We start from the raw sequence: 57,671 nt of genomic DNA on the forward strand, positions 1-57,671 counted from the left end.
TGGGGGGTGCGGCCGGCCGAGCGTTCCGGGGCCGCGCCCAGGAGCACCGCGTATCCGCCCAGCCTGCGCGCCAGTTGGCGCAGCACGCAAGCCACCGGGTCGGAACGTGCGGCCGCGGCGGCGAGGGCCTGCTGGGCCTCGGCGACCCGGCGCAGCTCGGCATGGCGGGCCTGCGCCATCAGCTGCCAGACCGCCCGCGCGACCGTGGTGAACGGGGTCTTGGGGGCGACTTCGAGCAGCGGAAGCCCGTAGCGGTCACAGGCCTCGATCAGCGGCTGCGGCACCCGGTCGTGCACCGGCGCGACCCCGAACCCGAGCGCCGCCCCGCCGGCCTGCACGATACGGGCGGCGTACGTGTCGTAGTGCGCCGCGTCGGAAGGGTCGGGGCAGTGCACGCCCGCGGACAGGAGCAGCTCGCCGCCGAGGAGATACGGATAGGGGTCGGCCATCTCGCTGGTGTGCACCCAGTGGACGGCGGTCTCGGCGTCGACCGGTCCGGCGACCTGGCGCAGGCCGAGGTCGGGGCGGGCGAGGAGGGCGCTGAGAGGGATGGGCGGAGTGGGTGGGGCGGTGGGGGGAGCTGTGGGTGCGGCGAGGTCCGGCACTGTGGACGATCCATCCATCAGGTGGCTTTCGGATGGATGAAACGTACACTTCACGGCCCTGTGCGGGCCACCTAGTGTCAACCCACGAACCTGCCCCCCAGGCGCTTGGAGGAGCCCACGCATGGCTGTCGATTACGCGGTGATCGTCGTCTATCTCGCCGGCATGCTCGCCATGGGCTGGTGGGGGATGCGCAGGGCCAAGTCGAAGAGCGAGTTCCTGGTCGCGGGACGCCGGCTCGGACCGTGGATGTACTCCGGCACCATGGCCGCGATCGTCCTCGGCGGCGCCTCGACGATCGGCGGTGTCGGGCTCGGCTACCAGTACGGACTCTCGGGCGCCTGGATGGTCTTCACCATCGGCCTCGGACTGCTCGCGCTCAGCGTCTTCTTCTCGGCGCGGATCGCGCGCCTGAAGGTCTACACCGTCTCCGAGATGCTCGATCTGCGGTACGGCGGCCGCGCCGGCATCATCTCGGGCCTGGTGATGTGGGCGTACACCTTGATGCTCGCGGTCACTTCCACGATCGCCTACGCCACGATCTTCGACGTCCTCTTCGACCTGAACCGCACGATGTCGATCATCCTCGGCGGCTCCATCGTCGTTGTGTACTCGACCCTCGGCGGCATGTGGTCGATCACGCTCACCGACATGGTGCAGTTCGTGGTCAAGACGATCGGTGTGCTGCTTCTGCTCCTGCCGATCGCCGTCGTGAAGGCGGGCGGCTTCGGCGAGATGAAGGACTCCCTGCCGACCTCGTACTTCGACCCGCTCGGCATCGGCGGCGAGACGATCTTCACGTACGTCCTGATCTATACGTTCGGCATGCTGATCGGGCAGGACATCTGGCAGCGCGTGTTCACCGCCCGCAGCGACACGACGGCCAAGTGGGGCGGGACCGTGGCCGGTACGTACTGCCTGGCGTACGCGGTGGCCGGGGCTTTGATCGGTACGGCGGCCAAGGTGCTCTTCCCGAAGCTGGGCTCGGCAGACGACGCCTTCGCGACGATCGTGAAGGAGGAACTCCCGGTCGGTGTGCGCGGATTGGTGCTCGCCGCAGCCCTGGCGGCCGTGATGTCCACCTCGTCCGGGGCGCTCATCGCGTCGGCGACCGTGGCGAACAACGACATCTGGTCGCGGATACGTGGCGTGGTCGGCGCTGAGCAGGGCGAGCGCGACGAGGTGCGGGGCAACCGGGTGTTCATCCTCATCATGGGCGTCGCCGTGATCGTGATCGCGATCCAGCTGGACAGCGTCCTGGAAGGCCTGACCGTCGCGTACGACCTGCTGGTCGGCGGGCTGCTCGTACCGATCCTCGGCGGCCTGCTGTGGAAGCGCGGCACGGTGCACGGGGCGCTGGCCGCGGTCGGTGTCGGCGGAGCGACCGTGATCTTCCTGATGTGGAAGTACGGGATCCTCGCGAACGAGCCGGTCTATTACGGGCTCCTCGCCTCCCTTGCCGCTTACGTCGTGGTCTCCCTGGCCACGCGGCCCACCGACGAGGCCGTGCTCGCGAACTGGCGGGAGCGGCTGGCGGGGCGGGGTGGGGACGAGGAGCCCGCTGAGCCTTTGGCGGCCAAGGCCTGACCGCCGTCGAGTGGCGGAGTTATCCACAGCCCGTCGGTTATCCACAGCCCGAAACCCGCGCGGGCGACCTGAGCGACACTTGATCCGGCGAGACCTGCACCACCCGCCTGATCCGCGAGACCCGTACCAGCCGCTTGATCCCGCAAGACCTGCACCACCCGCCTGATCCCGCAAGGCCCGTACCACCCGCCTGATCCCGCAAGACCCGTACCACCCGCCTGATCCCGCAAGACCCGTACCACCCGCACCACCTTGAAGGAGCTCGACGATGAGCAGCAGCGAGACCCCCGGCAGCCCGTCCGCCACCCCGCGCGGACCCGTGGATTCCTCCCGGATCCCGCGGTACGCGGGCCCGGCCACCTTCGCCCGGCTGCCCCGCCTCGACGAGGTCGGCACGACCGACGTCGCCGTCGTCGGCGTGCCCTTCGACAGCGGGGTCTCCTACCGCCCGGGCGCCCGCTTCGGCGGCAATGCCATCCGTGAGGCCTCGCGGCTGCTCCGCCCCTACAACCCGGCGCAGGACGCATCGCCGTTCGCGCTCGCGCAGGTCGCGGACGCGGGCGACATAGCGGCCAACCCGTTCAACATCAACGAGGCGGTGGAGACCGTCGAGGCCGCCGCCGACGAACTGCTCGGCACGGGCGCCCGGTTGATGACGCTCGGCGGCGACCACACCATCGCCCTGCCGCTGCTCCGTTCCGTCGCCAAGAAGCACGGGCCGGTCGCGCTGCTGCACTTCGACGCGCACCTGGACACCTGGGACACCTACTTCGGCGCGGAGTACACGCACGGCACCCCCTTCCGGCGCGCGGTCGAGGAGGGCATCCTCGACACCTCGGCGCTCAGCCACGTCGGCATCCGCGGCCCGCTGTACGGCAAGCAGGACCTGACCGACGACGAGAAGATGGGCTTCGGCATCGTCACCTCCGCGGACGTCTACCGGCGCGGCGCGGACGAGGTCGCGGACCAGTTGCGCCAGCGCATCGGCGACCGCCCGCTGTACATCTCGATCGACATCGACTGCCTCGACCCGGCGCACGCGCCCGGCACGGGCACGCCCGAGGCCGGCGGCATGACCTCGCGCGAGCTCCTGGAGATCCTGCGCGGCCTGTCCTCCTGCAACCTGGTCTCGGCGGACGTGGTCGAGGTGGCGCCCGCGTACGACCACGCCGAGATCACCGCGGTGGCCGCATCGCACACGGCGTACGAGCTGACGACGATCATGAGCCGTCAGATCGCCGAGGCGCGGGGCGCCGCGGAGGGTGCCCGGTGACCCACGACCACGACATCGAGCTGCGGCCGACGCCGGCCCAGACGGAGGCCGCGCTGAACCCGCCGGCCGGGCGCAATGGCGGCGACCTCGTCATCGAGACCCTGCAGGGTCTCGGCGCGACCACCGTGTTCGGGCTGCCCGGCCAGCACGCGCTCGGCATGTTCGACGCGCTGCGCCGCTCCGACCTGCGCTATGTGGGCCTGCGGGTGGAGAACAACGCGGGCTTCGCGGCCGACGCCTACGGCCGGGTCACGGGCGAGGCGGCACCGCTGCTGCTCTCCACCGGACCTGGCGCGCTGACCGCGCTCGCCGCGCTCCAGGAGGCGGCCGCCGCCTCCGCGCCCGTCCTCGCGATCTCCAGCCAGATCCCGACGGCGGGACTCGGCGGCGGGCGCCACGGCTATCTGCATGAACTGCGGGACCAGCAGGCCTCGTTCCGCGACATCGTGAAATCCGTGCACACCGTCCGTACGCAGTCGCAGATCCCCTCGGCGATCGCCGCGGCCTGGGAGTCGGCGCTCACCGCCCCGCACGGTCCGGTGTGGGTGGAGATCCCGCAGGACGTGCTGCTCGCCGAAACCGCGCTGCCGCAGGTCACTCCGGTCGACGCGTTCCCGCACGACCTGCTTCCCCGCCCCGAACTGACCGCGGTCGCGGCCGACTTGCTGGCGAACGCGGCGCGTCCCGCGATCATCGCGGGCGGCGGAGTGGTCCGCTCGGACGCCTCGGGCAAGCTGCGCGCGCTCGCCGAGCAGCTGAACGCCCCGGTGGTCACCACCTTCGGCGGCAAGGGCGCCTTCCCCTGGGAGCACCCCCTCTCCCTGCAGTCCTGGCTGGAGGACCGGCACACCACCGACTTCCTCGAGGACGCGGACGTCCTGCTCGTGGTCGGCTCGGGCCTGGGCGAACTCTCCTCGAACTACCACACGTTCAAGCCCCGCGGCCGGGTCATCCAGATCGAGGCGGACGCGGGCAAGCTGGAGTCGAACCTTCCGGCGCTCGGCATCCACGCGGACGCCCGTATCGCCCTGACCGCCCTGCTCGAAACCCTGGACGGTCCGCGCGAGGACGCCTCGGCGGCCTCGCGCGTAAGGGAGGTTCTCGACCGCGTACGGGAGCGGATCGACGCGCAGGATCTCGACGCGGAGCAGCAGCTGCTCGCCTCGGTCCGTGCGGCGCTCCCCGACGCATCGCCCAGCTTCTGGGACATGACGATCCTGTCGTACTGGGCGTGGTCGGCCTTCGACGCCCGTCGCCCCAACACGATGCACTCGGCCCAGGGTGCGGGCGGTCTGGGCTACGCCTATCCGGCGGCGCTCGGTGCGGCGGCGGCCGACCCGTCGAAGCCGGTGCTCGCGGTCTCCGGCGACGGCGGTGCGATGTACTCGCTCGCCGAGCTCGCGACGGCGAAGCAGTACGGCCTCCCCGTGACGTGGCTGATCGTCGACGACGGCGGTTACGGCATCCTGCGCGAGTACATGACGGACGCCTTCGGCGAGGCCACGGGCACGGAGTTGGCGAGGCCCGACTTCGTGGCCCTGGCGGAGTCGTTCGGGGTGCCGGCGGTCCGGACCTCGCCGGCTTCGCTGGAGGAGGACCTGGCCAAGTCCCTTGCGCAGCCCGGGCCTTCGGTCGTGGTGCTGCCGACGGTGGTCAGGCTGTTCGCGGCCACGCATCTGGGATGACGCGCGGGCCGAGGGCGTGAGGGTCCGAGGGACCCCGGCTCGCGCCGGGGCTCCCCGGGCCCGCCCCGTCAGCCGATGGAGCGGGCCATGCCGATGGAAGCGGGCGCGGTGTCGGTGAAGCCGAACTTCCGGTACAGGTGCTGGGCGTCCCCGTCGGTGATGAGGGAGACGTAGGCGGTGGCCGGGGCGCGGCGCTCGAGTTCGCCGACCAGGGCCTCCATGATGCGGCGGCCCAGGCCGCGTCCCTGATGCTCGGGCAGGACGCAGATGTCGACGATCTGGAAGTGGCAGCCACCGTCGCCGATGACCCGACCGGTGCCGATCGCGGCGCCCTCGTGCAGCACCGTCACCCCGTACCAGGTGTGCGCCAGACCGATCGCCGCGGCCTCGGCCGACTTGGCGCTGAGGCCGGCGGCGGTGCGCAGCCGACGGTAGTCGTCCACGGAAGGGGCGCCGGGGCGGAGCTCGTAGGTGCCGTCGTTCACGAGGTCCTCCCGTTGCTCTCTTCGGCCTGAGGTGCGGCTTCGGCCCGAGGCGTGGCTTTGGCCTGAGGCGTGGCTTTGGCCTGAGGTGCGGCTTCGGCGTGAGGTGCGGCTTCGGCCTGGGGCGTGGCCTCGGCCCGAGGCGCGGCTGGCGCCTGGGGTGCGGCTGCCGCCAGGACGATCCCGGTGATGAACTGCGGGGCCTGTTCCGGATCGAGGCGGCCGCCGTTCACATCGGCCGCAGCGCCCTTCAGTACGTGATGGAGCGCGTTGGACAGCCAGGCGGCCGGCAGATCGTCGCGGAAGACGCCCTGCTCCTGCCCGCGCTCGATGAGCGCGAGGACGCGTCGCTCCGGAACGGCGTGCAGATCGTGGATCCGCTGCGGCGAGAGCGTCGCCTGGGCCGCCTCGAGCACCCCGCTCGCCTGCGCGATCAGCATCCAGCTCGACTCGATCAGCCGGCGCAGTACCTCGCGCGGATCACCTTCGGCGGCTGTGTCGTCGAGACCGTCGAGCGTCCCCTGCCCCCGCTCGATCACCCGGGCCAGCGCGGCCTCGACGACCGCCTCCCGCGAGGAGAAGTGGCCGTACAGCGTGACCCGGCCCACCCCGGCGGCCTGGGCGATGTCGACCATGCTCGCGGCCGGCTTGCGGCCGAGACAGTCGATGGCGGCATCGACGATCTTGTCCGCGTTCTGCCGGGCGTCGGCTCTGCGGGTTCCCGCTGCTGCTGGGCGAACCATCCTCGAAGCTCCCCTTAACTCAAACACCAATGTTCGAGTTATAGTACAGTCGATAACTCGAACAGTCGTGTTTGACTTACCTGAAGGGGGCAGGTCATGAGCGAGCCGTTGTCATCCGCACAGCCCACCCGCACACCCGACCCACGCCGCTGGAAGATCCTCGGCCTGGTCGGCGTCGCGCAACTGATGCTGATCCTCGACGTCACCGTCGTCGCCATCGCCCTGCCGCACATCGGGGCGGACCTCGGCCTCAGCCGTGACGCGCTGACCTGGGTGGTGAGCGGCTACACCCTGGCGTTCGGCGGGCTGCTGCTGCTCGGCGGCCGGGCGGCGGACCTGTTCGGCGCCCGCCGGACGGTCCTGGCCGGACTCCTGCTGTTCGCCGGCGCATCCCTCCTGGCCGGCCTCGCCGCCAACGGCCCGATGCTGCTCGGCGGCCGCGTGGTGCAGGGTCTGGCCGCCGCAATCCTCTCGCCCGCGGCGCTGTCCCTTGTCGTCACGCTCTTCGACGGCGAGGAGCGCAACAAGGCCCTGGGCATCTGGTCCTCCCTCGGCGGCAGCGGCGCCGCCCTCGGCGTACTCCTCGGCGGTCTCCTGACCGCCGGGCCCGGCTGGCCGTGGGTGTTCTTCGTCAACGTCCCCGTGGGCGTGCTGCTGTTCTTCGCCCTGCGCGTCAACCTGCCGGCCGCACAAGCCGCACCGGACCGCGGCCGCCTCGACGTCCTGGGCGCGGCGCTGGTCACCGCCGCCACCGGCACCCTGACCTACGCCCTGGTCCGCGCCGGCGACAAGGGCTGGGCCACCGCAGCGACGGCGCTCCTCGTGCTCGCGGCCGCGGTCCTGTACGTGCTCTTCGTCGTACGCCAGCGCCGGGCGCGCACCCCGCTGATGGACGTCACTTTGCTGATACGCCGCCCGGTGGCGACCGGCACCGTCCTCATCCTGGTGGCCACCGCCTTGATGATCATGGTGTTCTTCCTCGGCACGTTCTCCCTGCAGGACCACCGCGGTCACGGAGCGCTGGCCACCGGACTGCTCTTCCTGCCGGTGGCGGCGGCCACGATGGTGGGCGCCACCCTCGCGGGCCGGGTGATCGGACGGACCGGTCCGAAGGCGCTCGGCGCGGGAGGCCTGCTGCTCGCGGCAGCGGGCATGACCGTCCCGGTCCTGTGGGAGCCGACCGCAGCCCTGGTCGTCGGCATCTCGGTGGCAGCAGCGGGCACGGGAGTGGTCTTCGTCGTCGCCTCCGCCACGGCCCTGGGACAGATCGCACCGCACGAGGCCGGTCTCGCCTCGGGGATCCTGAGCACCTTCCACGAGTTCGGCGCCTCGCTCGGCGCCGCGGTGGTCTCCAGCATGGCCGCGGTCAGCATCACTGGGACGGACAGCGAGGGGTTCGACCGCGGGTTCGTCGCGGGCGCCGTCGCCGCGGCCGCGGCGGCCCTGCTGACCCTGGTCCTGACACCACGTACACCGCGCGCGGCGTAAAGCACCCCGCACGGGCACACGGGCCCCAGGCCGGGATGAAATCCGCCCCGACCCGCGTTGATCCCTCCGGCAGCGGACAACAGCAGGAGGCTTTCAGTGGCGGCGGCACAGCAGGGGTGGGCCAGGAGGCTGACCGGGTACGCATGGCGCTACCCGAAGGACGTCATCCTGGCGCTGGGCTCCAGCCTCGGCGGCATGGCCGTCATGGCGGTCGTGCCGCTGATCACCAAGGTCGTCATCGACGACGTGATCGACACCCACGAGCGGTCGCTCGGGACCTGGACGGGTCTCCTGATAGCGGCCGCTCTGGTCGTCTACGTCATGACGTACATCCGCCGCTACTACGGCGGCCGCCTCGCCCTCGACGTCCAGCACGATCTGCGCACCGACATGTACGGAGCGATCACCCGGCTCGACGGCCGCCGCCAGGACGAGCTGTCCACCGGCCAGGTCGTCGGCCGCGCCACCAGCGACCTCCAGCTGATCCAGGGCCTGCTCTTCATGCTGCCGATGACCATCGGCAACATTTTGCTCTTCCTGATCTCCCTGGGGATCATGGCCTGGCTGTCGCTGCCCCTGACCCTCGTCGCGCTCGCCGTCGCCCCCGCCCTCTGGTTCATCGCCAAGCGCAGCAAGACCCGCCTGCACCCGGCAACCTGGTACGCCCAGGCCCAGGCCGCCGCCGTCGCGGGCGTCGTCGACGGCGCCGTCTCCGGCGTACGCGTGGTCAAGGGCTTCGGCCAGGAGGACCAGGAGACCGGCAAGCTCAGGGAGGTCGGCCGCCGCCTGTTCGCCGGCCGCCTGCGCACCATCAAGCTGAACGCCCGCTACACCCCGGCCCTCCAGTCCGTCCCCGCCCTCGGCCAGGTCGCCATGCTCGCGCTCGGCGGCTGGCTCGCGGTGCGCGGCGAGATCACGCTCGGCACCTTCGTCGCCTTCTCGACCTACCTCGCCCAGCTCGTCGGCCCCGTCCGCATGCTCGCCATGGTCCTCACCGTCGGCCAGCAGGCCCGTGCCGGCGTCGAGCGCGTGCTCGAACTGATCGACACCGAGCCCGTCATCGAGGACGGCACCAAGAAGCTCCCGGCCGACGCCCCGGCGACGGTCGAGTTCGACGACGTCTCCTTCGCGTACGACGACGGCCGCCCGGTCCTCAAGAACTTCTCGCTCACCATCGAGCCCGGCGAGACTGTCGCCGTCGTCGGCTCGTCCGGCAGCGGCAAGTCCACCGTCTCGCTCCTGCTGCCCCGCTACTACGACGTCTCGCACGGCGCCGTACTCGTCGGCGGCCATGACGTACGCGAGCTGACGCTCGAATCGCTCAGGGCCGCGATCGGCCTGGTCCCCGAGGACTCCTTCCTCTTCTCCGACACCGTCCGCGCCAACATCGCGTACGGAGCCCCGGACGCCACCCAGGAGCAGATCGAGGCGGCCGCGCGCGCCGCGCAGGCCGAGCGCTTCATCGACGAACTGCCCGAGGGCTACGACACCACGGTCGGCGAGCACGGCCTCACCCTCTCCGGCGGCCAGCGCCAGCGCCTCGCACTCGCCCGCGCGATCCTCACCGACCCGCGTCTGCTCGTCCTCGACGACGCCACCTCCGCCGTGGACGCCCGCGTCGAGCACGAGATCCACGAGGCCCTCAAGCAGGTCATGGCCGGGCGCACCACCCTGCTCATCGCCCACCGCCGCTCCACGCTCGGCCTCGCCGACCGCATCGCCGTACTCGACGAGGGCAGGCTCGCCGACATCGGCACCCACGAGGAGCTGGAAGAGCGCTCGGCCCTCTACCGCCGCCTGCTCACCGACCCGGACGAGCTGGGCGCCGTATCGCCGGGCCACCTGCTGCAGAAGACCGTCGCGCACGAGGACTGCTCCGTACGAGAAGAGCTGGACGCCGAGTTCGACGCCGAGCGCGGGATCACCCCGCAGCTGTGGGCCGGCGACCGCACCCCCAAGGACACCGCCCTCAGCGACACCCCCGCGACTCCCGAACTCCTCGCCCAGGTCGACGCCCTGCCCCCGGCCACCGACACCCCCGGCATCGACGAGGCCAACGCCGTAGCCCCCGAGAAGTCGTACGGGCTGCGCCGCCTCCTCAAGGGCTTCGGCAAACCGCTGCTCATCGCCCTCTCCCTCGTCGCGGTCGACGCGGGCATGGGCCTGCTGCTTCCCGTCCTCATCCGGCACGGCATCGACGAGGGCGTCAACCAGGCCGCGCTCGGCGCCGTCTGGACCGCCGCAGGACTCGCGCTGATCGCCGTCATCGTGCAGTGGGCCGCGCAGACCGGGGAGATCCGCAAGACGGGCCGGACCGGTGAACGGGTCCTGTACTCACTGCGGTTGAAGATCTTCGCCCAGCTCCAGCGCCTCGGGCTCGACTACTACGAGCGCGAGCTGACCGGCCGCATCATGACCCGGATGACCACGGACGTGGACGCCCTGTCCACGTTCCTGCAGACCGGACTCGTCACGGCCTTCGTCTCCGTCGTCACCTTCTTCGGCATCATGGTCGCGCTCCTGGTGATCGACCTCCAGCTCGCCCTGGTCGTCTTCGCGACCCTGCCGGTCCTGGTCGTCGGCACGTACTTCTTCCGCAAGTCCAGCGTGAAGGCGTACGAACTCGCCCGTGAACGCGTCTCCGTGGTCAACGCCGACCTCCAGGAGTCCGTCTCCGGTCTGCGGATCGTCCAGGCCTTCCGCCGCGAGCGCTCCGGTTCCGCACGGTTCGCCGAGCGCAGCGACAGCTACCGCCAGGCCCGTGTCAAGGGGCAGTGGCTGATCTCGGTCTACTTCCCGTTCGTCCAGTTCCTGTCCTCCGTGGCCGCCGCGGCCGTGCTGATCGTCGGCGCCCACCGGGTCGACGCCGGCACGCTCACCACCGGCGCCCTGGTCGCGTATCTGCTCTACATCGACCTGTTCTTCGCGCCCGTACAGCAGCTCTCGCAGGTCTTCGACGGCTACCAGCAGGCGACCGTCTCGCTCGGCCGGATCCAGGAGCTCCTCCAGGAGCCGACCTCCACCAAGGCCGCCGACGAACCGCGCGAGGTCCTCTCGCTGCGCGGCGAGATCGCCTTCGAGGGCGTCCAGTTCGCGTACGGGGACGGGGAGGACGCGCTCCACCAGGTCGACCTGACGATCCCCGCCGGGCAGACCGTGGCGTTCGTCGGCGAGACCGGCGCGGGCAAGTCCACGCTGGTCAAGCTGGTCGCCCGGTTCTACGACCCGACCGGCGGCCGGGTCACGGTCGACGGCAGCGATCTGCGCGACCTCGACCTCACCTCGTACCGGCACCGCCTCGGTGTCGTACCGCAGGAGGCCTATCTGTTCGCCGGGACCGTGCGCGACGCCATCGCCTACGGACGGCCCGACGCCACCGACGCCCAGGTCGAGGCGGCCGCCCGCGCGGTTGGCGCGCACGAGATGATCGCGACGCTGGAGGGCGGCTATCTGCACGAGGTCAGCGAACGCGGCCGCAACCTCTCCGCGGGCCAGCGCCAGCTGATCGCGCTCGCCCGGGCCGAACTGGTCGACCCGGACGTGCTGTTGCTCGACGAGGCCACCGCGGCCCTCGACCTCGCCACCGAGGCGCAGGTCAACCAGGCCGCGGACCGTCTCGGCGCCAGCCGTACGACGCTTGTGGTCGCGCACCGTCTGACCACCGCGGCCCGCGCGGACCGGGTGATCGTGATGGACCACGGCCGGGTCGCCGAGGACGGCACGCACGACGAACTGCTCGCGCTCGACGGCACGTACGCGCGGCTGTGGCGCACCTTCATCGGCGAGGCCGAGGCCGACGCCGATCCGGAAGCCGAGGCGGCGGTCAGTACTTCCCGCTGATGGTCAGTACTTCTCGCTGATGTCGGAGATCTTTCCGCTCGCCAGCTCGGTGGTCACCTTCAGATAGGTGTACGTACGGTCCTTGCCCTCGCCCCAGGTCAGCCGGACCGTCGACCAGGTGGTGCCCATTCCGCTGCCCTCGGGGGTCACCCGCCATGCGGTGGGGGAGTTCTGGGCGCGCAGCACCCCGTCCGCCTCATTGCGCCGCTCCCAGTCGGCGAGGCGCTTCTGGGCGGCGGGAGTGAGGTAGAAGGCGCGCAGAGCGGTGGCGGCCGCGTCGGAGCCCGGGTCGCTCGCCACGTCGACATACGCGGCGTAGAAGTGCGCGACGCGGGTGTACGGGGTCTCCGGATCGCCGCTCAACACCGGGGCGGGCGGCGGTTCCTGGGCCTTCGGGGCTTCGGCGGCCGGCTTGGGGGCGTCGCCGGCCGACTGCGGGGCTTCGGCCGCCGCCTTGGGGGCGGCTCCCGCCGGCGCGTAGTCCATCGCGGAGACCGAGGCCGGCACCGCGACGAGCCCGGCGAGCGTGAGGGCCACGATCAGGGCGCGGCCGGACCTGCCGGAAGAAGTACGTGGGGACGTACGGGACGAAGTACGTGCGGACGTACGGGACGAAGTACGTGCGGACGTACGGGATGAAGTACGCGTGTGGGTCATGGCTCTGCCTTTCGCGTCAGTCACAAGAGTGCCCCGAACACGTCAAAGTCCTCATCGAAGGAGACGCTTTCGGCCAGCCCCGGAACCACCCGGTGCCCCACCTGCGTCCGTACCTGCGTACGGTGCAGGGGTGGGAGGGATGCACGTGGCGGACGGGGCGATACGCAAGGCGCGCGCCGGACTCGTGCTGCTCGCCGTCGCCGTGCTGCTCACGCTGGTCGGCCCGTTCTCCGGCGACGCGCACGCCGCGACCCGCTGCGCGGGGCACAAGGTCGACACCCTGAGGTTCTCGACCGGATCCGTCCATGTCTTCCGCGACGGCGACTTCCTGTGCGCCATGACGTACGCCAAGCACCCCGGCACCCTCCGCACCATGAGCGTCAGCATCCAGGCGCGTGGCAGCCGGGCGGCGGCGAAGTCCGGCCGGTACAAGAAGTACGCCGGACCCGTACGCACCCACATCGGCACCCGCAAGGTCTGGATCAGGGGCTCGGTGGGCAGCGGCAAGTACAGCGACGGCTGGTTCAAGTACCCCCGCCGGTGAGCCCGGGTGATCGCCCCGCTTTCCGGCCGCGATCTCCGTAAACCACCACGATGAGCGGTGAACTCCCCCTGGTGCCCGGAAAGTTGCTGCACTAGGTTCCGGTGCTATCTGTGACCACAGGGGAGGGTACCTGCATGCGTAAGGCGCTCAGATGGCTGCTCACGCTCGTGGTGCTGATAGGCACCATGGCGGCGGGCACGGCCACGGCGACCGCTGCCGGCAAGCCGCAGACGACCGACATCCTGGACCGTCTGCTCGCGATCAAGGGCATGAGCCTGATCGAGGAGAAGCCCTACGCGGGCTACCGCTACTTCGTTCTCAACTACACCCAGCCCGTGGACCACCGCGACCCGTCCAAGGGCACCTTCAAGCAGCGGCTGACCCTGCTGCACAAGGACACCGCGCGTCCCACCGTCTTCCACACCTCCGGCTACGGGGTCTCCACCAACCCCGGCCGCAGCGAGCCCACGCGGATCATCGACGGCAACCAGGTCTCCATGGAGTACCGCTTCTTCACGCCGTCCCGTCCGCAGCCCGCCGACTGGACCAAGCTGGACATCTGGCAGGCGGCAAGCGACCAGCACCGCATCTTCCAGGCGCTCGACGGTCTCTACCCGGGGCGCTGGCTGTCGACCGGCGGGTCCAAGGGCGGTATGACCGCCACGTACTACGAACGCTTCTACCCCAAGGACATGGACGGTGTCGTCGCCTATGTGGCGCCCAACGACGTCGTCAACCACGAGGACTCCGCGTACGACCGCTTCCTGTCGAAGGTCGGCACCCAGGAGTGCCGCGACAAGCTGAACAACATCCAGCGCGAGGCGCTGATCCGGCGCGGTCCGCTGGAGGAGAAGTACGCCGCGTACGCGAAGGACAACGGCTACACCTTCAAGACCGTCGGCTCCCTCGACAAGGCCTACGAGGCCGTCGTCCTCGACTTCACCTGGGCGTTCTGGCAGTACAGCCTGCTCTCCGACTGCGCCTCGATTCCGGTCGCCAAGTCCGCGACCGACGAGGAGATCTGGAACACGGTCGACGCGATCTCCGGCTTCTCCTTCTACACCGACCAGGGGCTCGCGCCGTACACGCCGTACTACTACCAGGCGGGCACCGAGCTGGGCTCCCCGGACATCGAGCAGCCGCATCTCAACGGCCTTTCGCGGTACGGCTACCAGCCGCCGCGGAACTTCGTGCCGCGGGACATCGAGATGAAGTTCAAGCCGTGGGTCATGCGGGACGTGGACAGCTGGGTACGCAAGAACGCCACGCGCATGATGTACGTCTACGGCGAGAACGACCCGTGGGGAGCCGAGCGCTTCCGCCCGGGCAAGGGCACGCACGACAGCCATGTGTTCACCGCGCCGGGGGCCAACCACGGGGCGAACGTCGCGGCTCTGGACGCCGAGGACGAGGCGCTGGCCATCGCGCGGATCCTTGAGTGGGCCAATGTCGCGCCGGCTTCGGTGAAGGCCGATCCGGGCACGGCGAAGGCGCTCACCACGTACGACGCCCGCCTCGACGGGCAGGACGGACCGCGGACGCTGCGGCCGTGACACCACCATGTGCCGGGCCGGTGGGGCGCTTTGTGCGCCGCACCGGCCCGGCTCTGTGCCGGTCTCTCTCTGTGCAGGTCCCTCTCTTTGCCGGTCTCTCCGTGCCGTGCCGCTGCCTACGCCGGCACCGCGCACCCGACCGGCTTGCTCCCGCCCAACTGGACGTACAGCTCGGTGCTGTCCGGGCACTTGTCGCGGCCGCGGACCGCCGAACGCACCTTGAACTCCGGCTCGTTCTCGCCCGACCCGTCGCATGCCGTCTCGCGGACCTCGCCCTTGCCGGCCGTGTAGACGCAGTCGCCGACGATGGTGCGTGGGCCGCCGCCTCCGCCCGGGTCGCCCGGATGCGGTGACTCCAGATTGCGCATGCACGCATAGCCCTTGGGCACGGATCCGTCGCCGTCCTCGTCGTAGGTGGACGACTCGCTGATGTGCAGCACGAAGTCCGTGGGCCCCGGGCAGGCCGGGCCCTGAGACTGCTTGCCGTCATAGCGCGCGATCACTCTCGCCTGGGCCTTCTCGCTGGTGCACGGCACCTCGGCGGAGCCCTTGCCGCGCGAGGCGCACTCGTCGACACCGAGGAAGACCAGGCCGTAGCCGGACGGAGACTTGGATGCGGATGTGTCGTTCAGACTGCCGCTCGCGCCGGGCGACTTCTGGCACCCCACCAGAGCCAGCACCCCCATCAGTAACGGCGCACACATCACCCGCGCGAATCGTGCTCTGCGCATGTTGAACCCCCCGAGACGTCCTCTCAGCGTGCGGCCTCGGACGGGGCGCACGCCAGGTGTGCAGGGTGCTTTGCGTCAGTTGGGGGTGGCGCGCCGGGTGTGCGGCGTACGCCGGGTACGCCGCACACCCGGTGTCCGGCTAGTACGACAGTCCGTAACCGATCGGATACAGCGTGGTGGTCGGATCGTCGGCGCGCTGGACGGGCACGGGCAGCCGGCCCACCGGATCCGCCTTCCCCGCGATCACCCGGGCCGCGGCCCGCAGTTCGGTGTCGGTCCAGGAGTACGTGGCCAGTACGGCCTTCGGCTCGGGCAGCCGTGCGACGTCGTACGGACGGTTCACGGAGACAGTCACCACCGGGACGCCGGTCGCGGCGAGCCGGGTGACCAGGGTGCGCTGGGCGCTGGTCGCCGAGACGTTCGAGGTGAGCACGACGGCCACGTCCTTGCCCGCGACGGCCGCCACCGCCTCGTCGATCTTCGCGGCAGTGGGCGCGGTCCCGGTCGGCAGGGCGCTCGCCGTGAAGCCGAGCTCGGTGAGGGCCTTGGTGAACACGGTGGTCGGCGGCCCCGTCGTACCGGACGGTGAGGCCGGATCGACGCCCAGGACAAGGATGTCGGGCGTGCTGCTCTTGGACAGCGGCAGCAGCTTGCCGGTGTTGACGAGCAGCGTGGTGGTCTCGTCGGCGATCTGCTCGGCGGCGCGCAGATGCTCGGGGATGCCGACGGTACGGTCCACGTCGCGGGCCGTGGTGTACGGGTCGCGGAACAGTCCGAGCTTCGACTTGAGGCGCAGCACGCGCAGGATCGACTCGTCGAGCCGCTCCTCGGTCAGCTCCCCGCTGCGTACGGCATCGAGCACCGCGTTCCAGGCGACTTCGAGCGAAGGCGGGTTGAGCAGCTGGTCGACGCCGGCCTTGAGGGCGAGCACCGGGACGCGGTCGTCCCCGTACTTGGTGCGTACGCCCTCCATGCCGAGGGAGTCGGTGACCACCACGCCGTCGTAGCCGAGCTGTTCACGCAGGACGCCGGTCATGATCGGGCGGGAGAGGGTGGCGGGGTCCTCGGCGGGGTCGAGGGCGGGGACCACGATATGGGCGGTCATGATCGAGTCGATGCCGGCCCGTATCGCCGCCTTGAACGGGGGCAGATCGAGCCGCTCGAACTCCTCGCGGGTGTGGTGGATGTACGGCAGCGAGTAGTGGCTGTCGTCCTCGGTGTCGCCGTGTCCGGGGAAGTGCTTCGACGTGGCCGCGATGGCGGCGCTCTGATACCCGTCGACCTGTGCGGCCACCAGACGGGCGACCGCCTCGGGGTCGGCGCCGAAGGACCGTACGCCTATGACGATGTTGCCGGGGTTGACGTTGACGTCGGCGACCGGGGCGTAGTTCTGGCGGATGCCGAGCGCGGCGAGCTCGCGTCCTGCGATCCGGGCGGCGCGGCGGGCGTCGGAACGCGAACCGTTCGCGCCGAGCGCCATCGCGCCGGGCATCAGCGTGGCGGGCTTGCCCACGCGGCAGACGATGCCGTGCTCCTGGTCGGTGGAGATCAACAGGGGGACGCGGGAGGCCTGTTGGAGCGCCGCCTTCTGGATCCCGTTCGACAGGCCGGCTATCTGATGCGGCTCGCGGACGTTGTGCGCCCAGCCGAAGTAGATGATCCCGCCGACGTGGTACTTCGCTATCAGCTCGGCGGCGTCACGGACGCCGAGCTGCGCGAGGTTGAGGTCGATATCGGCCTGGGCGGGGTCGGTGGCGGTCTCTCCGTAGACCCGGGAGACGAAGACCTGGCCGACCTTCTCCTCCAGGGACATCCGGCTGATGATCCGGCGCAGTTCACGGTCCTTGCTGTGGGCTGGCTGAGCATGTGCGGGGATGGCGCCGAGTGCGGCTGCCGCTGCGGCGGTGGCCGTGGCGGTCAGCAGCGTGCGTCTGGAGGTGCGGAGCGGGCGTTGCTGCACGAGGCGCGGGCGTTGCTGCACGAGCACTCCCAACTGTCCGTGGGTCCACGGGGATCGGTTCCCCGGATCCCCTGGCATGTCCTGTGACATGTCCCTGGCTGAAGGAAACTTCCAGGGATCACGGATAGTCGGAAAATTTCTGCCGGTCAAGATGGTGGACCCCTCGGGCGGAACCCGTTGGGGCGCGGGTCCGTCCCATCCCCAGCTGCCGGAGAGTCACCGCGGTGCGCTGTCGGCCTCGCTGCTGGCTGCGAACGCTGACCACCCTCTCCAACGCACGCGGCCGGCAGCATGCCGTCACCGGCGCGCCCCCCTCCGTATGCGCCGGTGACGGCCCCTCTTCCTGGGCTCTCTCCTGGGGCTCTTCGCCGCTTTTCGCGGTCCTTTACGGGGAGTTGAGGCGGGCCCGCACAGGCCCTGGGGCCGGCCGTACCGGCGTCAGGCCGCGTCGTTGAGGAGCCGGCACAGGTGCTCGCGGCCCGCGGTGAGCAGGGTGGGCAGCTCCGCCGCCTGCGGATACCACCGCTTCTCGTACTCCCAGCACAGCCAGCCGTCCCACCCTCCGCGGCTGAGGACCTCCACGCACTCGGTGAGGGGCAGCACTCCCGCGCCGAGAGCGAGTGGAGTGGTGTCTTCGGCGGAGGCGATGTCCTTCACCTGGACGTAGCCGAGATACGGGGAGAGCGCGCCGAACGACGTACTGGGCTGCTCCCCGCCGAGCCAGGTGTGCATCACATCCCAGAGCGCACCCGCGTTGCGGTGCCCGACGGCGCCGAGCACCCGGCTCACCGCGGTGGCCTCGCGGTGCGAGTCATGGGTCTCCAGGAGGATGCGTACGCCGAGATCGGCGGCCGTCTCCGCGGCGGCGGCGAGCCGGCGCGCGGCGGTCGCGTCGGCCTCGTCGGCGCTCTGCTCCGTACCGCCGCCGGGGAAGACCCGGATGAACGGGGAGCCGAGGTCGCGGGCGAGTTCGAGCAGGGCACGGATCTCGGCGAGTACGGGGGTGTCGTCACCGGGCTCGGCCACGCGGGCGTAGCCGGCGAGCCCGAGGATCTCGATCCCGGCGTCCTTGAACTCGGCCACGACATCGGCCCGTTCGGTGATCCCGAGCCCGGTGTGCACGGGCTCCTCGGGGTGCACACGGAGCTCGATGCCCTGATAGCCGTGGGTGGCGGCCAGCCAGAGGGTGTCGTGGACCGGGAGGGCCGGTATGCCGAGGGTGGAGAAGGCGAACTTCATGGGGTGCTCCTAGTCTGGCTCGTCGGGCGACATTTCAGCCCCTGCGGCGATTGGGTAGATCTTTCAGCCCCGCCGGCGTTTGAGGCGATCCGAACGAAGTTCGGATGAAGGGGTCCGGGGCGAAGCCCCGGTTTCGGGAAGGGGCGGGGCGGGGGACAAGCCCGCCGCAGGCGCCCCTTCCCCCCCCCGCATCAACCTGGCGCCGCATGGAGCGACAACCTCCAGTCCTGCCCCACCAGATCACGCCCGAACGACCGGTGCGGCTTCTCGGCCGTGAGCACGAACCCGTGCCGCAGATAGATGCGCCGCGCCGCCTCCAGCACATCGTTGGTCCACAGCACCAGCTCCCGGTACCCCTGCTCCCGCGCGAAGCCGATCACCGCCGCGACCAGCCGGTCCCCGATCCCGTGCCCCCTTGCGTCGGGTTCAACCAGGAGCAACCGCAACCGCGCCGTACCGGGAGCGTCATCCCGTACGCACATCACCGAGCCGACCGGGATCCCGTCGAGCTCCGCGATCCACACCCGCTCCAGATGCGGATCGTGGTCCTCGGCGAAGTCGGCCACGATGCGCGCCACGAGCCCCTCGTAATCCGCGTTCCAGCCGTACTCGGCCGCGTACAGGGCCGCATTGCGCATCACCATCCAGCCGAGGTCGCCGGGACCGGGCTCGCGCAGCCGGACCTGGGCGGCCTTGGTGGGGCGGGCGTCGGACAGGACGGTCCGCACCGTGCGCATGGCCTCGGTCAGCCGTGGCCGTTCGGCAGCCGGCACCTTGCTGAGCAGCACGCCGACCGCCTCGCGCGACCGTTCCTCCTGCAGCTCCGACGCCTCCCGTCCCCGCGGCGTGAGCGTGATCCGCTGGCGGCGCGGATCGCGCGGCGAGGGCGCGCGCTCGACCAGGCCGTCCTTCTCGAACTTGGCGAGCAGCCGGCTCAAGTACCCCGCGTCGATCCCGAGTTCGGCCCGCAGATCCGCAGCTTCGGGCTCCTCGCGGTGGGCGAGCTCGTACAGGACGCGGGACTCGGTCAGCGTGTAGGGCAGATACAGATGGCGGCTGTAATCGAGCGCGCCGATCAGATTCGTATAGAAGCGGTTGAAAGCCCGGATCTCGTGGATGAACTGCTGGGGCATGGCGCACCTCGGTACGTCGAGGAATACCTTTGACTCAGTCAAAGGTAGCGCTCGGGTCGGGTGTGGGGAACCGGTGTGTCGGGTTGGGGCTTGGGCTGGGGCTCGGGCCTGGGGCTTGGGCTCGGGCAGGTGGTGCTTTCGGGATGCGGTGGGCGGTCCGGGGTGCGGTGGATGGTCCGCGGTGCGGTGGGCGGTCCACGGTGCGGTGGGCGGTCCGCGGTGCGGTGGATGGTCCGCGGTGCGGTGGCCGGTATGCAATCCGGTGGACAGCCGGTCGGTGCCGGGCGAACATCGCCGTGATGAACGACGAACCCCTCGCTGATCCCCGGCCCATCCGCTTCGTCGAGCTCGGCGCGAAGGCGCTGCGCGCGCTCGCCGAAGGCGACCTCGCCGGCGGCAGCGCCGAGGCCGGGGTCGCGCTCGACGCGCACTTCGTCGGGGACCGGGCCCGAGCGATCTTCCGATATCGCGCCGACCAGCTCGATACGGACCCGTCCGCCGCGCCCTGGACCGTGCGCGCGGTGGTGTCCGAGCCGGACGGGGCCGTGGTCGGCGACGCAGGGTTCCATGGACCGCCGGACGACTCCGGGATGGTCGAGGTCGGCTACACCGTCGTGCCTGAGCACCGCCGCCGGGGATATGCCCGCGCGACCCTGAGGGCGCTGCTGAGGCGGGCCGCCGCCGAACCCGCTGTCCGGACCGTACGGGCCAGAGTCAGGTCCGACAACGCGGCCTCCCTGGCCACCCTCACCGGCTTCGGCTTCACGCGGGTCGGTGAACAGGGCAGTGAGCGCGACGGGCTGGTGATCGTCTTCGAGGTCCCGGTGGGTGTGTTGCGTGCCGAGGGGTATGGGGCAACTTGCCCTTGATGTACCGGTACTTGCGCCGATGAGCTCTCCGGCGGGCCCGGGCGAAGGGCCCGCACTTCTGCGAGGCGCGGCGGTGTTCCTGTGCGGGGCGGCTGCGCTCCTGCGAACAGGCGAGGCGGCGCTCCTGTGAGGCGAGGCGGCTGTCCTCCTACGAGGAGGCGAGGCGGCGCTCCTGCGAGGCGCGGCCGCCGGGCGACCGACCCCTCCCTCCCTTCCCTCACTTCCGCGGCCGTGCCGTCGACCCCCGTACCATCAACTCGCCCGCGATCACGGACATCTTCCCCGGCGGCTCCGCCTCCCGGCCCATCGCGATACGGCCGGCCCGGGCCCCCGCCTCGTACAGCGGGAGCCGGACCGTGGTGAGCGCGGGGACGACGTCCACGCTGAACGGCAGATCGTCGAAGCCCGCCACCGAGACGTCCTCGGGGATGCGCAGCCCGGCCTCGCGCAGCGCGGCGCAGGCGCCGAGCGCGACGGTGTCGTTCGCGGCCACGATCGCGGTCAAGTCCGGGTCCTGGCGCAGGAGTTCGCGCGTGGCCTCGTAACCGGAGCGCCGGTCGTAGGGGCCGTGCACCGTCGCGCACTCGTCGACGCCCGCCTCCTTCATCGCGTCGCGGTGACCTTCGAGCCGGTGCCGCGTTGTGGTGCGCTCCTCGGGGCCCGCGATGTAGCCGATACGGCGATGGCCGAGGTCGAGCAGATGCTCGGTGAGCCGTCGGCCGCCGCCCCGGTTGTCGAAGGCGAGGGCGATCGCGCCGGTGTCCTCGACGGGCGGGCGGCCGCACAGCACGATCCGGGTGCCGGCCTCGCCGAGCCGGCGAAGCTTTCCGGCCATCGCCTCGGCGTGCTCGGGGTCCTCGACCGCGCCGCCCGTGATCACCACGGCGGCGGCGCGCTGGCGCTGGAGCAGCGTGAGGTACGTGAGCTCGCGCTCGGAGGAGCCGCCGGTATTGCAGACCACCGCGAGCCGCTCGCCGCCGGCCCGTCCGCCGGGTCCGCCGATCTCGGACTGCACGGCGCCGGCCATGATGCCGAAGAACGGGTCGGCGATGTCGTTCACCAGGATTCCGACGAGGTCGGAGGTGGCGGCGGCGAGGGCGCTCGCGGGTCCGTTGAGCACATAGTCCAGCTCGTCCACGGCGCGCAGGACACGCTCGCGGGTGGTCGCGGCGACCGGGTAATTCCCGTTCAGGACACGGGAAACGGTCGCGGGGGAGACCTGGGCGCGGGCCGCCACATCCGCCAAAGTCACGGTCATCTGGTCCTCCGGGGCACCGGGAGCTGGTGGTCGTTCGCCGCTCGGTAGCCGGCGGTCCGGGCGCGGTGATGGTCGACCCACCGCACCGTTGCACTAAGTGATACCGGCTGCACGCCCGCCATGGAGCCGCTTTCCGGCCACGAGATGACTACGACCTGGGTCTCCATGGTGGCAGAGGGGGTGGTGAGGGTGAGGGCCGCGGAGGGTATGTGGGTGCGGGTTGGTGGGGCGGCTGGGGGTGTGGGCGTGGGGTGGGTTGGCTGGGGGCGCGGGGTGTGAGGGCGGGGCTGCGGGGTGGGTCTGGGTGTGAGGTGGGTGGGCGGCGAGGTAGAGGGGACGGGCTGGACGGTAGGGCCGTTGGCTGTTGGGCTTGGGGCGGAGCCTGAGGGGCGAGCTGGGAGGCGGCGGGCGGACTGAGAGGCAGTGCCCAATGCAGGTGGGGAACGGCCTGGGTCGGAGAGCGACTGCGGGTGCGTCGCGGCTGGGGCGGCTTCTGTGAAGTCTTGGCTGAGGACGGTGGGTGGTTGCGGTGGCCCGGACGCGCCGCTGCCGTCTGCCCCGCCGTCGTGGCCGGCGTTCGCCCATTGCGGCCACAGACGCAATTACTTCAGGGATCGAGTGCTGGCCCGGAGTGGAGGGGCAGCGCAGCTCTTGCCGGGAGGTGGGCTGCTGCGGGTGCGTTGTGGCTGGGGGCGGCTTCCGTGAAGTCTCGACTGAGGACGGTTGGGTGGTTGCGGTGGCCCGGACGCGCCGCTGCCGTCTGCCTCGCCGTCGTGGTCGGCGTTCGCCCATTGCGGCCAGAGACTCAAAGACCCGCAGGTCGAGCCCCGACCCGACACAGCGCCGACCCTGGACCGGAAGTGGGCGGCTGCGGGTGCGTTGTGGCTGGGGCGGCTTCCGCGAAGTCTCGGCTGAGGGCGGTGGGTGGTGGCGGTGGCCCGGTTGCGCCGCTGCCGTCTGCCCCGCCGTCGTGGCCGGCGTTCGTCGCTTGCGGCCACAGAGCCAAAGACCCCGCAGATCGAGTGCCGGCCCGGAGTGGAGGGCAGCGCAGCTCTGGCCAGGAGGTGGGCTGCTGCGGGTGCGTTGTGGCTGGGGGGGGGCGGCTTCCGTGAGGTCTCGGCTGAGGACGGTGGGCGGTTGCGGTGGCCCGGATGCACCGCTGCCGCTTGCCCCACCGTCGTGGCCGGCGTTCGTCGCTTGCGGCCACAGACTCAATGACTTCAGGGATCGAGTGCCGGCCCGGAGTGGAGGGCAGCGCAACTCTGGTCGAGAGGTGGGCGACTGCGGGTGCGTTGTGGCTCGGGCGGACTCCGCGAAATCTCGGCTGAGGAATGTGCGGGATGTCGGAGGCGCGAGCTGAATGGAGGTGGAGGGGAGGGGCGAGGGAACGGGTGGCTGGAGGCGTGGGTGCCTGGAGTGGACCGGGGCGCGGGTGTGAGTGGGTCGGCTGCGGATGTCGGGCTGTGGTCCGACGGCTCGGCGTCGGCGTCGCGCGCCCAACGCTCCCGGGGACCGGGCTCGGGCATGACGGCCGGACTCGGCAGTCGGACGCCTGGACGCGAGCGAGTTGGGTTGGCCGCGTTCGGTGGCTGGGGGCTTGGGCGCGAGCGAGTTGACCAGCTTCACCGGCCGGGCGCTTGGACGGGAGGGTTTGGGCCGGGTTCGGTGGCTGGGCGCTTGGACGCGAGCGAGTTGACCGGCTTCGGCAACTGGGCGCCGGGCGCGGGCGAGTTGACCGGCTTCGCCCGCCGCGTGTGGGTCGGTCCGCAAGACCGGCGATCCGGGTGATCGGACTGGCTCGTGACGATAAGGCCCGGCAACTGACCGCAGCTGCCGACCCCGACGAACGGTTCGGGCCCCAACCCGACAGCCGGCGACCCAAACGACCGCCCCGCCCCCACCTACCCGCCCCGTCCGTACCCTGACCCGAACCCAACGGGGGACCTATTGTCCTGCCGCGCGCCCGATTTGCCCCCAAAGTCCAGGACAGTTGGTCCCCCTACCGAACAAGACCCGATCGCCGGCTTTGAGTCTCCGGCCGCAAGCGACGAACGCCGGCCACGACGGTGGGGCAGGCGGCAGCGGTGCGTCCGGGCCACCGCAACCACCCACTGTCCTCAGTCGAGGCTTCGCGGAGTCCGCCCGAGCAACGCACCCGCAGCAGCCCACCTCCTGGCCAGAGCTGCGCTGCCCTCCACTCCGGGCCGGCACTCGATCTGCGGGGTCTTTGACTCTGTGGCCGCAAGCGACGAACGCCGGCCACGACGGCGGAGCAGGCGGCAGCGGTGCATCTGGGCCACCGCAACCACCCACCGTCCTCAGCCGTGACTTCGCGGAAGCCGCCCCAGCTACAACGCACCCGCAGCCGCCCCAGCCGCGACGCACCCGCAGTCGCCCCCGACCCAAGCCCCCGTCTGCGATGGCCCTGCATCTCAGTTCGTCCGCCCCCGACTCGACCCCGGCCGAGTCGCCTTGGCAGCCAACCTCGCCCCGCTCGCTACCGGCGGCCGCCCCACCGTCCGACGGTCAACCCTCACCCCACCCGCTCCACTCCGCCCGCCCCGACCGTCACCTCACCCCACCCGCTCCACTCCGCCCGCCTAGACCGTCACCTCACCTCACCTCACCTCACCCCACCCGCTCCATTCCGCCCAGCCTGACCGTCGCCCCACCCACTCAGCCCTGACCGTCACCCCACACCATCCGCCCCATCCCACCGCGCCCCGACCGTCCCCCCACCCCCCTCCACCCCGACCGAATCGCAAACGAACGTCCAAGGCTGGACAGGGATTTCAGCCGCCCCCTTGTCCGGGCCTCATCCCGCAGGCTAACTTTCCCGCAGACGTAGATAGAAAGCGCTTGCTATCGAGGGTGGGGCAGGTGGCGGATGCCGCTTCATGTCCGGCTCGGGGCGGCGAGCGCAACGTACGGACCCATCAACCGACCCGGCGTCGAAGCCGACCGGCGCGCGCCTGCCAAACGGAGGGACATCAGTGACACGCAAAACGGTGCGTATCGCCATGAACGGCGTGACGGGGCGCATGGGTTACCGCCAGCACCTGGTCCGCTCGATCCTCGCGCTGCGCGAGCAGGGCGGCCTCGACCTCGGCGACGGCACGGTCCTGTGGCCGGAGCCCGTCCTCGTCGGCCGCCGCGAGCACGCGCTGCGGGCGCTTGCCGACAAGCACGGTCTGGATCAGGCCAACGTCTCCACCGACGTGGACGCCGTCCTTGCCGACGACAGCATCGACATCTTCTTCGACGCGGCGATGACATCCACCCGCGAGGGCATCCTCAAGAAGGCCATCGCCGCCGGCAAGCACATCTACACCGAGAAGCCCAGCGCCACCTCCGTGGAGGGCGCCCTCGAACTGGCCCGTCTCGCCAACGGCGCCGGCGTCAAGCACGGCGTCGTCCAGGACAAGATCTTCCTGCCGGGTCTGCTCAAGCTGAAGCGCCTCATCGACGGCGGCTTCTTCGGCCGCATCCTGTCCGTACGCGGCGAGTTCGGCTACTGGGTCTTCGAGGGCGACTGGCAGGAGGCCCAGCGCCCCAGCTGGAACTACCGCGCCGAGGACGGCGGCGGCATCGTCGTCGACATGTTCCCGCACTGGGAGTACGTGCTGCACGAGCTGTTCGGCCGCGTGAAGTCCGTGACCGCGCTGGCCTCGACGCACATCCCGCAGCGCTGGGACGAGCAGTCCAAGCCCTACGACGCCACCGCCGACGACGCCGCGTACGGCATCTTCGAGCTGGACAGCCCCCAAGGCTCGATCGTCGCCCAGATCAACTCCTCCTGGGCGGTACGCGTCAACCGCGACGAACTCGTCGAGTTCCAGGTCGACGGCACCGAGGGCTCGGCCGTGGCCGGGCTGCGCAACTGCCGCGCCCAGCACCGCTCGGCCACTCCCAAGCCCGTGTGGAACCCCGACATCCCGGTCACCGAGTCCTTCCGCGACCAGTGGCAGGAAGTGCCGGACAACGGCGAGTTCGACAACGGGTTCAAGGTCCAGTGGGAGCTCTTCCTGCGCCACGTCGTCCTGGACGAGCCCTACCACTGGGATCTGCTCGCCGGCGCCCGCGGCGTCCAGCTCGCCGAGCTCGGCCTCAAGTCCTCGTCGGAGGGCCGCCGTTACGACGTGCCGGAGTTGAACCTGTGACCCGCCGTTACGACGTGCCGGAGTTGAACCTGTGACCCGCCGTCACGACGTGCCGGAGCTGAACCCGTGACCCGCCGTCACGACGTCACCGAGCCGACCCTCTGACCCGCCGCGACCCGACGGAGCCCGCACCATGACGATCCACCTGCCCCGCGCCGGCGGCGGCACCTTCGCCTACACCCCGCGCACCGAACCGCTCGCCGTATCGGGCAGCGCACCGCTGGTCTCGCGCACGGTGTTCTCCGCGGCCCACGTGGTCGCCGACCCGTACGCCGATGTGTCGCCGGACGGCCCTGCCGCCGTCGACTGGGACGCGACCCTCGCCTTCCGCCGGCACCTGTGGTCGCACGGCCTCGGGGTCGCCGAGGCCATGGACACCGCGCAGCGCGGCATGGGCCTGGACTGGGCGGGCGCCGCCGAGCTGATCCGCCGCTCCGCCGCCGAGGCCAAGGCGGTGGACGGACGGATCGCGTGCGGGGTCGGCACCGACCAGCTCACGGGGCCCGCCGGACTGCCGACGCTCGCCGAGGTGACGGCCGCGTACGAGGAACAACTCGCGCTCGTGGAGGGGACGGGCGCGCAGGCGATCCTCATGGCGTCCCGCGCCCTGGCGGCCGTCGCCCGCGGCCCCGAGGACTACCTCGCCGTGTACGGGGGCCTGCTCCGCCAGGCTTCCGAGCCCGTGATCCTGCACTGGCTCGGCCCCATGTTCGACCCGGCCCTCGAGGGTTACTGGGGTTCGGCGGACCTGGACGCCGCGACCGCGACCTTCCTCGAGGTGATCGCCGCACACGCGGACAAGGTGGACGGCATCAAGGTCTCGCTGCTCGACGCGGACCGCGAGGTCGCCCTGCGCCGCAAGCTGCCCGACGGCGTGCGCTGCTACACCGGCGACGACTTCAACTACCCCGAACTCATCGCGGGCGACGACCAGGGCTTCAGCCACGCCCTGCTCGGCATCTTCGACCCGCTCGGCCCGCTCGCGGCCGAGGCGGTCCGCGTCCTGGACACGGGTGACACCAAGGGCTTCCGTGAACTCCTGGATCCCACTGTTGAGTTGTCGAGGCACTTGTTCCAAACACCCACCCGCTTCTACAAAACCGGAGTCGTCTTCCTCGCCTGGCTCGCCGGCCACCAGTCCCACTTCTCGATGGTGGGCGGCCTGCAGTCGGCACGCTCGCTCCCGCACCTGGCGCGCGCCTACCAACTGGCCGACCAGCTCGGCCTGTTCCCGGACCCGGCGCTCGCCGCGTCCCGTATGACATCCCTGCTCGACGTGCACGGAGTCGCCCAGTGACCAGCCCCGCGCAGCACGCTGCTGACCCCGCGCCCGGCACCCCCCTTTCCGGCCCTCCGCCCGGCCTCTCGCGCTTCAGCATCAATCAGATGACGGTCAAGCAGCTCTCGCTGCCCGAACTTGCCAACGCTTGTGGGCATTCGGGAGTTCCCGGCGTCGGGCTGTGGCGCGAACCCGTTCAGGAGTACGGCGTCGAAGCGGCCGCGAAGCTGGTCAGAGACGCGGGCCTGACCGTCACGACCTTGTGCCGCGGCGGCTTCTTCACCGCGATCGACCCGGCCGAACGCCGCCGCGCCCTCGACGACAACCGCGCCGCGATCGACGAGGCCGCGACCCTCGGCACCGACACCCTCGTCCTCGTCTCGGGCGGACTGCCCGCGGGGGACAAGGACTTGGCCGGCGCCCGTGAACGCATCGCGGACGCGCTGGCCGAACTGGGCCCGTACGCCGCCGAGCGCGGCGTACGCCTCGCGATCGAACCGCTGCACCCCATGTACGCGGCCGACCGCTGCGTGGTCTCCACACTCGGCCAGGCCCTCGACCTCGCCGAACGTTTCCCCGCCGATCAGGTCGGGGTCTGCGTGGATACGTACCACATCTGGTGGGACGACCTGGCGCCCGAGCAGATCGCCAGGGCGGGTGCGGGCGATCGCCTGCACACCTTCCAACTGGCCGACTGGACCACCCCGTTGCCCGAGGGTGTCCTCACCGGCCGCGGCCAGCTCGGCGACGGCTCGATCGACCTCGCGCACTGGTGGCGCCTGGTCGACGCGGCGGGCTACACGGGCTCCGTCGAGGTCGAACTCTTCAACGCGGAGCTGTGGGCGCGAGAGGACGGCGCGGCGGTCCTCCACGAGACGGCGGCCCGCTTCTCAGCGGTGGCGTCCCAGGCCCTCGGCTAGCCCGCGCGCGAAGCGGGTGCTCGCCACGCGGAGAGCTCAGGCGCCGCGGGCCGCGGCCGCCGTGGTCCGCGACCGCCGCCGGCTACTTCTTGCCGCCGCCCAGGATGTTGCCCAGAATGTCGCCGAGGTCCAGGCCGCCGCCCTGCTGACCGCCCTGCTGGCCCGTCGGCGTGGCACCCGGTGCCGCGCCGGGGACCGGGCCGGGGGTGGGGATCGGGCCGGAAGCCTGGGCGGAACCGCCGGACGCCCCCGCCTTCGACGACGCGGCCCGCTTCGTCAGTACGGCGAGCAGAACCGGGATGAGCATCTCGATGGCGCGCGAAATGGTCGGCGCCGGGATGCCCGTCTTCTTCGAGACCGCCTGTGCGACCGGCTTGCTCATCTTGCCGATCATGCCGGCCATCATGCCGCCGCTGAGGAGCCCGCCGAGCCCGCCGCCCAGCGTGGCGACACCCTGCAGCGGTGCGGCGCCGGCGGCGTCGCCCACCTCGGCGAAGGCCTGACGTACCTCGTCGACCTCCTCGGGGGCGCCGTGGGCGGCCTTCTCCTGCAGCCCGCCGGAGAGTGTGGAGACCGTCTCGGTGATCAGGTTCTGCGCGCCGGCCTCGTCGGTGCCGAGCAGACCGGCGATCTCGTGCAGCTTGTCGTCGCCGAGCTCGTCGATCACAGCCTTCTCGAGCGGCACATTCGCATCTTCACTCATGTCTGAAACGCTACGGCCGCCCCGGTTTGTCGGCACCTGGAAGCGGCCTGGAAGCGGCCCGGAAGCGGAGCTGGGACTTTCACGAAAATTACTGCCCGCAGCCGTACAACCCTTTCTCGGTGACGCGGGTCGTACTAGGCATCAGGGCTTCCGGAGGGGATCCGGGGGGATTGAGGGAGGCCTGTTGGAGGGGGATCCGAGGGGGTTCGGCCGGGGGGCCGGGCCCCCTCAAACATGTGCGGGGCCGGGCCCGCGCGGAGTTTTCCACAGGCTTCCCGCGCTGTCGGTGCCGCCCGCTAACGTCGCCTCATGACCAGCCGTACCGGCAACAGCGCAGGGCTGCCCCAGCCCCGGCTCGCGGTGCTCGAAGGAGTCCTCGAGCGGATCACGTATGCCAATGAGGAGAACGGATACACGGTCGCCCGCGTCGACACCGGACGCGGCGGCGGCGATCTGCTCACCGTCGTCGGCTCGCTGCTCGGTGCCCAGGTGGGGGAGTCGCTGCGGATGGAGGGCCGCTGGGGCTCGCATGCGCAGTACGGCAAGCAGTTCACGGTGGAGAACTACACGACGCTGCTGCCCGCCACGATCCAGGGCATCCGCCGCTATCTGGGATCAGGCCTGGTCAAGGGCATCGGCCCGGTGTTCGCGGACCGCATCACGGAGCACTTCGGCCTGGACACGCTCAGGATCATCGAGGAGGAGCCCAAGCGGCTCATCGAGGTCCCGGGGCTCGGCCCCAAGCGGACCAAGAAGATCGCGGACGCCTGGGAGGAGCAGAAGGCCATCAAGGAGGTCATGGTCTTCCTGCAGGGAGTCGGCGTCTCGACGTCGATCGCGGTGCGTATCTACAAGAAGTACGCGGATGCCTCGATCTCGGTGGTGAAGAACGAGCCGTACCGCCTCGCCTCCGACGTCTGGGGCATCGGCTTCCTCACGGCGGACCGCATCGCCCAGTCCGTCGGGATTCCGCACGACAGCCCCGAGCGGGTCAAGTCCGGGCTGCAGTACGCCCTGTCGCAGTCGACGGACCAAGGGCACTGCTTCCTGCCCGAGGACCTGCTGATCGCCGACGCGGTGAAGCTGCTCCAGGTCGACACCGGCCTCGTGATCGAGTGCCTCGGCGAGCTCGCCGAAGATCCGGAAGGAGTCGTACGGGAGCGAGTGCCCGGTCCGGACGGCGAGCCGGTCACCGGGGTCTTCCTCGTGCCCTTCCACCGGGCCGAGCTCTCCCTCGCGGGCCGGCTCAAACGGCTGCTGAGCACCGATGACGACCGGCTGCCGGGGTTCCGGGACGTCGACTGGGGCAAGGCGCTCGGCTGGCTCAAGGCAAGGACCGGGGCCTCGCTCGCACCTGAGCAGGAGGAGGCCGTCAAGCTCTCCCTGACGCGCAAGGTCGCGGTGCTCACGGGCGGGCCCGGCTGCGGCAAGTCCTTCACCGTACGGTCGATCGTGGAGCTGGCGCGGGCCAAGAAGGCCAAGGTGGTGCTCGCGGCGCCGACCGGACGGGCCGCCAAGCGCCTGGCCGAGCTCACCGGTGCGGAGGCCTCGACGGTGCACCGCCTCCTGGAGCTGAAGCCCGGCGGCGACGCGGCCTACGACCAGGACCGGCCGCTCGACGCCGATCTGGTCGTGGTCGACGAGGCCTCGATGCTCGACCTGCTCCTGGCCAACAAGTTGGTCAAGGCTGTGCCGCAGGGCGCCCATCTGCTGTTCGTCGGAGATGTCGACCAGCTGCCCAGCGTGGGCGCGGGCGAGGTGCTCAGGGATCTGCTCGCCGAGCGGTCCCCGGTGCCGGCCGTACGGCTCACGCGGATCTTCCGGCAGGCACAGCAGTCCGGTGTCGTCACCAACGCCCACCGGATCAACTCCGGCATCCCACCCCTCACCCAGGGGCTCAGTGATTTCTTTCTCTTCGTCGAGGAGGAGACCGAGGACGCGGGACGGGTCACGGTGGATGTGGCGGCCCGCCGGATCCCCGCGAAGTTCGGGCTCGATCCGCGCCGTGACGTGCAGGTCCTCGCTCCCATGCACCGCGGCCCGGCCGGCGCGGGCACGCTCAACGGGCTGCTGCAGCAGGCCATCACGCCCGCCCGCCCCGAGCTCGCGGAGAAAAGGTTCGGCGGTCGTACGTTCCGCGTCGGCGACAAGGTCACCCAGATTCGCAACAATTACGAGAAGGGCGCCAACGGGGTGTTCAACGGGACCGTCGGGGTGGTGACCGCGCTCGACCTCGTCGACCAGAAGCTGAAGGTGCTGACGGATGAGGACGAAGAGGTCGATTACGACTTCGACGAACTCGACGAGCTGGCCCATGCCTACGCGATGACCATCCACCGGTCCCAGGGCAGCGAGTACCCCGCGGTGGTGATCCCGATCACCACCGGTGCCTGGATGATGCTCCAACGCAATTTGCTCTACACCGCCGTCACGCGGGCGAAGAGGCTGGTGGTGCTCGTCGGGTCACGCAAAGCGCTTGGCCAGGCGGTACGCACGGTTTCCGCGGGCAGGAGGTGCACGGCCCTGAGTCACCGGCTCGGTGAGATCGGATGAACCACAGTGGTGATCGTTGATCGATCATCCCGGTGGCAAACATCACGGAGGGGTTCCGGAACCAGGGTCAAAGGGGCAGGATGAGCAGGCTGACGGCACTGAGTGCCGTCAATAGACCTAATGGTCGACCCCGAGTGCACTGCCCAGGGCCAAATGGGGGATGGTGGACAGCAGTCAGGGCACCTCGAAGAAGAGGCACTACGTCGGTGAGGGATGACGTGAGCGACAACGCGAACAACGCTGTAGTAGTTCAGTACGGCGATGGCGAGTACACCTACCCGGTGATCGACAGCACCGTCGGTGACAAGGGCTTCGATATCGGGAAGCTGCGCGCCCAGACCGGTCTGGTGACCCTGGACAGCGGTTACGGAAACACTGCCGCGTATAAATCGGCGGTCACGTATCTCGACGGTGAGAACGGCATCCTGCGCTACCGGGGCTACCCGATCGAGCAGCTCGCCGAGCGTTCCACCTTCATCGAGGTCGCGTACCTGCTGATCAACGGCGAACTGCCGACCGTGGACGAGCTCGCGACGTTCCGCGACGAGATCACCCGGCACACCCTCCTGCACGAGGACGTCAAGCGGTTCTACGACGGCTTCCCGCGTGACGCCCACCCGATGGCGATGCTGTCCTCGGTGGTCTCCGCGCTGTCGACCTTCTACCAGGACAGCCACAACCCGTTCGACGAGAAGCAGCGCCACCTCTCGACGATCCGTCTTCTTGCGAAGCTTCCGACGATCGCCGCGTACGCGTACAAGAAGTCGGTCGGCCACCCGGTGGTCTACCCGCGCAACGACCTCGGTTACGTCGAGAACTTCCTGCGCATGACCTTCTCGGTGCCGGCCGCCGAGTACGACCTGGACCCGGTCGTCGTCTCCGCGCTCGACAAGCTCCTTATCCTGCACGCGGACCACGAGCAGAACTGTTCGACGTCCACGGTCCGTCTGGTCGGCTCCTCGCAGGCGAACATGTTCGCGTCGATCTCCGCCGGCATCAACGCCCTGTGGGGTCCGCTGCACGGCGGCGCCAACCAGTCCGTCCTGGAGATGCTCGAGGGCATCCGCGACTCGGGCAACGACGTCGACACCTTCATCCGCAAGGTGAAGAACAAGGAGGACGGCGTACGCCTGATGGGCTTCGGCCACCGGGTGTACAAGAACTTCGACCCGCGCGCGCAGATCATCAAGGCCGCCGCGCACGACGTTCTCTCCGCCCTCGGCAAGTCCGACGAGCTGCTCGACATCGCGCTCAAGCTGGAGGAGCACGCGCTCAACGACGACTACTTCGTCGAGCGCAAGCTCTACCCGAACGTGGACTTCTACACGGGTCTCATCTACCGCGCGATGGGCTTCCCGACCGAGATGTTCACCGTGCTCTTCGCGCTCGGCCGCCTTCCGGGCTGGATCGCCCAGTGGCACGAGATGATCAAGGAGCCGGGATCCCGTATCGGCCGCCCGCGCCAGATCTACACCGGCGTGGTCGAGCGCGACTTCGTGCCGGTCGAGTCGCGTTGATCCCTCCGGCGCGCAGCTGATCTTTCCGACGCGCAGCTGAACACCCACTGAGCCGCACGGCACCCGTTCTGTACGGGGCCGGGCGGCTCAGTCAGTCGGTAGGTACGGTCCGTGAATCGGGCCGTCCGGTCAGCGGTCCAGCCAGTCCGGCGCCCACATGTCCTGCGGGGTCCGGGCCCCCGCGGTGCGCAGATGATCGCGCAGCGCGGTCAGCACCGGGTGCCGGTCTCCGCTGCGGAACAGCAGCATGTGCGGGTAGACCGGGGTCGGGTCGTGCAACGGGATGCGTCGTAGATCGTGAGTCCGGGGCCACAGGTAACGGTCCCCGCCACCGACGAGCGTGGCCAGGGAGGTCGAGTCGGCCAGCGCGTCCATCAGGGCCTCGTCACCGAAGTGGGGGCCGAGTGCGTCGATGCTCAGGCCGAAGGCCTCGGACAGCGCCTGGTAGAACGCGGCCCACTCCGTCCCCGGCCTGATACCGGGCACCCAGATGCGGTGGTCGGCCAGGTGCGCGGGCCTGACCCAGGGCGCGTCGGCCAGCGGATGGCCAGGTCCGACCAAGAGCTCAAGTGGCGCGTCCAGGAGTCGTTCGGCGCTGATCCCGGCCGGGACTCGGCCTGCCGGCAGGGCGCGGAAGGACGCGTCGACGGTTCCTTCCAGCACGGCTTGGGCGGCCTGGGCCGCGTTCTCCCTGCCGAGGGTGACCGCGTCCAGGGCCGTCCCGGGGCGGGAACGGTAGAACCGGTAGACGGCCTGGGCGGGAGCGATGCGCCGGTTGAGGACATCGACACGCAAGGGCCGGCTGCCGGGGCGCACCGCCTGCTCGGCCTGCCCGATGGCTGCCAGGACTCTCTTGGCGTGCGGCAGGAAGACCTGCCCGTCCACGCTCGGCCGGGACCCTCGGGGGGTCCGGATCAGGAGCGTGACTCCGGTGTGCCTCTCCAGAGCCGCGATCCGCTTGGAGACCGCCTGCTGGCTGATCCCCAGCTCGTCGGCCGCAGCCTGGAACTGGCCGGTCTCGACAACGGTCACGAACGTCCGCAGCGCTTCCACATCCACGTTTCCACCCTAGGTACACCACCATGGGTTGTGTCCGGTGCGGCCGAGGGTTGTTTGATCGAGCGTTCCGAGCGGTGGTGGGATCGGCCCATGTCCACCCGTACAGAGCAAGTCATGTATGTCCAGACGGCCGAGTTCGCGCGTCATGCGGAGCGGATCGTGGAGGTGACCGATGCGACGTCCCGCCTGAACGTGCTGCCGTTCAGCGACACCCGAGGCCGCGCGGAACTACTTTCCGTTGTGTTCGGTGGTCCGCTGCCGGAGTCGGTGACGATCTATCCGCCGTTCTTCACCGAGCACGGGCTGAACACGACGTTCGGGGAGCACGTCTTCGTCAACCAGGGGTGCACCTTCATGGACAAGGGAGGCATCCGGATCGGGAACGGCGTCATGATCGCGCCGAAGGTCAGCCTCATCACCGGAGGCCATCCGCTGCCCCTGGCCGAGCGCCGCGAGTACCTCTCCTTCGCCCCGATCACGATTGAGGACGACGTCTGGATCGGGACGGCTGCCGTGATCACGCAAGGAGTGACCATCGGCGCCGGCGCGGTGATCGCCGCAGGCGCGGTGGTCACTCGTGATGTTCCTGCCGGCACCGTGGTCGCGGGAGTGCCCGCCCAGGTGATCAAGACCATTGATTGAGCCCGGCCGGACGTCCGGCCCAGGCGTCCTGTCGGTCCCGGCGGAGAGGGCCCGGCGGAGAGGGACCGGTGGAGAGGGACCGGCGGAGGGAGCGGGGCAGAAAGGGCCCGGCTGAAAGGGAAAAGCGCCCCGCCCGCCGGTCCCCCCACGGGCCGGCTGGCGGGGCGCTTTCCTAGCCCCGGTGCGGATTCCCCCCACGGGATCCGGCCGGGCGTCTGCGCGTGCCCATCGATCGAGCACTTCGGAAGTCCCGGCGCTTCGGTACCGCCGGCACTTCGGTACTGCTGGTCCTGCGGTCCGCCGGGACGCGTTACGGGAGGGCCGCTCAAAGCTCTCCGTGCACGTGCCCCGGCCAACGCGGACTGGGAACGTCCCCCAAGACGTCCCCTGATGACCCAAACGCCCCCCAAGACGTTTCTGCCATCGCCACTTAGACCTGCGAGACCCCTGAATGGTTACGTTGGAATCGCTGTGATCTACGTCTCTCGGCTATGTCCTGAACCGGCACATCGAACCCGATATGCCGAACCGGTCCATAGCGTAAGGGAGTTGTGGTGAGTATGTGAAGCCCCAGCTGGGGCGTATCAGGAGAACCGCCGCAGGCGGAGGCTGTTGCTCACCACGAAGACGGACGAGAAGGCCATCGCCGCCCCCGCAATCATGGGGTTCAAAAGCCCCGCCGCGGCCAGCGGAAGCGCGGCGACGTTGTAGCCGAAGGCCCAGAACAGATTGCCCTTGATCGTGGCCAGCGTGCGCCGCGCGAGCCGGATCGCGTCCGCGGCCACGCGCAGATCTCCCCGTACGAGCGTCAGATCGCCGGCCTGGATCGCGGCGTCCGTGCCGGTGCCCATCGCGAGACCGAGATCGGCGGTGGCGAGCGCGGCGGCATCGTTCACACCGTCGCCGACCATGGCGACGGCGCGGCCCTCGGCCTGCAGTCGCCGGACGACCTCGACCTTGTCCTGCGGCAGCACCTCGGCGATCACATCGTCCGGCGCGATCCCGACCTCGGTGGCCACGGCCCGCGCGACGGCGGCGTTGTCCCCGGTGAGCAGGATCGGCTTCAGGCCCAGCGCCCGCAGCCGCTCCACGGCCTCGGCGCTCGACGGCTTCACCGTGTCGGCCACGGTGAGCACGGCCCGTACGGACCCGTCCCAGGCGACGAGCACGGCGGTGCGCCCCTGCTCCGCGGCCTCGTTCGACGCGGCGGCGAGCTCCGCGGGCACGGAGATCCCCTCAGCGGCGAGCAGCGCACCCCGCCCCACCAGGACCGGGCGCCCCTCGACGGTCCCGCGCACCCCGAGCCCGGGGACATTGGCGAACTCCGAGACGGGCGGCAGCTGTCCGGTGAACCCGGCGGCCACCGCCCGCCCCACCGGATGCTCCGAAGCCTGCTCGACGGCCGCCGCGTACCGCAGCGCCTCCTGGTCGTCGGCCGAAGCGGCCGCGACCACCGACGCCAGCTCCATACGCCCCGACGTCACCGTCCCCGTCTTGTCGAGGACGACGGTGTCCACCCGCCGTGTCGACTCCAGGACTTCGGGACCCTTGATGAGGATCCCGAGCTGGGCGCCCCGCCCCGTACCGACCATCAGCGCGGTCGGCGTCGCGAGCCCCAGCGCGCACGGGCACGCGATGATCAGCACGGCGACCGCCGCGGTGAAGGCCGCGTTCGCGTCCCCGGTCGCCCCGAGCCACCACCCGAGCGTGCCCACCGCGATCAGGAGCACCACCGGCACGAACACCGCCGCGATCCGGTCCGCGAGCCGCTGCACCTCGGCCTTGCCGGTCTGCGCGTCCTCCACGAGCCGGGCCATGTGCGCGAGCTGGGTGTCGGCGCCCACCCGCGTGGCCTCGACGACAAGGCGCCCGCCCGCGTTCACGGTCGCGCCCGTCACCGGCGAACCCACGGTGACATCGACCGGCACCGACTCCCCGGTGAGCAGCGAGGCGTCGATCGCCGACGCGCCCTCGACCACGGTCCCGTCCGTGGCGACCTTCTCGCCGGGCCGTACGACGAAGCGGTCGCCCACGCGCAGCGCCGCGACCGGCACCCGCACCTCGACGCCGCCGCGCAGCACCACCGCGTCGCGCGCACCCAGCTCGAGCAGCGCCCGCAGCGCCGCCCCCGCCTTGCGCTTCGCGCGCGCCTCGAGCCAGCGTCCGAGCAGGATGAACGTGACGACCCCGGCGGCCACTTCGAGGTAGATCGTGGACGAACCGTCGGTACGGGAGACGGTGAAGTCGAAGCCGTGCCGCATCCCCGGCATCCCCGCGTCACCGAAGAACAGCGCCCACAGCGACCAGCCGAACGCGGCAAGCGTGCCCACCGAGACCAGGGTGTCCATGGTGGCCGCGCCGTGCCGGGCGTTGGTCCACGCGGCGCGGTGGAAGGGCAGCCCGCCCCACACCACGACGGGCGCGGCGAGCGTCAGCGAGAGCCACTGCCAGTTGTCGAACTGCAGCGCCGGGACCATCGCCATCAGGATCACCGGCAGCGCGAGCACGGCACTGACGGTCAGGCGCTGCCGCAGCGCATCGGCCTCATGCTTCTCGGGGACGTCCGCAACGTCCGGGGAGCCGGGGTCGGCGGGCGGCTCCGGCACGATCTCGTGCGCCGAGTATCCGAGCTTCTCCACGGTGGCGATCAGATCGGGGACCGCCACCTCGCCGCCGTACGCGACCCGCGCCTTCTCGGTGGCGAGGTTGACCGAGGCCGTGACCCCCTCGATCCGGTTCAGCTTGCGCTCGATACGCGAGGAGCACGAGGCGCAGGTCATCCCGCCGATGGCGAGTTCGACCTCGGCGGACGGCAGGGTTATGGCGTCGGGGGCTGCTGAGGACATGAAGGTTCTTTCGGGGCTGCGAGGAGGAGGAGCCGTATGCGCGAAGGGCTTCGTATACGCCGAGGAGGCGCCGTATACGAGGAAGCGCCGAAGGGGGCGCACGGCCGATGGCCGCACACCCCCCTGAGGGCTTCGACCGGTCAGGCGCGACCGGTCAGTTCGTAACCGGCCTCGTCGACCGCGGCGCGCACCGCCTCGTCGTCCAGCGGCGCGGCGGAGATGACGGTGACCTGGCCGGTGGAGGCCACGGCCTTCACCGAGGTGACGCCCGGCAGCTCGGAGATCTCGGCGGAGACCGCGCCCTCGCAGTGACCGCAGGTCATGCCGGTCACCTGGTAGACGGTGGTCACGTCACCCTGCGCGTCGGCGGCCGGCGTGCTGCTGCAGCCACCGCCGCCGCAGCAGGAACCGGTGGTCTCGGCCTGGGGGAGCTCGGTCTGGGCGGTCATGTCGTTCTCCTGTCGAGGGAGTGCGTTTTGAGGGTGGCACCAGAGTGCCCCATGGGGAGGCCGGTACGGCCCGGGCCTCCTTCACGCTCCCCACCGTATACCCCTAGGGGGTACTTTTCCAAGTGCTGTCGCGATGTGCCAGCGAGCGGAGCCACTTGATGCCGATCAGGGAGATCAGCACCAGGCCGCCGACCGAGAACAGCGTGAAGAGATGTTTCTGCTGGTCGGTCGGCTCGGGGATGTACCCCTGGGCGAAGAGCGAGCGGTCGAGGCCGGTGCTGGTGATCCGGGCGACCAGCCAGATCGCGATGCCGTGCATCGAGTCCCACAGTGCGTGCAGCAGCGATACCCCCAGATACGTGCCGATCACCGGCCCGGCGAAGCGGAAGCGGCCGTCGGGGCGGCGGAACGCGAAGAGCACCGCACCCGAGATCGCCGTCCACAGGCCGTGTCCGAACGGGGCGAGTACCCCGCGCAGGAGCTCCGTCTCCAGGAGTGCCCGCAGATCGATGCCCTTGGTGGTGACGGCGGCGTTGAAGGCGTACCCCGCGCTCTCGAACGCGGCGAAGCCGAAGCCCACCGCCGCGCCGAGCACCAGACCCGTACGGATGCCGTGCAGTCGCGGCCGCCGGCGCACCACCCACATCAGGGCGGCGAGCTTGACCGCCTCCTCGATCAGGCCGACGCCGAGGAACATCCACAGAGAGGGGTGCAGCAGGTAGTACTCCATCACCGAGGCGCCCAGCACCCCGAGGATGCCGCCGGTCACGAAGCAGCCGAGGATCAGGCCCACACCGAGGTCGCGTCCGTGCCGCTCGTACGCCCACATGACGAAGACGGCAGGCACGAGGAAGCTGCCGAGCAGGATCAGGGTCGGCAGCAGCGTGGTGTTCTTCGTGGCGTACGTGACGATCGCGGTCAGGAGCCAGAGGGCGAGGCCGCCCCACAGGCAGCGTTTCCACAGGCCGGGGGTGATCTCGGGCGCTGTGCCCACGGGGGTGGGGGGCATGGCAAGTACCTCCGGATTCAGCGGATTTGACCGGCGGTCGAAGGCGGCGGTGGCCGGTCGGTCCTTGGCAGATGAAGGGGCGCGGTTTGTCCGGAGTTTATGGTAAACAGCCGTTATGTCGCAGTCCGGGACGCTGATCCTGATCATGTCCATCGCGGTCCTCGCGCCCCTGCTCGCCTACGGCGTGGGGCGCTGGCTGCCCGTGCCGCTGGTCATCTTCGAGATCCTGCTCGGCATCGTCGTCGGGCCCGACGTCCTCGGCTGGGCCACCGGCGGCGAGTTGACCGAGGGCCTGTCCCATCTCGGGCTCGCCATGCTGATCTTCCTCGCGGGATACGAGATCGAGTTCGACCGGATCCGCGGCGACACCCTGAGCAGGGCGGCCAGGGCGTGGGTGTGTTCGCTCGTGCTCGGTCTGGCCCTGGGGCTCGTGCTCGCGAGCGGCGGTTTCAGCAAGGCCGTCTGCATCGGCACGGCGCTCACCTCCACGGCGCTCGGCACGGTGCTTCCGCTGCTCCGGGACGCCGGGGATCTGCGCAGCCGCTTCGGATCCGTGGTGCAGGCCTTCGGTGCGGTCGGCGAGTTCGGGCCGATCATCGCGATGGCGGTGCTGCTCAGCGGGCGCAGTGCGTGGCAGTCCACCGTCCTGCTCGTCCTGTTCGCGCTGGCCACCGGCGGTGCGGTCTTCTGGGCGATGCGGCCGCACAAGCCGTGGTTCGCGAACGTCATCGCCAAGACCCTGCACAGCAGCGGGCAGTTCGCGGTCCGTCTGGTCGTGCTGCTGCTGGCCGTGATGCTGGGCCTGGCGACCTGGCTCGGGCTCGATGTGCTGCTCGGCGCGTTCGCCGCCGGGATGATCACCCGGATCGTGCTGCACCGGGCCTCGCCCGAGAGTGCGCACGAGGTCGTCTCGAAGGTCGAGGCGATGGGCTTCGGCTTCCTGGTGCCGCTCTTCTATATCGTCACGGGTATCGAGTTCGACCTCGCCGCCCTGCTCGACGGCGGCCGTGCGCTGGTGCTGCTGCCCGTGTTCCTGGTGCTCTTCCTGCTCGTACGAGGGCTGCCGGTGTTCCTCCTGGCGCCGGGCGATCTGGACCGCCGCGACCGCCGCGCCCTCACCCTGTACGCCTCCACCGCGCTGCCGCTGGTCGTGGCGATCACGACCATCGGGCTCGAGGAGCATCTGCTCAAGAGCGGTGAGGCGGCGGCGCTGGTCGGGGCGGGGCTGGTGTCGGTCCTGGTGTTCCCGCTGCTCGCGATGAAGCTGCGGGTGGGCACGGGGAAGAAGGCCCTGCCGGAGGGGCGGGTCCAGGGGGCCGAGGCCTGGTGACCTGCCGTACCGGCTATGCCTGGCCGGGCAGTACGCAGTCGCCGATCACCGGATCGAGATAGCGGAACAGCACCCTCTTCAGCTCCACCCGGTACGCCTCCTGCTCGTCCGGATGTACGGCGAGCAGATCGAGCCCGGCCTTGAAGAGGCCGAGCACCGTGTTGGCGACGATCGTGATCTCGGACCTCGGGGTGTCGGGCAGATACAGCGCGAGCAGTTCCTCGATCCGCTGGAGCACCGCGCCATGGAAGGCCTCGAAGGCGTCGGTCACCTGGCCCGGGGTGTCCGGGCCGTGCATGAGCACATGGAACGCCGGGTTCTGGAAGTTGAACTCCAGGAGCGGGTCCACCACCGCGTCCACCATCTCGGTGAGCGGCAGTCGGATGTTCTCGGCGGACAGCGCCTCGCCGTACGAGGTACGCCACTGCTCGAGCAGCCGGCCGCCCAACTCGACGGCGATGGCCTCCTTGTTCGGGAAGAACTGGTACAGCGTCCCGGGCGAGACCCCGGCCTCGCGCGCGATCGCGTTGGTGCTGGCGCCCGCGTAGCCGACCTGGGTGAAGACGGTGGCCGCGGCGTCCAGGAGCTGGGCGGCCCGGCGCTCGCCGCGTGCCTGGCGGCGGCGCGGCTTCGGTGCGGCGGGCTGTAGCTCCTGGTCGGGCATCGATGTCTCCACTCCCTCTTCCCTGTGCTCCGAGCCTATGTGAGGCGGTGGTACGGGCGGCAGTTGACAAACGCGAGCGGTCGCTCGCATTCTGGAGAAACGCGAGTGATAGCTCGTGTTTAGCACGGTGAAGGGGACACCGCCATGCCGATCGAACCCGCAAGCAGCCCGCCCGAGCCGCGGGGCTTCACCCGGCTCGTGACCGCGCGCCCCCGGCTCTCCCTCCTGATCGCCCTGGTCGTCACCGCCCTGGCCGTGTTCGCCGGCAGTGGGGTCGCCGACCGGATGGGCAGCGGTGGCTGGGAGGATCCGGCCGCCGAATCCACGTATGCGGCCGAGGTGTTGGAGCGGGAGTTCCCCGACTCGGAGCCCAATGTGCTGCTCCTCGTCGACGGCGGGAAGGCCGGTGTGGACGACCCCGCCGTGGCAGCCGAGGGCCGCCGGCTCGTCGAGCGGCTCGCCGCCGAGGACGGGGTCACCGGCGTCGGCTCGTACTGGCAGGCGCCCGAGCGGGCGAAGGCCGCGCTGCGTGCCGAGGACGGCGGGCAGGCGCTGGTCTCCGCCCGTATCGAAGGCGACGAGAAGACCGCCGCGGCCACGCTGGAGCGGATCGCACCCGGACTGCGCGGGACCCACGGCCCGGTGGAGGTGACCATCGGAGGGCCGGTCGCGGTGCAGCACGAGATGACGGAGACCATTCAGGAGGACCTGCTCAGGGCGGAGATGATCGCCCTTCCGGTGACCCTCGTGCTGCTCGTGATGGTCTTCGGCAGCGCGGTCGCGGCGCTGCTTCCGCTGCTCGTCGGCATCGTGGCGATCCTCGGGACCAACGCGGTGCTGCGGGGGATCACCGAGTTCACCGATGTCTCGGTGTTCGCGATGAACCTCACCACCGCGCTCGGGCTCGGACTCGCCATCGACTACGCCCTGTTCATCGTCCGCCGCTACCGCGAGGAGCTCGCCGCCGGCGCCGAGGTGCGGACCGCGGTGGGCACGACGCTGCGGACCGCGGGGCGCACCGTGCTCTTCTCGGCGCTGACGGTCGCCGTGTCCCTGGCCGCGATGCTGCTCTTTCCGCAGTACTTCCTGCGCTCCTTCGCGTACGCGGGGATCGCGGTGGTGCTGCTCGCCGCGGCGGCGGCGCTGATCCTGCTCCCTGCGGCCCTGATGCTGCTCGGGAATCGGGTCAACTCCCTTGATCTGCGCAGGCTGTGGCGCCGGGGCCGCGAACCCCGCAAGGAGCAGGGCGCCGGCTGGGGCAGGGCGGCCGCGCTCGTGATGCGCCGTGCGCCCGTCTTCGCCGTGGCCACCACGGCCGGACTGCTGCTGCTCGGACTGCCCTTCCTGGGCGTCAAGTTCGGCACCCCCGACGACCGCCAGCTGCCCGCGAGCGCCGAGTCCCATGTCGTACAGCAGCACATCCGTGACGGCTTCCCGGGCAGCCCGGACGGTGCGCTCAAGGTGCTCGCCGAGAAGGGCACGCCCGAGGAGTACGAGGAGTACCGCGCGGGCGTCGGCCGGCTGCCGGGTGTGCTGCGGGCCGAGGGGCCCGTGCCGTCGGCCTCGGGCGACCTGGCGTACTTCACCGTGCTGCCGAAGGGGGAGGCGGTCGGCGAACAGGCGCAGCAGCTCGTACATGAACTACGCGGTCGACAAGCCCCGTTCGAGACCTCGGTGACCGGTCGCGCGGCCCAGCTCGAGGACTCCAAGGCGGCGATCGGCGAACGGCTGCCGTGGGCGCTCGCGATCATCGCGGTCGTCACGCTGCTCCTGGTCTTCCTGCTCACCGGCAGTGTGCTGATCCCGCTGCAGGCCGTGCTGCTCAACGGGCTCAGCCTCACCGCGATGTTCGGCGCGATGGTGTGGATCTTCCAGGAGGGCCATCTGTCCGGACTGCTCGGCTTCACCTCGACCGGCGACATCGAGACGACCCTGCCGGTCCTGATGTTCTGCGTGGCCTTCGGCCTCTCCATGGATTACGGGGTGTTCCTCCTGTCGCGGATCAAGGAGGAGTACGACCGGACCGGGAAGCACGAGCACTCCGTGAAGTTCGGCTTGCAGCACACCGGCGGCCTGATCACGGCCGCCGCGGTGATCCTCGCGGTGGTGATGGTCGCGATCGGTACGTCACGGGTCACCAACACCAAGATGCTGGGGCTCGGGATCGCGCTTGCCGTGCTGATGGACGCGATGGTCGTACGGAGCCTCCTGGTCCCGGCCGTGCTCAAGCTCACCGGGCGCTGGACCTGGTGGGCGCCGGGTCCGCTGAGGCGGCTGCACGAGCGCTTCGGGCTGAGCGAAGGGGAGCCCGGGCAGCCGGTGACGACCGGGACCGAGGCGCGCGAGAAGGCGGGCGCGGGAGTCTGAACGCGCAGGCCCCCGCCCCCTGTTCGAGGGGCGGGGGCCTGCGCGTGCGCCTACTCCTTGCGGCCTCTGTTGCCCGGCCTGCCGGCGACCCAGCGGCGGATCGTGTCGGCGTACCAGTACGGCTTGCCGGCTTCCACGTGGTCCGGCGGAGGGAGCAGCCCATGCTTGCGGTACGAGCGCACGGTGTCCGGCTGGACCCGGATGTGTGCGGCGATGTCCTTGTACGACCAGAGCTCGCGGTTGGCCATGTGTGGCACCTCCCTGTGCGCATCGCGGCTACGGCCCGGGGGGAGCCGTCGGGGGAGCCGGATGCGTTCTCTCACGGTGATCACGCAGCGTGTGCTGTCGATCACTCAGCCTTTGCCCCGTGAACGACGGGGAGTGACGAGGGGGGTGTGCCTGTTGAGGGGGTGTGACGGGAAACCCGCGTGAGTGAGACACCTGTGACGGAAGGGGGACGTTTGTCGCGAATCCGTGTTGGTTTGCCCGGAAATGCCGTGGCCTGAGCGGGCGGACCTTGTCACGGGCGCGGCGAAGGTCCGGGCTCCCCGGGACCGACGTGGCGAAGGGCCGGGCTCCCCGAGGCCGACGCGGCGAAGGGCCGGGCTCCCTGCGACGGAGCCCGGCCCTTGACGACCCCCGCTTCCCCCGTCGGAAGGTCGACCTGATCAGGTTGCCTCAGCGCATCGGCTCGGTATTGGAGAAAGGCGCAGTTCCGTTCGCCGGGAGCAGCAGGCTGGTGGCCTCGCCCTGCAGCCGGTCGGGCTGCGGGGGCCCGGACGCCGCGGCGGGGGAGCGGCGGGCGGAGGCGAACTCGCCCGGCGTGCAGCCGGTCATCGCGCGGAACTCGCCGCTGAGATGCGACTGGTCGTAGAACCCGCAGGCCGCCGCCGTCTCCGCCTGAGTGCGTCCCGCGGCGAGCAGCCGGCGCGCCCGCTGCAGCCGCAGCACCCGCGCCGCCGCCTTGGGGCTGAGCCCGATCTGCTCCCGGAAGCGGATCTCCAACTGGCGTACGCTCCAGCCCACTTGTTCGGCGAGATGGGACACGGGGACGGCGCCGGACGTGCGGACCAGCTCGTTCCAGGCCGCGACCGTGCGGGGTGACGAGGGCGCGCCCTGCTCCGACCAGAGGGTGAAGACCTCGTCGAGCAGGGCGAAGCGCGCGTGCCAGGTCGGCAGCGACCCGAGGGCGTCCGCCAGGCTGTCCACCGAGCCCCACCGCCCGCGCCCGGACGGCAGTGCCTCGTCCGGATCGGCCACCTGGTCGGCGAGTTCATGCTGGTCGAGGCCGAAGAGCGTGAACGCGGCCCAGGGCGCGATCATCACTTCGATCCCCGAGAGCCGCCCGTCGTGCTCGCCGACGACTGCCGTCGTCGCGAGCCCCGACACCGCACAGACCCGCGTCACCGTGGGCCGGCGCGCGTGGTGGACCCGCAGCGGCCGGTCGAAGCCCAGCAGCAATGTGACCGCGGCGACCGGGGTTTCGAGCCGGCGCCGCGGTCCGGGCAGCGCGAACCGGAAGCCTCGGTAGCCGAGGATCCCGGGCCGCAGCCGCGGATGGGGCGTGCCCAGGGCCCGCTCCCAGGTACCGCCCGGACAGCGCAGCGTTCTGGGCGCCTTCGTCCGCACCACGTTCGTCCTCCTCGTGTCACGCCCCGCAGGAGCGCAGATGGGCGCGGGTGCGGCGCGCGATGGGCAGGGGGCGGTCCGGCTCGCAGGGGTACATGTCCTGCTCGACGATCGCGAACAGCTCGATACCGAGCGCCTGGGCGGCCGTCAGGACGGGTTGCAGCGCCGGGACCCCGGTCGGCGGCTCGCACATCACACCGCGCGCGACCGCGGGACCGAACGGCAGGTCCTCCGCCTGTACGGCGGCGAGCACGGCCGGGTCGACCTGCTTCAGGTGCAGATAGCCGATCCGGGAGCCGTATGTCTCGATCAGCTTCACGTTGTCGCCGCCGCAGTACGCGTAGTGCCCGGTGTCCAGGCACAGCGAGACCAGATCGGCGTCGGTGGCGTCGAGGAAGCGCGTGACGTTGTCCTCGGTGTCGATATGGGTGTCCGCATGTGGATGGACGACGATCCGCAGGCCGTACGTCTCGCGGACCTCACGCGCCAACCGCTCGTATCCAAGGGCCAGTTCACGCCATTGTGCGGCGGTCAGCTCGCGGTCCTCCAGGACCGCGCCCGTCTTGTCGTCCCGCCAGAAGGACGGGATCACGACCAGGTGGCCGGCGCCCTGCGACCGGGCGAGGGAGGCGACCCGCGAGACCTGCTCCCATGTGGCGTCCCATACGGACGGGCCGTGGTGCAGACCGGTGAACACCGTGCCCGCAGAGACCTTCAGACCCCGCCGCGCCGTCTCCGCGCGCAGCACCTCCGGGTCGGTGGGCAGATAGCCGTACGGCCCGAGCTCGATCCACTCGTACCCCGCATCGCCGACCTCGTCGAGGAAGCGGTGCCAGGGCACCTGCCGCGGATCGTCGGGGAACCACACGCCCCAGGAGTCGGGAGCGGAGCCGATACGGATGCGCGACAGTCCGGGCCCTTGCGTCATGGGCGCCAGCTTTCCGGCGATATGAGAAGGGTGTCAAGGAGGGGGACGGCCCATGGTCCGAATGTAAGGACAATGCGTTGACAGTGTGGCGCGCACGGCATTAGACCTGGAGTCGGCGGTACGACATGGACCAAGGCGGAACCGAAAGGGTGTGGCCGGTGTCCGAACCGCAAGGCCAGCACGACCAGTTCGACGTCATCGCCATGGGCCGGATCGGCGTGGACCTGTACCCCCTGCAGACCGGTGTGCCGCTCGCCGAGGTCGAGAGCTTCGGGAAGTTCCTCGGCGGCTCCGCCACCAATGTCGCCGTAGCCGCGGCCCGCCTCGGCCGGCGCACCGCGGTGATCACCCGTACCGGGGCGGACCCGTTCGGCACGTATCTCCACCAGGCGCTGCGGGAGTTCGGCGTGGACGACCGCTGGGTGACCGAGGTCGCGGGACTGCCGACCCCCGTCACGTTCTGCGAGATCTTCCCGCCGGACGACTTCCCGCTCTACTTCTACCGGCAGCCCAAAGCGCCCGACCTGGAGATCCACGCCGACGAGCTGGACCTTCAAGCGGTGCGTACGGCAAGGGTGTTCTGGATGACCGGCACCGGCCTGAGCGAACAGCCCAGCCGCGACGCCACCCTCACCGCACTCGCCGCCCGCGACCGCGCGGGCCTCACGGTCTTCGACCTCGACTGGCGGCCCATGTTTTGGAACGAGGAGCCGCGCCCGTACTACGAGCAGGCCCTCGCCCATGCCACGGTCGCCGTCGGCAATCTGGAGGAGTGCGAGATCGCCACCGGTGTACGTGAACCCCTCGACGCCGCACGGAAGTTGCTGAACCACGGGGTCGAGCTCGCCGTCGTCAAACAGGGCCCCAAGGGTGTGCTCGCGCTCAACAGCAAGGGCGAGAGCGCCGAGGTCCCGCCCGTGCCCGTCGAGGTGGTCAACGGGCTCGGCGCCGGTGACGCCTTCGGCGGCGCGCTGTGCCACGGACTGCTCGCCGGCTGGGAGTTGGAGCGCGTCATGCGGTACGCGAACGCCGCCGGAGCGATCGTCGCCTCGCGGCTCGCCTGCTCCTCGGCGATGCCGTATCCGCATGAGGTCGAGGCGGTCCTGTGAGCTTCCCGGTGATCAGCCCCGCCGAACTCGCGCGCACCCGGGCCCTGCACCCCGAGGCCGTCGCGGAGGCCGCCGCACGCAGACGCCGCAGGGCGCTGATCGGCACCGGCGGACGGTTGATGATCATCGCCGCCGACCATCCGGCGCGCGGCGCGCTCGCCGTCGGCGGCCGGCAGCTCGCCATGGCCAACCGGCTCGACCTGCTCGGCCGCCTCTGCCTCGCCCTCGAACACCCGGGCGTGGACGGGGTGTTGGCCACCGCCGACATCCTCGACGATCTGCTCCTGCTCGGGGCGCTCGACGACAAGGTGGCGCTCGGCTCCATGAACCGGGGCGGTCTGGCCGGCTCGGCCTTCGAGCTCGACGACCGCTTCACCGGCTACCGGCCGGCCGACATCGAGCGCTCGGGCCTCGACGGCGGCAAGCTGCTGCTCCGGATCGACTACGACGACCCCGGCTCGCTCGCCACCCTGCACTCCAGCGCCCGGGTCATCGACGACATGGCGGAGCGCCGGCTGCCCGTGTTCGTCGAGCCGTTCGTGTCCCGCCGCGTCGACGGACGCCTGGGCAACGACCTGTCCGCCGAGGCGGTCACCACCTCCATCGCCATCGCCTCCGGGCTCGCCGGCACCTCCGCGTACACCTGGCTGAAGGTGCCCGTGACCGAGAACCCGGACGACATGGCGCGCGTCATGGCGGCCTCGACGCTGCCGTCCGTGATCCTTGGGGGTGATACGCACGCCGATCAGGACGCCGCGTACGAGAAATGGCGGGGCGCGCTGCAACTGCCCACCGTGCAAGGGCTTGTCGTGGGCCGTTCGCTGCTCTATCCGCCCGATGACGATGTCGCGGCGGCCGTCCAGACCGCTGTGGGTCTGCTGTAGGGAGTGAGTCGCCATGCATGTACGGGCAGGTGAGACGGCGCACGGGCCGTACGCCCTGGACATCGATCCGGAGCGGGCCGGCTGGACGTTCGCGTCCCTGCGGGTGCTCGACCTGCCGCCGGGCGGTTCGCACACCTTGGTGAGCGGGGGCAGCGAGTGGATCGTGCTGCCGCTGACCGGGGGCTGCACCGTCTATGTGAACGGCATGATGATCGAACTCGACGGCCGCAAGGACGTCTACGCGGGCGCCACCGACTTCGCGTACGTACCGCGTGACGCCCACACCCAGATCGCCTCCGCCGTGGGAGGCCGGTTCGCTTTGGCAGGAGCGAAATGCGAGCGGAGACTCCCGGCTCGCTACGGCCCCGCGGCGGAGGTTCCGCTCGAAGCACGCGGCAGCGGGCGGTGTGCGCGCGAGGTACGGGGTTTCGCGGCCGCCGACGCCTTCGCGTGCGACCGCCTGATCGCCGTGGAGGTGCTCACGCCCGGCGGCAACTGGTCCTCGTACCCGCCGCACAAGCACGACGAGCATGTGCCGGGCAAGGAGAGCGAGTTGGAGGAGATCTACTACTTCGAGATCGACGGCGGCCCGGAAGGCCTCGGCTACCAGCGCGTGAGCCCGTCCCGCGAGGGCGGTACGGATGTGCTCGCCGAAGTCCGTACCAGGGACGCGGTCCTGGTCCCGGACGGCTGGCACGGACCGTCCATCGCGCAGCCCGGACACGACATGTACTACCTGAACGTGATGGCTGGCCCGGGCGCCGGGCGTGAGTGGCGGATCCGGTTCCACCCCGATTACGAGGAGGGCTACCGATGAAACTCACCGTCGCCCAGGCGCTCGTACGCTTCCTGTCCCGGCAGTACAGCGAACGCGACGGGATCCGGCAGCGGCTGATCACGGCGACCTGGGGGATCTTCGGGCACGGGAACGTGGCCGGGCTCGGGCAGGCGCTCGTCGAGTACGGCGACGACATGCCCTTCCACCAGGGGCGCAACGAGCAGTCGATGGTGCACGCGGCGGTCGGCTACGCGCGGCACTCGCGGCGCCTGTCCACGCACGCGGTGACCACCTCCATCGGCCCCGGGGCCACCAATCTGGTGACCGGCGCCGCGCTCGCCACCGTCAACCACCTGCCCGTACTGCTGTTGCCGGGCGATGTGTTCGCGGCGCGGCCCGCCGACCCCGTACTGCAGCAGCTCGAAGTGCCGTACGCGGGCGATGTGTCGGTGAACGACTGTCTGCGGCCGGTGTCGAAGTACTTCGACCGGATCACCCGCCCCGAGGCACTGATCCCGGCGGCGCTGAGTGCGATGCGGGTGCTCGCGGATCCCGTGGACACGGGAGCGGTGACGCTCGCGCTGCCGCAGGACGTGCAGGCGGAGGCGTACGACTGGCCCGAGGAGTTCTTCCGGGAGCGGGTGTGGCGGATCCCGCGGCCGCAGGTGGACGAACGCGATCTCAACGAGGCGGTCGCGCTGATCCGCCGCTCCCGCAGGCCGCTCGTCATCGCGGGCGGCGGGGTCCGGCACGCCGGAGCCGAGGCCGCCCTGAAGGCGTTCGCCGACAGCACGAAGATCCCCGTCGCCTCCACGCAGGCGGGCAAGGGGTCGCTGCCCCATGACCACCCCGCCGATCTCGGCGGGATCGGGCACACGGGGACGGCCGCCGCGGACGACATTGCCCGCAGCGCCGATGTGGTGATCGGGATCGGCACGCGCTACACGGACTTCACGACGGCCTCGGGCACGCTCTTCGAGCACCCGGACGTGCGCTTCGTGAACCTCAACATCGCCGGGTTCGACTCCCACAAGATGGGCGGCATCTCGCTGGCCGGTGACGCGGCCGCCGGACTGATGGAGCTGAGGTACCTCCTCACGGAACGCACCGCGGACACCGAGCTGATTCCCGCCTACCGGCTGCCCCGGTCGTACGAGGACGAGTACGGCCGGGCCAAGTCTGAGTGGGACTCCCTGGTCACTGAGGCCTACGCGGCGCCCGACGAGGAGGCCCGGCCCGCGCAGGCCCAAGTCCTCGGCGTACTGGACGAGTTGGCCGACGACCGTGACGTCCTCATCAACGCAGCCGGGTCCCTCCCCGGAGACCTGCACAAGCTGTGGCGCACCCGCCGCAGCGACCAGTACCACGTCGAGTACGGCTACTCCTGCATGGGCTACGAGATCCCCGCGGCCATCGGCGTCAAGCTCGCAGAGCCCGCGCGCGAGGTCTGGGCACTGGTCGGCGACGGGACGTACCTGATGATGCCGACCGAACTCGTCACCGCCGTACAGGAAGGGATCGCGATCAAGGTCGTGATCCTGCAGAACCACGGGTACGCGTCCATCGGCGGCCTGTCCGACTCGGTCGGGGCCGAGCGGTTCGCGACCGGATACCGGTACCGGGCCGAGGACGGTACGTACACCGGGGACCCGCTGCCGGTGGATCTCGCGGCCAACGCGGAGAGCCTCGGGATGCGGGTGCTGCGCGCGAAGACCGTACGCGAGCTGCGGGAAGCTCTCCGCGAAGCGCGTGCGGCGACCGTTCCCACATGTGTCTACGTCGAGACCGAATCCGCAGACACAGTGTCGGGCGTGCCATCAGCGCAGGCGTGGTGGGATGTTCCCGTGGCCGAGACCGCGAGCCGCAAGGCGGCGGTCGAGGCGCGCCGGACCTATGAGAGGCGCGTGCAGGCCCGCAGGCGCCATCTGTGACCGCCGGCCCGGCGCCATCTGTGACAACCAGCAGGAGTTCGAGGAGTACGCCATGACGAACGCCGTGACAAAGACCGTGCACCACTGGATCGGTGGCAAGACCGTCGAGGGCGCCTCGGGCCGCTCGGGCCCGGTCACCGACCCGGCGACCGGCGCCGTGACCACGCAGGTCGACTTCGCCTCCGTCGAGGAGGTGGACGCGGCGGTCGCCGCCGCGAAGGAGGCCTGGGCGACCTGGGGGCAGTCCTCGCTGGCCCAGCGCACCACCGTCCTGTTCAAGTTCCGTGCGCTGCTCGACGCGAACCGCGACGCGATCGCCGAGCTGATCACCGCCGAGCACGGCAAGGTGCACTCGGACGCGCTCGGCGAGGTCGCGCGCGGTCTGGAGATCGTGGACCTGGCGTGCGGGATCACCGTGCAGCTCAAGGGCGAGCTGTCGACCTCCGTGTCCAGCCGCGTGGACGTGGCCTCGATCCGCCAGCCGCTCGGTGTCGTCGCGGGCATCACGCCCTTCAACTTCCCGGCCATGGTGCCGATGTGGATGTTCCCGCTGGCCATCGCGTGCGGCAACACCTTCGTGCTCAAGCCCTCCGAGAAGGACCCGTCGGCCTCCCTGAAGATCGCCGAGCTGCTCGCCGAAGCGGGTCTGCCGGACGGTGTGTTCAACGTCGTGCACGGTGACAAGGTGGCCGTCGACCGGCTCCTGGAGCACCCGGACGTCGCGGCCGTCTCCTTCGTCGGCTCGACCCCGATCGCCCGCTACATCCACACCACCGCCTCCGCCAACGGCAAGCGCGTCCAGGCGCTCGGCGGCGCCAAGAACCACATGCTGGTGCTGCCCGACGCCGACCTCGACGCGGCCGCGGACGCCGCGGTCTCGGCGGCGTACGGTTCGGCGGGCGAGCGCTGCATGGCCATCTCCGCGGTCGTGGCCGTCGGTTCGACCGGCGACGAGCTGGTCGCGAAGATCCGTGAGCGCGCCGAGAAGATCAAGATCGGTCCGGGCAACGACCCGGCGTCCGAGATGGGCCCGCTGATCACCGCGGCCCACCGCGACAAGGTGGCCTCGTACGTGCACGGGGCGGCCGAGCAGGGCAGCGAGGTCGTCCTCGACGGCACCGGTTACACGGTCGAGGGCCACGAGAACGGGCACTGGATTGGGCTCTCGCTGCTCGACCGCGTCCCGGTCACCGCCGATGCGTACAAGGACGAGATCTTCGGCCCGGTCCTGTGCGTGCTGCGCGTCGACACGTACGAAGAGGGCCTGGCCCTGATCAACAACTCGCCCTTCGGCAACGGCACCGCGATCTTCACCCGCGACGGCGGCGCGGCCCGCCGCTTCCAGCTGGAGGTCGAGGCCGGCATGGTCGGCGTCAACGTCCCGATCCCGGTACCCGTCGGCTACCACAGCTTCGGCGGCTGGAAGGACTCGCTCTTCGGCGACCACCACATCTACGGCAACGACGGCACGCACTTCTACACCCGCGGCAAGGTCGTCACGACCCGCTGGCCGGACCCGTCCGAGGCGCCGGCCGGAGTGGACCTGGGCTTCCCGCGCAACCACTGAGCAGTTGGTCCGAGGCAGGCGGTCGCGCGCGAGCGACCGCCTGCCGTTTCATGCCGTGCATCGTGAACAGGGCGAGGTCGCTGAGCTCGACCGAGTACGGCACGCTCAGCATCCCGGCCACGTTCAGCGGGTACGGGCGTTCACCGAGACGCTGTGCCGGATCCGCACCGCAGGCCCGGCGGGGGACGCCGGAGCGGGGATGCCGGGATGCCGGGGTGGCGGACGCCGGAGCGGAGGGCCCGCCCCGTCACGAGTGGGCCGCCACCCGGGCCGCCGCCGCGGCGAACCCGCGGATCACCGGATGCGGGCGTGTGCCGTCGCCGGCCAGTTCCGGCTGGAACAGGGTGGCGAGGAAGAACGGGTGCCCCGGCAGCTCGGCTACGCGGGCGGCCCCTTCGTCGTCCGTACCGCTGAAGCGCAGCCCATGGCCGCGCAGGGTCTCCAGATAGTCCTCGACCAGGGCGTACGAGCAGTGGTAGCGCTCCAATGACCGCTCGGTGCCCAGGAGTTCCCGCGCCAGGGTGTCCGGCTCGAGGCGGACGGCGCCCTCGTGGCCGACCAGGGAGCAGGCGAGCGGCACGATGAGCTGCCGCTCGGCCGCCGGGTCGTTCTCGGCGTGCGCGGCGTCGGTCAGCCCGCAGACGTTCCGTGCGAACTCCAGGACCGCGTGCTGGAATCCGCCGCAGGTGCCGAGGAACGGGATGCTCCCCTCCCGTGCGGTACGTACGGCCCTGAGCGCGCCCGCCTCGCTGCGGTAGGGACTGCCCGGCAGCACCCAGATCCCGTCGAAGCCGTCGACGCCCTCGGCCGCCGCCTCCTCGGTCGGAATCCAGTACGCCTCCAGATCGAGGTGCTCGCGCTCGCGCAGCGCGTCGAGGAGGTCCGGGATGCGGGTGTGGGAACGGACGTTGGGGGAGCGGTCGCCGACGAGGGCGATACGCGCTGGTCGTGCTGTATGTGCTTCTTGTCCCATAACGGGCGGGGCGGTCGTCATGCCTTCATCGTGAGTCCGGACCCTGCATCAGGTCCAACGATGATTCCTGGAGGCCGCATCAGCAGCACTGATGCGGCCTGATGCAGACTGTCGGACGTGGATCCTCATCTCCTGCGGACGTTCGTCGCCGTCGTCGACCAGGGTTCGTTCTCCGTCGCGGCGAGCACACTCGGCTATACGCAGTCGGCCGTCTCCCAGCACATCGCGGCCCTCGAATCCGACCTCGGCACACCGCTGTTGACCCGCCGGCCCGTCGCCCCGACCGCGGCCGGGGCCCGGCTCATGGAGCACGCCCGGCCGCTGCTCCTGCGCCTCGACGCGGCCCGTGCGGATCTGGCCCGGCTCAACCAGGCGCCACAGCAAGGGATTTCCGTGGCCTGTACGCCGCTGTCGCACCCCGCGCTCCTTGCCGGACCCCTGCCGGGGGACCGTCCGAGCCTCAGGGTCCTGGGCCGGGACGAAGCGCTGGGGGCCGTGACCTCCGGCGAGGTGGACCTCGCCCTCGTGGACGGAGCGGCCGCCCCCAGCGATCCGCTCGCGCTCGCGGACCTCGGACCGCTCACCACCTTGCGGGTCGCCGAGGAGCCCTTGGCGGTCGTGCTGCCCGAGCGTCACCCCCTCGCCCGCCGCCCCTCCGTACGCCTCGCGGATCTGAGCGAGGCGCACTGGATCAACGCCCCCGACACGGGAGTTCCGCTGCCCCGGCTGCGGGTGGCGGCGGGCACCGACGGGTTCCGCGCCCGTACGGCGTACGAAGGCACGGACGTCCTCACCCTCGGCGCCTTGGTCCGTGCGGGCCACGGACTCACCGTGCTGCCGGACTCGACGGCGCGGCGGCTGCACGGCGTGGCCGTGACCGCGATCTCGGCGCCGCACATCGTGCACCGGGTCGAGGTGGTGCACGGGCGCCTGCCGCGGGGAGCGGCGCGGGAGCTGGTGGAGCGGATCGGCGGGGCCGGGTAGGTCACGAGCCCTGCATCTGCTCCTTGACGAACGCCGTCATGTCGGCGGTGTCCGAGGCGGCGGGCGCTGAGATCTTCTTCGCCGTACCGAACTTCAGGTAGTCCATGGTCATCTTCATGGGGCCGACCACCGACTTCATGCGGACCGGCATGTCCTCGGCGTCCAGCCACAGTTCCACGGTCATCGTGTCCGCGCTGTCGAGCATCTTGCCGAGCATGCCGTTCTTGTCCTCGCCCATGGGACCGACGGGCATCTCGGCCTTGTAATGCGTCGTCTCCCTTCCGAGGACGTTCTCCTCACCGACCTCGGTGACGTCCTCGGCGTCCTTGATCTCCTTCAGCCCGGCCATCGGGTCCATGTCCGCCGAGGACAACGCGGACGCGCCCTGCTCACCCAGCGCCACCGAGGCGTCGATCTTCATCCAGTGCTTGCCCTGCAGCGGGCCGCTCGGCTGGGGGTCCACGTTGTAGTAGTAGGCGCCGTCCACGAGAAGCATGCGGACCTCCGAACCCGAGACGAGGTCGGTCATGCCGGAGGCGGCGGCGTCCATCATCAGGTCGGAGGCATCGCCGTTCTCGCCCCAGGTGTACGTCCCGCTCATCGCCACCTCACCCGTGCCGAAGTCCACGCGCGCGTCGACATCCGCGGAACCTGCCTGCTGCGCCTTGTCCGACGCCTTGCTCAGCGCACTCAGAAGCGCCGCGCCGGTCTCGACGCCCGAGCCCGCTCCGCAAGCGGTGGCGCCGGCTGCGACGACGACGAGGGCGGCCGTGGCCGCGAGGGTGCGCTTCATGAATCTCTGCCTCTGCTGGGGGTGTTCGCCGGGATCATGGCAACCCTAGGGAGGCGCGGAAGGCGTACGAGCGGACATAAGACCCGGATAAGCGGGACCTGAGTCACCAAGTTCTGCGGGTCAGCCCGGTGGGTGCAGGAATTCGGCGGCCGCATCGGTGACCGCTTCCGCGACGTGTGCGAGGGCGGGGACGTCGAGCTTCCACTGCTGCCAGTACAGGGGTACGTCCAGGTGCTTGCCCGGTGTCAGCTCGGTGAGCGTGCCGGAGCTCAGGAGCGGTGCGGCCTGGAGATCGGGGACCAGGCCCCAGCCGAGGCCCGCGATGACCGCGTCGCGGAACCCTTCGGACGCGGGGACGTAATGGCGCAGCGGCCCGGCGCCCGCGCGGCCGCGCGTGAGGGTGCGCACGAAACGGTCCTGCAGCTCGTCGCGGCGGTCGAAGACCACCACCGGTGCCTGCGGCAGCCGGCGGGACAGCGGGCCCGGTGTCAGATGCCGTTCCTTGAACTCCGCGGTGGCGAGCGGCAGATACCGCGCGAGGCCCAGCGGCCGTACCGTGCACCCCGCCACCGGCTCCGCCGACGAGGTCACCGCCGCCATCACACGGCCCTCGCGCAGCAGTGTCGCGGAGTGCCCCTCGTCCTCGCGCAGGAGCTCGAAGCAGACCGGCGGATCCTGCGGCACCCGGGTCAGGGCGAGCAGGAACCAGGTGGCCAGGGTGTCCGCGTTCACGACGATGGGCAGCCGGGCCGCCCCGCGCGGTCCGTTGTCCGCGGGGTCGTCCTCGAGTCCGAGGTCCAGGTGCGCCGCCTGCTCGAGCGCCGCGAGCTGCCGCGCGAAACGCACGACGACCTCACCGGACTCGGTCGGCCGCACCGGCTTCGTGCGCATCAGGAGGACCCGTCCGGTGCGCTGCTCGAGGGCCTTGATCCGCTGGCTGACCGCCGAGGGCGTCAGATGCAGGGCGGTAGCCGCGGCATCGAAGGTGCCCTCGTCGACGGCGGCGAGGAGGGTGCGGACCAGGTCGTGGGGTAGCTCCATCGGCACGGCGGCTCCAGCCCTCGTCATTACTAGCGCTAAGGGTACGTAAGAAACTTTAGCTGTACTGAAGGCTCGGTGATCCTTAGCGTCGAAGGCATGAACAGCGGACTTCTCCCGGCGGTCGGCGCCGGTTTCGGCACCGGACTCTCCTTGATCGTCGCCATCGGCGCGCAGAACGCCTTCGTGCTGCGCCAGGGCGTGCGCGGACAGGCCGTGCTCCCGGTGGTCGCCATCTGCGCCGCATCCGACGCCGTCCTGATCGCCCTCGGGGTGGCCGGCCTCGGCGCGGTCGTCACCGCGTGGCCGGCGGCGATGACGGTGGTCGGCCTGGCGGGCGGCGCGTTCCTGCTCGGTTACGGAGTCCTGGCCGCCCGTCGCGTGCTGCGCCCGGTGGACGGTGCGCAGGGGCTGCGGGCGGAGGGTGCGGGCACGCGGTCGATACGGGCCGCGGTGCTCACCTGCCTGGCGCTGACCTGGCTGAACCCGCATGTCTACCTGGACACGGTGCTGCTCCTCGGCTCGGTGGCCGCGCAGCGCGGGGACCTGCGGTGGGTGTTCGGCGCCGGCGCGATGCTCGGCAGCCTGGTGTGGTTCGCGGCCCTCGGGTACGGGGCGCGGCTGCTCAGCGGAGTCCTCGCGCGGCCGACGGCCTGGCGCGTGGTGGACGGCGCGGTGGCGGTGACGATGCTGGCGCTGGGCGGGATGCTGCTGCTGCGCACGCTGTGACCTCGGGCGGATTCGTACGGGGAGCCCGTACTACCCGCCGAACTCCCACGTCAGCACCGCACACACCTCGCCCTGTCGCGCCCCGGTCGCCCGGTAGGTCGCCAGCGCCCCCTCGTTGTCCGTGTCCACCGGCACCCACATGTCGTAGCACCCCAGCTTGCGTGCCAGGGCGGTGAGTTCGCCGATCAGCGCCGTCGCGATCCCCCTGCGCCGGTAGGGAGCGTCCACCCCCAACTCGTACAGGCACATCTCCACCCCCTTGTCCGGGTGGTGGATCTCGATGCCGGTGATGAAGCCGGCGGGGATGCCGTCCTCGTACGCGAGGAACATGTGGTGGCCGCCGGCCGAGAGGAAGCGGCGGGTGGCCTCCTCGCGGGGCGGGGCGTCGAAGAGATGGGCTGCTGCTGTCACCTGGTCAGCGTCGGTGGCGCGGCGGATGTCCATTCCTCATCGGTATCACGGGAGTCGGCGGACTTCGGGGTTCCGCGCATACGGGACCTCAGCCGGCGCCACAGTGCCCGCGGGCCGCCCGCGCGGCGGATCCTTCGGCCGCCCCAGACCAGAAGGGCGAGCGCGAAGAGTGCGCCGAGGGCCGGCCAGGGCACGGCGAGGAAGGAGGTCTCGCGCGTCGTCTGCGACACCTTGGGCTCGTCGAACGCGCCCGCCTTCGCCTTCACCGTCACCCAGTCCAACTGGGGCGAGCCGGCCCAGGGTTCGGTGAACTCCACACGCTGGCCCGGCAGCAGCTCCAGCTTCAGGGCGCGCGGGCGCCGGGTCAGGACATCGCGCCCGAACAGGCCCTCGGCGGAGAGCTGGATCGTCGGGCGCAGACGGACGTTGCCGCGGTTGACCAGGACGTAGCGGACCGTGGCCTCGGCGTCCGAGACCCAGGGGATCAGGGGAGCGGCGCGGTCGACCGAGACCGACTCGATCGCCAGGTCGGGCGCGAGAGGCCCGTTGACCCGCAGATACATCCGCGCGCCCACCGAACGCTGCACGCCCACCTGGACCTTGTCCTTCTTGCGGATGCTCTCCACCTTGGTGTTGAGCGCCACGATGCCGCCGATGTGGTCACCGGGGGTGGCGTCGGCGGGCACCTTGAGGCGGAACGGGATGTCCACCCGCTGGTGCGCCTCGACCGTGAGGGTGGTGTCCCGGGCGGCGTCGTTCTTGCCGAGCAGCATC

At 70.7% G+C, this 57,671-nt stretch carries 46 protein-coding genes (1 of these 46 running past the window's edge); 23 read left to right on the forward strand and 23 right to left on the reverse strand.

What is annotated here, in order from left to right; translation table 11 throughout:
- A partial coding sequence (locus ABT367_RS12230) for a PucR family transcriptional regulator ligand-binding domain-containing protein (protein WP_352252270.1) occupies positions 1-623 on the reverse strand: 623 nt, incomplete at its 3' end.
- Positions 624-726: 103 nt separating this feature from the next.
- Between ABT367_RS12230 and ABT367_RS12235 the strand changes: the two genes are divergently transcribed.
- The 3 genes from ABT367_RS12235 to ABT367_RS12245 all read left to right on the forward strand — a co-directional run bounded on the left by ABT367_RS12235 (position 727) and on the right by ABT367_RS12245 (position 5,148).
- Positions 727-2,190, forward strand: coding sequence for a sodium:solute symporter (locus ABT367_RS12235; protein ID WP_352252272.1), 1,464 nt, complete (start codon positions 727-729; stop codon positions 2,188-2,190).
- 268 nt (positions 2,191-2,458) lie between these two features.
- Entirely contained in the window at positions 2,459-3,463 is a 1,005-nt protein-coding gene (gene speB, locus ABT367_RS12240; RefSeq protein ID WP_352252274.1) for an agmatinase, read from the forward strand.
- Positions 3,460-5,148 carry a thiamine pyrophosphate-binding protein gene (locus ABT367_RS12245; RefSeq protein WP_352252276.1) on the forward strand — a complete coding sequence of 563 codons (1,689 nt, stop codon included), beginning with the start codon at positions 3,460-3,462 and terminating at the stop codon, positions 5,146-5,148. The genes speB and ABT367_RS12245 overlap by 4 nt, the downstream gene beginning before the upstream one ends.
- A gap of 68 nt (positions 5,149-5,216) precedes the next feature.
- On the opposite strand, the gene ABT367_RS12250 is transcribed toward ABT367_RS12245, so the two are convergent.
- On the reverse strand, positions 5,217-5,633 hold the full coding sequence (locus tag ABT367_RS12250; RefSeq protein ID WP_352252278.1) for a GNAT family N-acetyltransferase: 417 nt from the start codon (positions 5,631-5,633) through the stop codon (positions 5,217-5,219).
- Complete coding sequence (locus ABT367_RS12255) at positions 5,630-6,373, reverse strand: TetR/AcrR family transcriptional regulator (RefSeq protein WP_352252279.1); 744 nt, start codon at positions 6,371-6,373, stop codon at positions 5,630-5,632. Before ABT367_RS12255 ends, ABT367_RS12250 begins: the two co-directional genes overlap by 4 nt.
- Before the next feature lie 96 nt (positions 6,374-6,469).
- Here ABT367_RS12255 and ABT367_RS12260 point away from each other — a divergent pair, with 96 nt between their 5' ends.
- Both ABT367_RS12260 and ABT367_RS12265 read left to right on the forward strand, forming a co-directional pair.
- Positions 6,470-7,861 (forward strand): MFS transporter, encoded by a 1,392-nt coding sequence (locus ABT367_RS12260; protein ID WP_352252281.1) that lies wholly within the window; start codon positions 6,470-6,472, stop codon positions 7,859-7,861.
- 96 nt (positions 7,862-7,957) lie between these two features.
- On the forward strand, positions 7,958-11,701 hold the full coding sequence (locus ABT367_RS12265; protein ID WP_352252283.1) for an ABC transporter ATP-binding protein: 3,744 nt from the start codon (positions 7,958-7,960) through the stop codon (positions 11,699-11,701).
- 3 nt (positions 11,702-11,704) lie between these two features.
- Here the strand turns inward: ABT367_RS12265 and ABT367_RS12270 are convergent, their stop codons facing one another.
- Positions 11,705-12,238 carry a hypothetical protein gene (locus ABT367_RS12270; RefSeq protein WP_352252285.1) on the reverse strand — a complete coding sequence of 178 codons (534 nt, stop codon included), beginning with the start codon at positions 12,236-12,238 and terminating at the stop codon, positions 11,705-11,707.
- Between the two features lie 259 nt (positions 12,239-12,497).
- Here ABT367_RS12270 and ABT367_RS12275 point away from each other — a divergent pair, with 259 nt between their 5' ends.
- Together ABT367_RS12275 and ABT367_RS12280 are read left to right on the forward strand one after the other, a co-directional pair.
- Positions 12,498-12,902: a hypothetical protein gene (locus tag ABT367_RS12275; protein WP_352252381.1), complete on the forward strand. Its 405-nt coding sequence runs from the start codon at positions 12,498-12,500 to the stop codon at positions 12,900-12,902.
- A 134-nt stretch (positions 12,903-13,036) separates the two neighbouring features.
- Positions 13,037-14,455: an aminopeptidase gene (locus ABT367_RS12280; protein ID WP_352252287.1), complete on the forward strand. Its 1,419-nt coding sequence runs from the start codon at positions 13,037-13,039 to the stop codon at positions 14,453-14,455.
- Positions 14,456-14,571: 116 nt separating this feature from the next.
- Here the strand turns inward: ABT367_RS12280 and ABT367_RS12285 are convergent, their stop codons facing one another.
- The 4 genes from ABT367_RS12285 to ABT367_RS12300 all read right to left on the reverse strand — a co-directional run bounded on the left by ABT367_RS12285 (position 14,572) and on the right by ABT367_RS12300 (position 19,518).
- Positions 14,572-15,186: a hypothetical protein gene (locus tag ABT367_RS12285; RefSeq protein WP_352252289.1), complete on the reverse strand. Its 615-nt coding sequence runs from the start codon at positions 15,184-15,186 to the stop codon at positions 14,572-14,574.
- A gap of 139 nt (positions 15,187-15,325) precedes the next feature.
- Entirely contained in the window at positions 15,326-17,167 is a 1,842-nt protein-coding gene (locus ABT367_RS12290; protein ID WP_352252291.1) for a glycoside hydrolase family 3 protein, read from the reverse strand.
- Positions 17,168-17,584: 417 nt separating this feature from the next.
- Positions 17,585-18,385 (reverse strand): sugar phosphate isomerase/epimerase family protein, encoded by an 801-nt coding sequence (locus ABT367_RS12295; protein WP_352252293.1) that lies wholly within the window; start codon positions 18,383-18,385, stop codon positions 17,585-17,587.
- A gap of 191 nt (positions 18,386-18,576) precedes the next feature.
- Positions 18,577-19,518: a bifunctional helix-turn-helix transcriptional regulator/GNAT family N-acetyltransferase gene (locus ABT367_RS12300; RefSeq protein WP_352252295.1), complete on the reverse strand. Its 942-nt coding sequence runs from the start codon at positions 19,516-19,518 to the stop codon at positions 18,577-18,579.
- Between the two features lie 299 nt (positions 19,519-19,817).
- Here ABT367_RS12300 and ABT367_RS12305 point away from each other — a divergent pair, with 299 nt between their 5' ends.
- Positions 19,818-20,387 carry a GNAT family N-acetyltransferase gene (locus ABT367_RS12305; RefSeq protein WP_352252297.1) on the forward strand — a complete coding sequence of 190 codons (570 nt, stop codon included), beginning with the start codon at positions 19,818-19,820 and terminating at the stop codon, positions 20,385-20,387.
- Between the two features lie 217 nt (positions 20,388-20,604).
- Here the strand turns inward: ABT367_RS12305 and ABT367_RS12310 are convergent, their stop codons facing one another.
- Positions 20,605-21,645: a LacI family DNA-binding transcriptional regulator gene (locus ABT367_RS12310; RefSeq protein ID WP_352252299.1), complete on the reverse strand. Its 1,041-nt coding sequence runs from the start codon at positions 21,643-21,645 to the stop codon at positions 20,605-20,607.
- 2,993 nt (positions 21,646-24,638) lie between these two features.
- Here ABT367_RS12310 and ABT367_RS12315 point away from each other — a divergent pair.
- From ABT367_RS12315 to ABT367_RS12325, 3 genes are all read left to right on the forward strand, one after another.
- Positions 24,639-25,805, forward strand: coding sequence for a Gfo/Idh/MocA family protein (locus ABT367_RS12315; protein ID WP_352252301.1), 1,167 nt, complete (start codon positions 24,639-24,641; stop codon positions 25,803-25,805).
- A 133-nt stretch (positions 25,806-25,938) separates the two neighbouring features.
- The gene (locus tag ABT367_RS12320) at positions 25,939-27,102 is read left to right on the forward strand and encodes a dihydrodipicolinate synthase family protein (RefSeq protein WP_352252303.1); all 1,164 of its coding nucleotides are present in this window, start codon (positions 25,939-25,941) and stop codon (positions 27,100-27,102) included.
- A gap of 89 nt (positions 27,103-27,191) precedes the next feature.
- Positions 27,192-28,004, forward strand: coding sequence for a sugar phosphate isomerase/epimerase family protein (locus tag ABT367_RS12325; RefSeq protein WP_352252305.1), 813 nt, complete (start codon positions 27,192-27,194; stop codon positions 28,002-28,004).
- An 82-nt stretch (positions 28,005-28,086) separates the two neighbouring features.
- Here the strand turns inward: ABT367_RS12325 and ABT367_RS12330 are convergent, their stop codons facing one another.
- Positions 28,087-28,707 carry a DUF937 domain-containing protein gene (locus ABT367_RS12330; protein WP_352252307.1) on the reverse strand — a complete coding sequence of 207 codons (621 nt, stop codon included), beginning with the start codon at positions 28,705-28,707 and terminating at the stop codon, positions 28,087-28,089.
- A gap of 309 nt (positions 28,708-29,016) precedes the next feature.
- Here ABT367_RS12330 and recD2 point away from each other — a divergent pair, with 309 nt between their 5' ends.
- Together recD2 and ABT367_RS12340 are read left to right on the forward strand one after the other, a co-directional pair.
- Positions 29,017-31,260 (forward strand): SF1B family DNA helicase RecD2, encoded by a 2,244-nt coding sequence (gene recD2, locus ABT367_RS12335; RefSeq protein WP_352252309.1) that lies wholly within the window; start codon positions 29,017-29,019, stop codon positions 31,258-31,260.
- Between the two features lie 206 nt (positions 31,261-31,466).
- Positions 31,467-32,777, forward strand: coding sequence for a citrate synthase (locus tag ABT367_RS12340; RefSeq protein WP_352252311.1), 1,311 nt, complete (start codon positions 31,467-31,469; stop codon positions 32,775-32,777).
- Positions 32,778-32,906: 129 nt separating this feature from the next.
- Here ABT367_RS12340 and ABT367_RS12345 read toward each other — a convergent pair whose 3' ends face one another.
- Entirely contained in the window at positions 32,907-33,836 is a 930-nt protein-coding gene (locus ABT367_RS12345; RefSeq protein ID WP_352252313.1) for a LysR family transcriptional regulator, read from the reverse strand.
- Between the two features lie 114 nt (positions 33,837-33,950).
- Between ABT367_RS12345 and ABT367_RS12350 the strand changes: the two genes are divergently transcribed.
- Positions 33,951-34,478 (forward strand): DapH/DapD/GlmU-related protein, encoded by a 528-nt coding sequence (locus ABT367_RS12350; protein ID WP_352252383.1) that lies wholly within the window; start codon positions 33,951-33,953, stop codon positions 34,476-34,478.
- Between the two features lie 584 nt (positions 34,479-35,062).
- Here the strand turns inward: ABT367_RS12350 and ABT367_RS12355 are convergent.
- The 3 genes from ABT367_RS12355 to ABT367_RS12365 all read right to left on the reverse strand — a co-directional run bounded on the left by ABT367_RS12355 (position 35,063) and on the right by ABT367_RS12365 (position 38,782).
- Positions 35,063-37,324 carry a heavy metal translocating P-type ATPase gene (locus ABT367_RS12355; RefSeq protein ID WP_352252315.1) on the reverse strand — a complete coding sequence of 754 codons (2,262 nt, stop codon included), beginning with the start codon at positions 37,322-37,324 and terminating at the stop codon, positions 35,063-35,065.
- Positions 37,325-37,464: 140 nt separating this feature from the next.
- Positions 37,465-37,773: a heavy-metal-associated domain-containing protein gene (locus tag ABT367_RS12360; protein WP_352252317.1), complete on the reverse strand. Its 309-nt coding sequence runs from the start codon at positions 37,771-37,773 to the stop codon at positions 37,465-37,467.
- A 103-nt stretch (positions 37,774-37,876) separates the two neighbouring features.
- On the reverse strand, positions 37,877-38,782 hold the full coding sequence (locus ABT367_RS12365; protein ID WP_352252319.1) for a PrsW family intramembrane metalloprotease: 906 nt from the start codon (positions 38,780-38,782) through the stop codon (positions 37,877-37,879).
- 115 nt (positions 38,783-38,897) lie between these two features.
- Here ABT367_RS12365 and ABT367_RS12370 point away from each other — a divergent pair, with 115 nt between their 5' ends.
- Complete coding sequence (locus tag ABT367_RS12370; protein WP_352252321.1) at positions 38,898-40,112, forward strand: cation:proton antiporter; 1,215 nt, start codon at positions 38,898-38,900, stop codon at positions 40,110-40,112.
- Between the two features lie 13 nt (positions 40,113-40,125).
- On the opposite strand, the gene ABT367_RS12375 is transcribed toward ABT367_RS12370, so the two are convergent.
- The gene (locus tag ABT367_RS12375; protein WP_352252323.1) at positions 40,126-40,776 is read right to left on the reverse strand and encodes a TetR/AcrR family transcriptional regulator; all 651 of its coding nucleotides are present in this window, start codon (positions 40,774-40,776) and stop codon (positions 40,126-40,128) included.
- A gap of 144 nt (positions 40,777-40,920) precedes the next feature.
- Between ABT367_RS12375 and ABT367_RS12380 the strand changes: the two genes are divergently transcribed.
- Positions 40,921-43,143, forward strand: coding sequence for an MMPL family transporter (locus ABT367_RS12380; protein WP_352252325.1), 2,223 nt, complete (start codon positions 40,921-40,923; stop codon positions 43,141-43,143).
- A 50-nt stretch (positions 43,144-43,193) separates the two neighbouring features.
- On the opposite strand, the gene ABT367_RS12385 is transcribed toward ABT367_RS12380, so the two are convergent.
- The 3 genes from ABT367_RS12385 to ABT367_RS12395 all read right to left on the reverse strand — a co-directional run bounded on the left by ABT367_RS12385 (position 43,194) and on the right by ABT367_RS12395 (position 45,700).
- Positions 43,194-43,391, reverse strand: coding sequence for a helix-turn-helix transcriptional regulator (locus tag ABT367_RS12385; RefSeq protein ID WP_352252327.1), 198 nt, complete (start codon positions 43,389-43,391; stop codon positions 43,194-43,196).
- Positions 43,392-43,821: 430 nt separating this feature from the next.
- Positions 43,822-44,775, reverse strand: coding sequence for an AraC family transcriptional regulator (locus ABT367_RS12390; protein WP_352252329.1), 954 nt, complete (start codon positions 44,773-44,775; stop codon positions 43,822-43,824).
- Between the two features lie 16 nt (positions 44,776-44,791).
- On the reverse strand, positions 44,792-45,700 hold the full coding sequence (locus tag ABT367_RS12395) for a sugar phosphate isomerase/epimerase family protein (protein WP_352252331.1): 909 nt from the start codon (positions 45,698-45,700) through the stop codon (positions 44,792-44,794).
- A 158-nt stretch (positions 45,701-45,858) separates the two neighbouring features.
- On the opposite strand from ABT367_RS12395, the gene iolC reads away from it, so the two are divergent.
- From iolC to mmsA, 5 genes are all read left to right on the forward strand, one after another.
- Positions 45,859-46,809 (forward strand): 5-dehydro-2-deoxygluconokinase, encoded by a 951-nt coding sequence (gene iolC / locus ABT367_RS12400; protein WP_434975451.1) that lies wholly within the window; start codon positions 45,859-45,861, stop codon positions 46,807-46,809.
- Complete coding sequence (locus tag ABT367_RS12405; protein ID WP_352252333.1) at positions 46,806-47,693, forward strand: Cgl0159 family (beta/alpha)8-fold protein; 888 nt, start codon at positions 46,806-46,808, stop codon at positions 47,691-47,693. The genes iolC and ABT367_RS12405 overlap by 4 nt, the downstream gene beginning before the upstream one ends.
- Positions 47,694-47,706: 13 nt before the next feature.
- Positions 47,707-48,510 (forward strand): 5-deoxy-glucuronate isomerase, encoded by an 804-nt coding sequence (gene iolB, locus ABT367_RS12410; RefSeq protein WP_352252335.1) that lies wholly within the window; start codon positions 47,707-47,709, stop codon positions 48,508-48,510.
- Positions 48,507-50,402 carry a 3D-(3,5/4)-trihydroxycyclohexane-1,2-dione acylhydrolase (decyclizing) gene (iolD, locus tag ABT367_RS12415; RefSeq protein WP_352252337.1) on the forward strand — a complete coding sequence of 632 codons (1,896 nt, stop codon included), beginning with the start codon at positions 48,507-48,509 and terminating at the stop codon, positions 50,400-50,402. Before iolB ends, iolD begins: the two co-directional genes overlap by 4 nt.
- A 64-nt stretch (positions 50,403-50,466) precedes the next feature.
- On the forward strand, positions 50,467-51,969 hold the full coding sequence (gene mmsA / locus ABT367_RS12420) for a CoA-acylating methylmalonate-semialdehyde dehydrogenase (protein WP_434975452.1): 1,503 nt from the start codon (positions 50,467-50,469) through the stop codon (positions 51,967-51,969).
- A 247-nt stretch (positions 51,970-52,216) separates the two neighbouring features.
- Here the strand turns inward: mmsA and ABT367_RS12425 are convergent, their stop codons facing one another.
- Positions 52,217-52,963, reverse strand: a complete 747-nt coding sequence (locus ABT367_RS12425; RefSeq protein WP_352252341.1) for a CTP synthase C-terminal region-related (seleno)protein — start codon at positions 52,961-52,963, stop codon at positions 52,217-52,219.
- A gap of 96 nt (positions 52,964-53,059) precedes the next feature.
- Here ABT367_RS12425 and ABT367_RS12430 point away from each other — a divergent pair, with 96 nt between their 5' ends.
- Positions 53,060-53,926 (forward strand): LysR family transcriptional regulator, encoded by an 867-nt coding sequence (locus ABT367_RS12430; protein ID WP_352252343.1) that lies wholly within the window; start codon positions 53,060-53,062, stop codon positions 53,924-53,926.
- Position 53,927: 1 nt separating this feature from the next.
- On the opposite strand, the gene ABT367_RS12435 is transcribed toward ABT367_RS12430, so the two are convergent.
- Positions 53,928-54,719, reverse strand: coding sequence for a hypothetical protein (locus ABT367_RS12435; RefSeq protein ID WP_352252345.1), 792 nt, complete (start codon positions 54,717-54,719; stop codon positions 53,928-53,930).
- A 120-nt stretch (positions 54,720-54,839) separates the two neighbouring features.
- Complete coding sequence (locus ABT367_RS12440; protein WP_352252347.1) at positions 54,840-55,760, reverse strand: LysR family transcriptional regulator ArgP; 921 nt, start codon at positions 55,758-55,760, stop codon at positions 54,840-54,842.
- 96 nt (positions 55,761-55,856) lie between these two features.
- Between ABT367_RS12440 and ABT367_RS12445 the strand changes: the two genes are divergently transcribed.
- A complete protein-coding gene (locus tag ABT367_RS12445; RefSeq protein WP_352252349.1) occupies positions 55,857-56,486 on the forward strand; it encodes a LysE/ArgO family amino acid transporter in 630 nt (209 codons plus the stop codon).
- 30 nt (positions 56,487-56,516) lie between these two features.
- Here the strand turns inward: ABT367_RS12445 and ABT367_RS12450 are convergent, their stop codons facing one another.
- Both ABT367_RS12450 and ABT367_RS12455 read right to left on the reverse strand, forming a co-directional pair.
- The gene (locus ABT367_RS12450) at positions 56,517-56,930 is read right to left on the reverse strand and encodes a GNAT family N-acetyltransferase (RefSeq protein WP_352252351.1); all 414 of its coding nucleotides are present in this window, start codon (positions 56,928-56,930) and stop codon (positions 56,517-56,519) included.
- On the reverse strand, positions 56,894-57,671 hold the 3' portion of the coding sequence (locus tag ABT367_RS12455) for a WxL protein peptidoglycan domain-containing protein (RefSeq protein WP_352252353.1). It continues 326 nt past the right edge of the window; the window shows 778 of its 1,104 coding nt (coding positions 327-1,104); its start codon lies beyond the right edge, outside the window — the gene reads right to left on this strand; its stop codon occupies positions 56,894-56,896. Before ABT367_RS12455 ends, ABT367_RS12450 begins: the two co-directional genes overlap by 37 nt.

It is taken from the genome of Streptomyces mesophilus, assembly GCF_040300965.1.
GTDB classification, from domain to species: domain Bacteria; phylum Actinomycetota; class Actinomycetes; order Streptomycetales; family Streptomycetaceae; genus Streptomyces; species Streptomyces mesophilus_A.

Coding starts and splice junctions, on each gene's coding strand:
- ABT367_RS12275 (WP_352252381.1), top strand. CDS start 12,498: ATGCACGTGGCGGACGGGGCGATACGCAAGGCGCGCGCCGGACTCGTG.
- ABT367_RS12310 (WP_352252299.1), bottom strand. CDS start 21,645: ATGACCGTGACTTTGGCGGATGTGGCGGCCCGCGCCCAGGTCTCCCCC.
- ABT367_RS12440 (WP_352252347.1), bottom strand. CDS start 55,760: ATGGAGCTACCCCACGACCTGGTCCGCACCCTCCTCGCCGCCGTCGAC.
- ABT367_RS12375 (WP_352252323.1), bottom strand. CDS start 40,776: ATGCCCGACCAGGAGCTACAGCCCGCCGCACCGAAGCCGCGCCGCCGC.
- ABT367_RS12395 (WP_352252331.1), bottom strand. CDS start 45,700: ATGACGCAAGGGCCCGGACTGTCGCGCATCCGTATCGGCTCCGCTCCC.
- ABT367_RS12255 (WP_352252279.1), bottom strand. CDS start 6,373: ATGGTTCGCCCAGCAGCAGCGGGAACCCGCAGAGCCGACGCCCGGCAG.
- ABT367_RS12360 (WP_352252317.1), bottom strand. CDS start 37,773: ATGACCGCCCAGACCGAGCTCCCCCAGGCCGAGACCACCGGTTCCTGC.
- iolD (WP_352252337.1), top strand. CDS start 48,507: ATGAAACTCACCGTCGCCCAGGCGCTCGTACGCTTCCTGTCCCGGCAG.
- ABT367_RS12355 (WP_352252315.1), bottom strand. CDS start 37,324: ATGTCCTCAGCAGCCCCCGACGCCATAACCCTGCCGTCCGCCGAGGTC.
- ABT367_RS12305 (WP_352252297.1), top strand. CDS start 19,818: ATGAACGACGAACCCCTCGCTGATCCCCGGCCCATCCGCTTCGTCGAG.
- ABT367_RS12330 (WP_352252307.1), bottom strand. CDS start 28,707: ATGAGTGAAGATGCGAATGTGCCGCTCGAGAAGGCTGTGATCGACGAG.
- ABT367_RS12425 (WP_352252341.1), bottom strand. CDS start 52,963: ATGACGACCGCCCCGCCCGTTATGGGACAAGAAGCACATACAGCACGA.
- ABT367_RS12435 (WP_352252345.1), bottom strand. CDS start 54,719: ATGAAGCGCACCCTCGCGGCCACGGCCGCCCTCGTCGTCGTCGCAGCC.
- speB (WP_352252274.1), top strand. CDS start 2,459: ATGAGCAGCAGCGAGACCCCCGGCAGCCCGTCCGCCACCCCGCGCGGA.
- recD2 (WP_352252309.1), top strand. CDS start 29,017: ATGACCAGCCGTACCGGCAACAGCGCAGGGCTGCCCCAGCCCCGGCTC.
- ABT367_RS12280 (WP_352252287.1), top strand. CDS start 13,037: ATGCGTAAGGCGCTCAGATGGCTGCTCACGCTCGTGGTGCTGATAGGC.
- ABT367_RS12325 (WP_352252305.1), top strand. CDS start 27,192: ATGACGGTCAAGCAGCTCTCGCTGCCCGAACTTGCCAACGCTTGTGGG.
- ABT367_RS12350 (WP_352252383.1), top strand. CDS start 33,951: ATGTATGTCCAGACGGCCGAGTTCGCGCGTCATGCGGAGCGGATCGTG.
- ABT367_RS12365 (WP_352252319.1), bottom strand. CDS start 38,782: ATGCCCCCCACCCCCGTGGGCACAGCGCCCGAGATCACCCCCGGCCTG.
- iolB (WP_352252335.1), top strand. CDS start 47,707: ATGCATGTACGGGCAGGTGAGACGGCGCACGGGCCGTACGCCCTGGAC.
- ABT367_RS12300 (WP_352252295.1), bottom strand. CDS start 19,518: ATGCCCCAGCAGTTCATCCACGAGATCCGGGCTTTCAACCGCTTCTAT.
- ABT367_RS12320 (WP_352252303.1), top strand. CDS start 25,939: ATGACGATCCACCTGCCCCGCGCCGGCGGCGGCACCTTCGCCTACACC.
- ABT367_RS12445 (WP_352252349.1), top strand. CDS start 55,857: ATGAACAGCGGACTTCTCCCGGCGGTCGGCGCCGGTTTCGGCACCGGA.
- ABT367_RS12235 (WP_352252272.1), top strand. CDS start 727: ATGGCTGTCGATTACGCGGTGATCGTCGTCTATCTCGCCGGCATGCTC.
- ABT367_RS12450 (WP_352252351.1), bottom strand. CDS start 56,930: ATGGACATCCGCCGCGCCACCGACGCTGACCAGGTGACAGCAGCAGCC.
- ABT367_RS12260 (WP_352252281.1), top strand. CDS start 6,470: ATGAGCGAGCCGTTGTCATCCGCACAGCCCACCCGCACACCCGACCCA.
- ABT367_RS12380 (WP_352252325.1), top strand. CDS start 40,921: ATGCCGATCGAACCCGCAAGCAGCCCGCCCGAGCCGCGGGGCTTCACC.
- ABT367_RS12295 (WP_352252293.1), bottom strand. CDS start 18,385: ATGAAGTTCGCCTTCTCCACCCTCGGCATACCGGCCCTCCCGGTCCAC.
- ABT367_RS12370 (WP_352252321.1), top strand. CDS start 38,898: ATGTCGCAGTCCGGGACGCTGATCCTGATCATGTCCATCGCGGTCCTC.
- ABT367_RS12285 (WP_352252289.1), bottom strand. CDS start 15,186: ATGCGCAGAGCACGATTCGCGCGGGTGATGTGTGCGCCGTTACTGATG.
- ABT367_RS12385 (WP_352252327.1), bottom strand. CDS start 43,391: ATGGCCAACCGCGAGCTCTGGTCGTACAAGGACATCGCCGCACACATC.